This is a genomic window from Pseudoxanthomonas sp. P4_B2 (genome assembly GCF_056402315.1).
Map to the genome: position 1 here is coordinate 57,672 of NZ_JBFUHQ010000003.1, position 54,409 is coordinate 112,080.

Annotated in this window: 61 protein-coding genes, 2 tRNA genes and 1 other RNA gene (2 of these 64 only partly in view); 17 read left to right on the plus strand and 47 right to left on the minus strand. The window is 63.7% G+C overall.

Going from position 1 to position 54,409, the window contains the following annotated elements; translation table 11 throughout:
• The 7 genes from AC1DTQ_RS08915 to AC1DTQ_RS08945 all read right to left on the minus strand — a co-directional run.
• On the minus strand, positions 1-669 hold the 5' portion of the coding sequence (locus AC1DTQ_RS08915; protein ID WP_477849203.1) for an S-methyl-5'-thioinosine phosphorylase. The gene continues 93 nt to the left of window position 1, outside the view; only the first 669 of its 762 coding nucleotides appear in the window; the start codon lies at positions 667-669; its stop codon lies off the left edge, out of view.
• 3 nt (positions 670-672) lie between these two features.
• A complete protein-coding gene (locus AC1DTQ_RS08920; RefSeq protein WP_477849204.1) occupies positions 673-1,230 on the minus strand; it encodes a hypoxanthine-guanine phosphoribosyltransferase in 558 nt (185 codons plus the stop codon).
• Positions 1,230-2,237 (minus strand): beta-N-acetylhexosaminidase, encoded by a 1,008-nt coding sequence (gene nagZ, locus AC1DTQ_RS08925; protein WP_477849206.1) that lies wholly within the window; start codon positions 2,235-2,237, stop codon positions 1,230-1,232. Before nagZ ends, AC1DTQ_RS08920 begins: the two co-directional genes overlap by 1 nt.
• A 13-nt stretch (positions 2,238-2,250) precedes the next feature.
• Positions 2,251-2,784 (minus strand): CYTH domain-containing protein, encoded by a 534-nt coding sequence (locus AC1DTQ_RS08930; RefSeq protein WP_477849207.1) that lies wholly within the window; start codon positions 2,782-2,784, stop codon positions 2,251-2,253.
• A gap of 7 nt (positions 2,785-2,791) precedes the next feature.
• The gene (gene rlmD / locus AC1DTQ_RS08935; protein ID WP_477849208.1) at positions 2,792-4,120 is read right to left on the minus strand and encodes a 23S rRNA (uracil(1939)-C(5))-methyltransferase RlmD; all 1,329 of its coding nucleotides are present in this window, start codon (positions 4,118-4,120) and stop codon (positions 2,792-2,794) included.
• A 96-nt stretch (positions 4,121-4,216) separates the two neighbouring features.
• Positions 4,217-4,843, minus strand: coding sequence for a YdbL family probable chaperone protein (locus AC1DTQ_RS08940; RefSeq protein ID WP_477849209.1), 627 nt, complete (start codon positions 4,841-4,843; stop codon positions 4,217-4,219).
• A gap of 15 nt (positions 4,844-4,858) precedes the next feature.
• A complete protein-coding gene (locus AC1DTQ_RS08945) occupies positions 4,859-6,883 on the minus strand; it encodes a translocation/assembly module TamB domain-containing protein (RefSeq protein WP_477849210.1) in 2,025 nt (674 codons plus the stop codon).
• A 16-nt stretch (positions 6,884-6,899) separates the two neighbouring features.
• Between AC1DTQ_RS08945 and AC1DTQ_RS08950 the strand changes: the two genes are divergently transcribed.
• Positions 6,900-7,643 (plus strand): response regulator, encoded by a 744-nt coding sequence (locus AC1DTQ_RS08950; protein ID WP_477849211.1) that lies wholly within the window; start codon positions 6,900-6,902, stop codon positions 7,641-7,643.
• A gap of 65 nt (positions 7,644-7,708) precedes the next feature.
• On the opposite strand, the gene recO is transcribed toward AC1DTQ_RS08950, so the two are convergent.
• The 9 genes from recO to rpoE form a co-directional block, all read right to left on the minus strand.
• Complete coding sequence (gene recO / locus AC1DTQ_RS08955) at positions 7,709-8,440, minus strand: DNA repair protein RecO (RefSeq protein ID WP_477849212.1); 732 nt, start codon at positions 8,438-8,440, stop codon at positions 7,709-7,711.
• Between the two features lie 178 nt (positions 8,441-8,618).
• On the minus strand, positions 8,619-9,542 hold the full coding sequence (era, locus tag AC1DTQ_RS08960; RefSeq protein ID WP_477849213.1) for a GTPase Era: 924 nt from the start codon (positions 9,540-9,542) through the stop codon (positions 8,619-8,621).
• Complete coding sequence (rnc, locus tag AC1DTQ_RS08965) at positions 9,539-10,216, minus strand: ribonuclease III (RefSeq protein WP_477849665.1); 678 nt, start codon at positions 10,214-10,216, stop codon at positions 9,539-9,541. The genes era and rnc overlap by 4 nt, the downstream gene beginning before the upstream one ends.
• Positions 10,212-10,625, minus strand: a complete 414-nt coding sequence (locus AC1DTQ_RS08970; protein ID WP_477849214.1) for a DUF4845 domain-containing protein — start codon at positions 10,623-10,625, stop codon at positions 10,212-10,214. Before AC1DTQ_RS08970 ends, rnc begins: the two co-directional genes overlap by 5 nt.
• Positions 10,626-10,654: 29 nt before the next feature.
• The gene (gene lepB, locus AC1DTQ_RS08975) at positions 10,655-11,482 is read right to left on the minus strand and encodes a signal peptidase I (protein ID WP_477849216.1); all 828 of its coding nucleotides are present in this window, start codon (positions 11,480-11,482) and stop codon (positions 10,655-10,657) included.
• Between the two features lie 82 nt (positions 11,483-11,564).
• A complete protein-coding gene (gene lepA / locus AC1DTQ_RS08980; RefSeq protein ID WP_477849217.1) occupies positions 11,565-13,358 on the minus strand; it encodes a translation elongation factor 4 in 1,794 nt (597 codons plus the stop codon).
• Between the two features lie 104 nt (positions 13,359-13,462).
• A complete protein-coding gene (locus tag AC1DTQ_RS08985; RefSeq protein WP_477849218.1) occupies positions 13,463-15,007 on the minus strand; it encodes a Do family serine endopeptidase in 1,545 nt (514 codons plus the stop codon).
• A gap of 100 nt (positions 15,008-15,107) precedes the next feature.
• Positions 15,108-15,977, minus strand: a complete 870-nt coding sequence (locus tag AC1DTQ_RS08990; RefSeq protein WP_477849219.1) for a sigma-E factor negative regulatory protein — start codon at positions 15,975-15,977, stop codon at positions 15,108-15,110.
• Positions 15,974-16,618: an RNA polymerase sigma factor RpoE gene (gene rpoE, locus AC1DTQ_RS08995; protein ID WP_477849220.1), complete on the minus strand. Its 645-nt coding sequence runs from the start codon at positions 16,616-16,618 to the stop codon at positions 15,974-15,976. Before rpoE ends, AC1DTQ_RS08990 begins: the two co-directional genes overlap by 4 nt.
• 231 nt (positions 16,619-16,849) lie before the next feature.
• Between rpoE and AC1DTQ_RS09000 the strand changes: the two genes are divergently transcribed.
• The 3 genes from AC1DTQ_RS09000 (at position 16,850) to AC1DTQ_RS09010 (ending at position 19,621) form a co-directional block, all read left to right on the plus strand.
• A complete protein-coding gene (locus AC1DTQ_RS09000; RefSeq protein ID WP_477849221.1) occupies positions 16,850-18,916 on the plus strand; it encodes a 3-hydroxyacyl-CoA dehydrogenase NAD-binding domain-containing protein in 2,067 nt (688 codons plus the stop codon).
• 68 nt (positions 18,917-18,984) lie between these two features.
• Entirely contained in the window at positions 18,985-19,158 is a 174-nt protein-coding gene (locus tag AC1DTQ_RS09005) for a hypothetical protein (protein WP_310093957.1), read from the plus strand.
• A gap of 55 nt (positions 19,159-19,213) precedes the next feature.
• Positions 19,214-19,621 (plus strand): hypothetical protein, encoded by a 408-nt coding sequence (locus tag AC1DTQ_RS09010; protein WP_477849222.1) that lies wholly within the window; start codon positions 19,214-19,216, stop codon positions 19,619-19,621.
• 33 nt (positions 19,622-19,654) lie between these two features.
• Here the strand turns inward: AC1DTQ_RS09010 and AC1DTQ_RS09015 are convergent, their stop codons facing one another.
• The 9 genes from AC1DTQ_RS09015 to fabD all read right to left on the minus strand — a co-directional run bounded on the left by AC1DTQ_RS09015 (position 19,655) and on the right by fabD (position 27,766).
• Complete coding sequence (locus tag AC1DTQ_RS09015) at positions 19,655-20,014, minus strand: PilZ domain-containing protein (RefSeq protein WP_477849223.1); 360 nt, start codon at positions 20,012-20,014, stop codon at positions 19,655-19,657.
• The gene (locus tag AC1DTQ_RS09020; protein WP_477849224.1) at positions 20,011-20,973 is read right to left on the minus strand and encodes a DNA polymerase III subunit delta'; all 963 of its coding nucleotides are present in this window, start codon (positions 20,971-20,973) and stop codon (positions 20,011-20,013) included. The genes AC1DTQ_RS09015 and AC1DTQ_RS09020 overlap by 4 nt, the downstream gene beginning before the upstream one ends.
• Positions 20,970-21,617, minus strand: a complete 648-nt coding sequence (gene tmk, locus AC1DTQ_RS09025; RefSeq protein ID WP_477849225.1) for a dTMP kinase — start codon at positions 21,615-21,617, stop codon at positions 20,970-20,972. Before tmk ends, AC1DTQ_RS09020 begins: the two co-directional genes overlap by 4 nt.
• Positions 21,614-22,687 carry an endolytic transglycosylase MltG gene (gene mltG / locus AC1DTQ_RS09030; RefSeq protein WP_477849226.1) on the minus strand — a complete coding sequence of 358 codons (1,074 nt, stop codon included), beginning with the start codon at positions 22,685-22,687 and terminating at the stop codon, positions 21,614-21,616. The genes tmk and mltG overlap by 4 nt, the downstream gene beginning before the upstream one ends.
• 121 nt (positions 22,688-22,808) lie before the next feature.
• Complete coding sequence (locus tag AC1DTQ_RS09035; protein ID WP_477849227.1) at positions 22,809-24,173, minus strand: aminodeoxychorismate synthase component I; 1,365 nt, start codon at positions 24,171-24,173, stop codon at positions 22,809-22,811.
• 187 nt (positions 24,174-24,360) lie between these two features.
• A complete protein-coding gene (fabF, locus tag AC1DTQ_RS09040; RefSeq protein ID WP_477849228.1) occupies positions 24,361-25,599 on the minus strand; it encodes a beta-ketoacyl-ACP synthase II in 1,239 nt (412 codons plus the stop codon).
• Between the two features lie 105 nt (positions 25,600-25,704).
• The gene (acpP, locus tag AC1DTQ_RS09045; protein WP_093279723.1) at positions 25,705-25,944 is read right to left on the minus strand and encodes an acyl carrier protein; all 240 of its coding nucleotides are present in this window, start codon (positions 25,942-25,944) and stop codon (positions 25,705-25,707) included.
• 113 nt (positions 25,945-26,057) lie between these two features.
• Entirely contained in the window at positions 26,058-26,807 is a 750-nt protein-coding gene (fabG, locus tag AC1DTQ_RS09050) for a 3-oxoacyl-ACP reductase FabG (RefSeq protein WP_477849230.1), read from the minus strand.
• The gene (fabD, locus tag AC1DTQ_RS09055) at positions 26,804-27,766 is read right to left on the minus strand and encodes an ACP S-malonyltransferase (protein WP_477849231.1); all 963 of its coding nucleotides are present in this window, start codon (positions 27,764-27,766) and stop codon (positions 26,804-26,806) included. Before fabD ends, fabG begins: the two co-directional genes overlap by 4 nt.
• Before the next feature lie 174 nt (positions 27,767-27,940).
• Here fabD and AC1DTQ_RS09060 point away from each other — a divergent pair, with 174 nt between their 5' ends.
• Positions 27,941-28,093 carry a hypothetical protein gene (locus AC1DTQ_RS09060; RefSeq protein WP_310093981.1) on the plus strand — a complete coding sequence of 51 codons (153 nt, stop codon included), beginning with the start codon at positions 27,941-27,943 and terminating at the stop codon, positions 28,091-28,093.
• Between the two features lie 26 nt (positions 28,094-28,119).
• On the opposite strand, the gene AC1DTQ_RS09065 is transcribed toward AC1DTQ_RS09060, so the two are convergent.
• The 3 genes from AC1DTQ_RS09065 to AC1DTQ_RS09075 all read right to left on the minus strand — a co-directional run bounded on the left by AC1DTQ_RS09065 (position 28,120) and on the right by AC1DTQ_RS09075 (position 29,978).
• A complete protein-coding gene (locus tag AC1DTQ_RS09065) occupies positions 28,120-29,115 on the minus strand; it encodes a beta-ketoacyl-ACP synthase III (RefSeq protein WP_477849233.1) in 996 nt (331 codons plus the stop codon).
• An 89-nt stretch (positions 29,116-29,204) separates the two neighbouring features.
• Positions 29,205-29,402 (minus strand): 50S ribosomal protein L32, encoded by a 198-nt coding sequence (gene rpmF / locus AC1DTQ_RS09070; protein WP_477849234.1) that lies wholly within the window; start codon positions 29,400-29,402, stop codon positions 29,205-29,207.
• A gap of 66 nt (positions 29,403-29,468) precedes the next feature.
• Positions 29,469-29,978, minus strand: coding sequence for a YceD family protein (locus AC1DTQ_RS09075; protein ID WP_310093986.1), 510 nt, complete (start codon positions 29,976-29,978; stop codon positions 29,469-29,471).
• 137 nt (positions 29,979-30,115) lie between these two features.
• Between AC1DTQ_RS09075 and AC1DTQ_RS09080 the strand changes: the two genes are divergently transcribed.
• Entirely contained in the window at positions 30,116-30,688 is a 573-nt protein-coding gene (locus AC1DTQ_RS09080) for a Maf family protein (protein ID WP_477849235.1), read from the plus strand.
• Between the two features lie 21 nt (positions 30,689-30,709).
• Here AC1DTQ_RS09080 and AC1DTQ_RS09085 read toward each other — a convergent pair whose 3' ends face one another.
• Positions 30,710-32,551, minus strand: a complete 1,842-nt coding sequence (locus AC1DTQ_RS09085; RefSeq protein WP_477849236.1) for an ArnT family glycosyltransferase — start codon at positions 32,549-32,551, stop codon at positions 30,710-30,712.
• 65 nt (positions 32,552-32,616) lie between these two features.
• Here AC1DTQ_RS09085 and AC1DTQ_RS09090 point away from each other — a divergent pair, with 65 nt between their 5' ends.
• From AC1DTQ_RS09090 to AC1DTQ_RS09105, 4 genes are read left to right on the plus strand one after another with little or no spacing between them, the layout of a single operon-like run.
• Complete coding sequence (locus AC1DTQ_RS09090; protein WP_477849238.1) at positions 32,617-33,570, plus strand: AAA family ATPase; 954 nt, start codon at positions 32,617-32,619, stop codon at positions 33,568-33,570.
• Between the two features lie 5 nt (positions 33,571-33,575).
• Positions 33,576-34,574, plus strand: a complete 999-nt coding sequence (locus tag AC1DTQ_RS09095) for a DUF58 domain-containing protein (protein WP_477849239.1) — start codon at positions 33,576-33,578, stop codon at positions 34,572-34,574.
• The gene (locus tag AC1DTQ_RS09100; RefSeq protein ID WP_477849667.1) at positions 34,564-36,504 is read left to right on the plus strand and encodes a transglutaminase TgpA family protein; all 1,941 of its coding nucleotides are present in this window, start codon (positions 34,564-34,566) and stop codon (positions 36,502-36,504) included. Before AC1DTQ_RS09095 ends, AC1DTQ_RS09100 begins: the two co-directional genes overlap by 11 nt.
• 16 nt (positions 36,505-36,520) lie before the next feature.
• Entirely contained in the window at positions 36,521-37,039 is a 519-nt protein-coding gene (locus tag AC1DTQ_RS09105) for a Slp family lipoprotein (protein WP_477849240.1), read from the plus strand.
• Between the two features lie 63 nt (positions 37,040-37,102).
• Here the strand turns inward: AC1DTQ_RS09105 and AC1DTQ_RS09110 are convergent, their stop codons facing one another.
• The 4 genes from AC1DTQ_RS09110 to dnaX are packed head-to-tail and all read right to left on the minus strand — an operon-like array spanning position 37,103 to position 40,193.
• Positions 37,103-37,456: a histidine triad nucleotide-binding protein gene (locus AC1DTQ_RS09110; RefSeq protein ID WP_477849668.1), complete on the minus strand. Its 354-nt coding sequence runs from the start codon at positions 37,454-37,456 to the stop codon at positions 37,103-37,105.
• 40 nt (positions 37,457-37,496) lie between these two features.
• Complete coding sequence (recR, locus tag AC1DTQ_RS09115; RefSeq protein WP_477849241.1) at positions 37,497-38,096, minus strand: recombination mediator RecR; 600 nt, start codon at positions 38,094-38,096, stop codon at positions 37,497-37,499.
• Positions 38,097-38,142: 46 nt separating this feature from the next.
• A complete protein-coding gene (locus AC1DTQ_RS09120) occupies positions 38,143-38,463 on the minus strand; it encodes a YbaB/EbfC family nucleoid-associated protein (protein WP_093279711.1) in 321 nt (106 codons plus the stop codon).
• 11 nt (positions 38,464-38,474) lie between these two features.
• Positions 38,475-40,193 carry a DNA polymerase III subunit gamma/tau gene (dnaX, locus tag AC1DTQ_RS09125; protein ID WP_477849242.1) on the minus strand — a complete coding sequence of 573 codons (1,719 nt, stop codon included), beginning with the start codon at positions 40,191-40,193 and terminating at the stop codon, positions 38,475-38,477.
• A gap of 216 nt (positions 40,194-40,409) precedes the next feature.
• Here dnaX and AC1DTQ_RS09130 point away from each other — a divergent pair.
• Positions 40,410-40,502: transfer RNA gene (locus AC1DTQ_RS09130), tRNA-Ser, on the plus strand.
• Between the two features lie 42 nt (positions 40,503-40,544).
• Positions 40,545-40,641: signal recognition particle sRNA small type (ffs, locus tag AC1DTQ_RS09135), an RNA gene on the plus strand.
• 28 nt (positions 40,642-40,669) lie between these two features.
• Here ffs and AC1DTQ_RS09140 read toward each other — a convergent pair.
• The 7 genes from AC1DTQ_RS09140 to AC1DTQ_RS09170 all read right to left on the minus strand — a co-directional run bounded on the left by AC1DTQ_RS09140 (position 40,670) and on the right by AC1DTQ_RS09170 (position 45,611).
• Positions 40,670-41,704 (minus strand): beta-propeller fold lactonase family protein, encoded by a 1,035-nt coding sequence (locus AC1DTQ_RS09140; RefSeq protein WP_477849243.1) that lies wholly within the window; start codon positions 41,702-41,704, stop codon positions 40,670-40,672.
• 16 nt (positions 41,705-41,720) lie between these two features.
• Positions 41,721-42,155, minus strand: coding sequence for a molybdenum cofactor biosynthesis protein MoaE (locus tag AC1DTQ_RS09145; protein WP_477849244.1), 435 nt, complete (start codon positions 42,153-42,155; stop codon positions 41,721-41,723).
• A gap of 154 nt (positions 42,156-42,309) precedes the next feature.
• Positions 42,310-42,552: a molybdopterin converting factor subunit 1 gene (moaD, locus tag AC1DTQ_RS09150; RefSeq protein ID WP_477849245.1), complete on the minus strand. Its 243-nt coding sequence runs from the start codon at positions 42,550-42,552 to the stop codon at positions 42,310-42,312.
• A complete protein-coding gene (gene moaC / locus AC1DTQ_RS09155) occupies positions 42,549-43,040 on the minus strand; it encodes a cyclic pyranopterin monophosphate synthase MoaC (protein WP_477849246.1) in 492 nt (163 codons plus the stop codon). Before moaC ends, moaD begins: the two co-directional genes overlap by 4 nt.
• Positions 43,041-44,090 (minus strand): GTP 3',8-cyclase MoaA, encoded by a 1,050-nt coding sequence (gene moaA / locus AC1DTQ_RS09160; protein ID WP_477849248.1) that lies wholly within the window; start codon positions 44,088-44,090, stop codon positions 43,041-43,043.
• Between the two features lie 13 nt (positions 44,091-44,103).
• A complete protein-coding gene (locus tag AC1DTQ_RS09165) occupies positions 44,104-44,862 on the minus strand; it encodes an MBL fold metallo-hydrolase (RefSeq protein WP_477849249.1) in 759 nt (252 codons plus the stop codon).
• Positions 44,862-45,611 (minus strand): 3-deoxy-D-manno-octulosonic acid kinase, encoded by a 750-nt coding sequence (locus tag AC1DTQ_RS09170; protein WP_477849251.1) that lies wholly within the window; start codon positions 45,609-45,611, stop codon positions 44,862-44,864. Before AC1DTQ_RS09170 ends, AC1DTQ_RS09165 begins: the two co-directional genes overlap by 1 nt.
• Positions 45,612-45,631: 20 nt before the next feature.
• Between AC1DTQ_RS09170 and AC1DTQ_RS09175 the strand changes: the two genes are divergently transcribed.
• Positions 45,632-46,678, plus strand: a complete 1,047-nt coding sequence (locus AC1DTQ_RS09175; protein ID WP_477849252.1) for a glycosyltransferase family 9 protein — start codon at positions 45,632-45,634, stop codon at positions 46,676-46,678.
• A 23-nt stretch (positions 46,679-46,701) separates the two neighbouring features.
• Here AC1DTQ_RS09175 and AC1DTQ_RS09180 read toward each other — a convergent pair whose 3' ends face one another.
• Together AC1DTQ_RS09180 and AC1DTQ_RS09185 are read right to left on the minus strand one after the other, a co-directional pair.
• Positions 46,702-47,109, minus strand: coding sequence for a DUF6165 family protein (locus AC1DTQ_RS09180; protein ID WP_477849253.1), 408 nt, complete (start codon positions 47,107-47,109; stop codon positions 46,702-46,704).
• 104 nt (positions 47,110-47,213) lie between these two features.
• Positions 47,214-47,303 (minus strand) — tRNA-Ser (locus AC1DTQ_RS09185).
• 210 nt (positions 47,304-47,513) lie between these two features.
• Between AC1DTQ_RS09185 and AC1DTQ_RS09190 the strand changes: the two genes are divergently transcribed.
• Positions 47,514-48,218: a PP2C family protein-serine/threonine phosphatase gene (locus AC1DTQ_RS09190; RefSeq protein ID WP_093279700.1), complete on the plus strand. Its 705-nt coding sequence runs from the start codon at positions 47,514-47,516 to the stop codon at positions 48,216-48,218.
• Between the two features lie 48 nt (positions 48,219-48,266).
• On the opposite strand, the gene dnaQ is transcribed toward AC1DTQ_RS09190, so the two are convergent.
• The 4 genes from dnaQ to AC1DTQ_RS09210 are packed head-to-tail and all read right to left on the minus strand — an operon-like array spanning position 48,267 to position 50,688.
• Positions 48,267-48,977 (minus strand): DNA polymerase III subunit epsilon, encoded by a 711-nt coding sequence (dnaQ, locus tag AC1DTQ_RS09195; protein ID WP_477849254.1) that lies wholly within the window; start codon positions 48,975-48,977, stop codon positions 48,267-48,269.
• Positions 48,978-48,986: 9 nt separating this feature from the next.
• Positions 48,987-49,505: a GNAT family N-acetyltransferase gene (locus AC1DTQ_RS09200; RefSeq protein ID WP_477849255.1), complete on the minus strand. Its 519-nt coding sequence runs from the start codon at positions 49,503-49,505 to the stop codon at positions 48,987-48,989.
• 17 nt (positions 49,506-49,522) lie between these two features.
• Positions 49,523-49,975, minus strand: a complete 453-nt coding sequence (gene rnhA / locus AC1DTQ_RS09205; RefSeq protein ID WP_477849257.1) for a ribonuclease HI — start codon at positions 49,973-49,975, stop codon at positions 49,523-49,525.
• A 50-nt stretch (positions 49,976-50,025) separates the two neighbouring features.
• Positions 50,026-50,688 carry a hypothetical protein gene (locus AC1DTQ_RS09210; protein WP_477849258.1) on the minus strand — a complete coding sequence of 221 codons (663 nt, stop codon included), beginning with the start codon at positions 50,686-50,688 and terminating at the stop codon, positions 50,026-50,028.
• Between the two features lie 74 nt (positions 50,689-50,762).
• Between AC1DTQ_RS09210 and gloB the strand changes: the two genes are divergently transcribed.
• From gloB to AC1DTQ_RS09225, 3 genes are all read left to right on the plus strand, one after another.
• Positions 50,763-51,530, plus strand: a complete 768-nt coding sequence (gene gloB / locus AC1DTQ_RS09215) for a hydroxyacylglutathione hydrolase (protein WP_477849259.1) — start codon at positions 50,763-50,765, stop codon at positions 51,528-51,530.
• Positions 51,531-51,583: 53 nt separating this feature from the next.
• Positions 51,584-52,804 carry a lytic transglycosylase domain-containing protein gene (locus AC1DTQ_RS09220; protein ID WP_477849669.1) on the plus strand — a complete coding sequence of 407 codons (1,221 nt, stop codon included), beginning with the start codon at positions 51,584-51,586 and terminating at the stop codon, positions 52,802-52,804.
• Positions 52,805-52,880: 76 nt separating this feature from the next.
• A complete protein-coding gene (locus AC1DTQ_RS09225; RefSeq protein WP_477849260.1) occupies positions 52,881-53,672 on the plus strand; it encodes an enoyl-ACP reductase FabI in 792 nt (263 codons plus the stop codon).
• 83 nt (positions 53,673-53,755) lie between these two features.
• On the opposite strand, the gene AC1DTQ_RS09230 is transcribed toward AC1DTQ_RS09225, so the two are convergent.
• Positions 53,756-54,409 carry the 3' end of a peptidyl-prolyl cis-trans isomerase gene (locus tag AC1DTQ_RS09230; RefSeq protein ID WP_477849262.1) on the minus strand. Its footprint extends 1,329 nt past the window's final position, so the window shows 654 of its 1,983 coding nt (coding positions 1,330-1,983); its start codon lies off the right edge, out of view; it ends in the stop codon at positions 53,756-53,758.

The window sequence follows — 54,409 nt, forward strand, 5'->3', positions numbered from 1 at the left end:
GCTCCCGCATCCGGCGGCCCAGTTGGCGACGATGGCCAGGCAGGCGTAGTCCAGCCCCAACTCGCGTGCCAATGCCGCTTCCGGCATCCCGGTCATACCCACCAGATCGCAGCCATCGCGCTTCATGCGGGCGATTTCCGCCTTGGTTTCAAGGCGCGGCCCCTGGGTCGCACCGTAGCAACCATGCGCCACCAATGAGACCCCAGTCACACGTGCAGCTGCGATTATCTTGTGCCGCAGCATCATGGTGTAGGGGTCGCCGAAATCCACATGCAGCACTTCGCCGCCGGCGCTTCCATCGGCACCGCCTTCGCAGATAGTCGAAATGCGGCCCCACGTGTAATCGATTACTTGATCCGGGCAAGCCAGCATCCGCGGCCCGAAGCCGGCGTTGATGCCTCCGACCGTATTCAACGCCAGCACACGTTTTGCGCCGATCTGCTTCAACGCAGCCAGATTGGCGCGGTAGTTGATGAGATGGGGCGGCACCGAATGGCCTTCGCCATGGCGCGCCAGGAAAGCGACGCGCTGACCGAGCAGCATGCCGATACGGATGGGCCCGGACGGCTTGCCGAACGCGGTATCGATTTCGCGCGTATCCACGTCCTGCAGGTCGGCGAGCTTGTACACGCCGGTCCCGCCGATCACCGCCAGTGCGATATCAGTCATCACTCAATCCTTCAACGCGTAGATGCCCGGCAGATTGCGGCCCTGCTCGTGGTAGTCCATGCCGAAGCCGAACACATAGCGGTCCGGAACCTCCAAGCCCGCGTAATCGGCGCTGATGCCCGCAATCACACGATCATGGCGTTTGGTGGCCAGGGCGGCGATACGCACATCGGTGGCGCCCTGCTCCATGCACCATTCGCGGACCGCGGCCAGGGTGTAGCCCTCGTCCAGAATATCGTCGACCAGCAATACGCGACGGCCATAAAGCGCAGTAGCCGGGCGATGTTTCCACACCAGTTCACCGCCGCTGGTTTCGCCGCGATAGCGCGTGGCGTGCAGGTAGTCGAACTCCAGATCCAACCCCAACGCACCCAACTCCAGCGACAGCTGTCCTGCGAACGGCAACGCGCCATGCATCACCGTCAGGTAGACCGGCACTTCCCCAGCGTAATCGCGCGCGATAGGGCCTGCCATTGCCGCAATGGCGGCATCGAGGGTGGCGCGGTCGACAAGGAGTTCCGCATTGGCCAGCGCCGCGGACAAAGGATGCGACGAGGCCATCAGGCGACGTTTCCTGCATTCGCAGGCAGGCGCGATTGCGCATCGCTGTAGCGCGCATCGGCGAGCAACCCATCCCAGCCAAGCCCGCCACGCCCCATCAGCCCGAGCAAGGCGGCGGTATTGGACTTGCGTCCTTCCATTGCGCGCAACGATTCCTCGACCAGCTTGGGTGCGCAGACCAGCACCACGTCGCAGCCGGCATCCAGATGATCGTCGATGCGCGCCTTCACCCCACCCGCGGAAAACGCGGCGGCCATACCGATATCGTCGGAGAACACCACGCCACGGAAGCCCATTTCCTGACGCAGGATTTCATTGATCCAACGCGGCGAATAACCCGCCGCCTCCGGCGCGACCGCCGGATACGTCACATGCGCCAGCATCACCGCATCGGCGCCGGCCTCGATGCCTGCGACGAACGGAACCAAGTCTTCCTTGCGCAGCACTTCCAGCGAACGCGGATCGACCGCGTCGTCGAAATGCGTGTCTTCCAGGACCGTGCCATGGCCCGGAAAGTGTTTGAGGGTGGCGGCCATGCCGACGCTGTGCATGCCGCGTACGTAAGCTCCAGTGAAAGCAGCCACGACCTGCGGATCCGCGCTGAACGCGCGATCGCCGATGGCGCGGTTGCCACGCGCAAGATCGACCACCGGCGCGAAACTCAGATCGACGCCGCTGGCGCGCACTTCGCTGGCCATGAGCCAGGCATGCTCCTCGGCCAGCTTCAACGCGGCCTCCGGGTACTGCGCATAGAGCGCGCCGAAGCCTTCCAGCGACGGCAACGCGCTATAGCCGTCGCGGAAGCGTTGCACACGCCCGCCTTCCTGATCCACGCAGATCAGCTGCGGGCGCGGCGCAGCGGCGCGGATCGCCGCGCACAAGTCCACGACCTGCTCGCGCGAGGCGAAGTTGCGGGTGAACAGGATCACTCCGGCTACCGCATCGTTCTGCAGCCAGTCGCGCTCCTGCGCGGTGAGTTCGGTGCCGGAAATGCCTATGACGAGCATGCTTTGGTATTCCTCAGGAAATATCTTTGACAGCGAGGTCGCTGGCGGCGCGTTCGTCATCCGCCCATTGCGAATACGGGTACGACGCCAGGGCCAGATTGTAATAGCGCAGCGAGTCGGTCACCTGCTTGCCGGCCCAGGCAGGCAAGGCGAAGGCTTCGTCGGCATGCTGCAGTTCGATTTCGGCGACCACCAGGCCGGCATTCTCGCCCAGGAATTCGTCCACTTCCCAGAGGTGGCCCTGATGACGCACGTAGTGGCGGCGTTTGTCGATCAGGCCGCCGACGCACAACGCGAGCAATGCCCGCGCTTCGTCCACGGGTACGGCGTAGTTGAATTCCTGCCGGGTGTGGCCGCGTTCGCGGGATTTCAGATTCAGGTAGGCGCTGTCGCCTTCGATACGCACGCGCACCGAGGCCTTTTGCGCCCCGCCTTCGACCATGGCCAGGTCGTTCAGGTAGCCCTGCGCCATGGGCACGACCTCGTGCGCCGCGGTGCGCCAGGCGTCGCTGGTGACAAGAAACTTGCGTTCGATCTCGATTCCCATTGGCTCTCTACTTCATCTCGAACAAAGCGATGCTTTCCACATGGCCGGTGTGCGGGAACATGTCCATCACCCCCGCCGCCTTGAGCTTGTAACCGCGCTCCTTGACCAGGAACCCGGCATCGCGCGCCAGCGAAGCCGGATGGCAGCTGACGTAGACGATGCGGTCTATATTCTTGAGCGGCAATTGTTTCAACACTTCGTCGGCGCCTGAGCGCGGCGGGTCCAACAGCAATTTGTTGAAGCCCTGCCGCATCCAGGGGGTGCCGCGCTGGTCTTCGGTCAGGTCCGCCGCGTGGAAATGCGCGTTGGCCAAGCCATTGCGTTCGGCATTCTCGCGCGCACGCGCGACGAGACCGGCTTCGCCTTCCACCCCCACCACCTCGCCCACCAGCCGCGCCATCGGCAAGGTGAAATTTCCCAGGCCGCAGAACAGGTCCAGGATGCGGTCCTGCGGCTGCGGATCCAGCAACTCGAACGTGCGCGCGATCATCTTCTGGTTGAGGGTCGCGTTGACCTGGATGAAGTCCAGTGGGCGGAACGCGAGTTCGATCTTCCATTGCGGCAACGCGAAGGCCAACTTCGGCGCATCCGGCCACAACGGCACCACCGTGTCGATGCCGCCTGATTGCAGGAAGAATGCGAAATGGTGCTGCTGCGCGAAAGCAATCAGCTTTTCCCGATCCGTCTCGTTGAGAGGATTCAGGTGGCGGAATACCATCGCGACAGTCTCATCGCCGGCGATGAATTCGATCTGCGGGATGTCGTTGCGCGCGTCCAGGCTTTCCACCAGCAGCGCCAGCGCTTCGACGCGCTCGCCGATCTGTGGAATAACGGTGTGGCAGATCCGCAGATCCGCCACGAAACGCGGGTCGGTCTCGCGGAAGCCGACTAGCGTCTTGTCCTTCTTGTTGACCCGCCGCACCGAGAAACGTCCCTTGCGGCGATAGCCCCAGCTGTCGCCGGTCAGCGCCGGCAACACGGCCTGCGGAGCGACGTGGCCGATGCGCTCCAGGTTCTCCAGTAGTACGCGCTGCTTGAGCAGGATTTGCTTGTCTTCGGCCAGATGCTGCAGCACGCAGCCGCTGCAGGTGCCGAAATGCGGACAGCGTGGCGTCACCCGGTCCGGCGATGCCTGCAAAACCTCCAGGGTGCGCGCTTCGTCGAAATGACGGTTCTTGGCAGTCTGCTCGGCCATCACCCGCTCGCCGGGGAGCGCACCGGCGACGAACACGGTTTTCCCGTCACGACGCGCCACGCCTCGGCCATCATGGCTGTGGTCGACGATCTCGGCTTCGAACGGGGTTTTATCGATGCGGGGGCTGCGGGGTCTTGCCACGTGGCGATAGCTGCGTGCGATTGCGGGGACGTATTGTCGCAGATACAGCTTTGTCCCTTCTCCCGCCGGCGCCCGAAGGGAGAAGGAAAAGCTGGTCTACTTCTGCTTCCAGCTCCCGCCCGCGTCCTGATACCACCAGCCCTTGTGCGCACTGGCGATCCACTGCTGGGCGAAGGTGCCGCGGATCTGGCTTTCCCATTCCGGATGGCCGTTGGCCACCGCCACTTCGCGATAGACCGCTTTGCGGTCGCGATTGTCGTCCGCCACTGCCTGAGTGATCGCCACCCGGTCCTTCAAAGCCAGCTTGGAGGCGTCGCGCACCTCGACCATCCCATCGCGGGTCAGGCCCAGCGCGCCCGCATCGAAGCCCGCCTCCAACTGGGCCTGGAAGCGTGTCGTCATGCGGCTCTGGATGGCCTGGATGGCCGGGGTCCTGATGTTGATGTCCGCACCACTTTCCTGTGCGTACGCGGTACCTATGCCGACCAATGCCAGCCAGTTGAACGGGCGAGCGGGGTTTTGCAACGACGCGCTGCCGCCCTGCCCACCCGGCGTCTGCGGAGCAGGCTTGGCATCGGTAGCGGGCACATCGTCGCCGATCACCTTGTCGACGAATTCCTTGGCCGCTTCCTTGGCTTCGGCCGCCGGGAAATAGACGTTAATGGTGACGCAGGCGGTGAGCAGCAGCGCCGCCGCGAATGAGGTTCCCAACCAACGATGCATGTCACTCTCCCAGGATTATTCGATGACCGGCTTGCTTTCGCCCTGCGTGACCGCCACCAGCCGTTCGACCAGGGTGGGCCAATCCACGCGATGGTTGAAACCCACCACGGTCAGGCGTGGCAGGCCTGATCCTTCCACGATAATAAAGCCGTTGCCGGCTGAACGAAGGCCGTCCATCTCGCAGACCTCTTCCGCCAGCCTGCAACGGATGCCGATCTGGCGATAGCCGAAGTCGTCGAACAGCTTCAACGCCTGCGCCTGCAGGCTGTCGCCCAGCCCACCGGCGCCGCCAACGCTGGAAAGGTCCTGCACCGCCCGCTGGCTGATGCGGCGCCTGCCTTTCCAGTTCGGGTCGGTATGCAAATCGGCGTCGAAACCTTCCGCCTTCCAGTCCACCAGACGCAGATTGCGGATGCTGCCATCCAGCGCGCCAGTGATCTCGCCGAAGCCGAAAACCTCGGTCAACGACTGCAGGTTCATGTCGTCCAACTGGATATCGGCCGACAGCGTCGGCGCCGTGCCGAACGGTCGCTCCATCGCCAGCCCCGAAACCAGCACCGTCCCGTCGAACATGTGGGTGACCAGATTGCCGTCGAAATCCAGTCGGTCATTGGCGTAGCGAGCCTTGGGGATACTCCCATCGAGTCGTCCCTGGAAGGCGGGCCAGTCCAACGCCTTGGCCAGTTGGCTCACATCGAGCCCTTCGACGGCCAGGCCGAAATCGAATTCCAGGCCGCGTTCGCCAGCGGGGGGACGCAAGTTGATATCGTCGAACCGCAGGTCACCGCCCAGCATCGGCACCGTGACCGCTTTGCGCAGACCGATGTCGCCGTCTGCGCTGTCCAGCGGCAGGTTGGCGGCGCCAAAAGCCAAGCCGTGCACTTCGCCACCTCGCCAACGCAGATCGCTGTCGACCGCGGGACCCGCTGAAAAGACCGGCGTGCCGCTCAATCCATCGAATCGGAAACGCTGTTGTGCGTCGATCACCGATACCTCGCGCAGATCGGCGGCGGCGCGGACCAGCTCGCCATCCCTCATCTGCACCCGCGCACTCATCGCACCATGCAATTGCAGCTCGCCCAGGCCGAACAATCCAAGCCATCCGGATAGATACCGCGGACGCAGTGGTGCCATATCCGCGCTTTCGACCTGCAGCTCCGCATCGCGCAGGCGAGTCTGCGCGTCGAAACCGAGCGAACCCTGCACACGCATCGCATCGCCGTCGTTCCACAACATCCGGGGAATTTCCCAGCCGGATTCGCCCTGCTGGCGTGCGGCGATACGGATCTCCACCGGCGTGGCCGGCAGAGCGATGTAGCCGTTGCCCACTAGCATTTCGCCGCCGCGCAGGCTGCCGTCCACGGTTACCAGGGACAGGCCGGCGGACTTGCGGTAATCCAGATCCACCTGCGCGCCCAAGCCTTCGGCGGCGATGCTGCCATCGGGCGTATCCAGCCCAAGCCCGGCGATCGCGAGCCGACCCTCGACGCGCAACGGCTGCGATTCGGCGGTGTGGATATTCAGCGATCCGGACATCTGCCCGGCTTTCAGGTTCGCATCGGACCAGGCCTTCGTCAGCAGCGCCTGCACCCATGCCAGCGGCACGCGGGTCAGGTCGATGCGGGTGATATCGGGGGCGGCGGCGTTGCGATGCAAGGCCAGGTTTGAATTGCCGCTCGCAAGCACAGCGTCAGTGCTGGCCGTCGCCAGATCGATCCCGAGCTTCAGCGGCTTGCGGCCAGCGCTGCGGATGTCCCCCTCGCAGCGCCACCCTTCCTGCTGGATGGCTCGTTGGAGGGGGCAGCGCCAAGTCAGGTTATCGAAGCGATAGCCAAGGTCCGGCGCCAGCACACGTCTGGCGGTCAATGTGAGCTGCCCGGTTTCCGCGATGGCCGGCCATTCCAGCCGTACAGTCACGTCCTGCAGGCTGGCCACCGGGGTGACGACCTTGGCGATACGCGCGCTCAAAGTCCTGGCCTGCCCGCCGACGGGCATCGCCAGCAGAGACAGCAGGAGCAGCGGTAAGATGCGGCAAGGCATGGAAGGCAGCATAACGATGTCAGATCACAAAGGAATGAAGCCGCGCTTGCTGTTGGTGGAAGACGATTCCGTCAGCTGCAGCTTCATGGTCGCAGTGCTGCAGGCATTGCCAGCGGAGATCGATGCGGCCGGTTCGGTAACCACCGCTCTAGATCAGAAGGGTTTCTATGACCTGTGGCTGCTGGACGCCAATCTTCCCGACGGAAGCGGCGTGGAACTTTTGGGGCAACTGCGTGCGCGGTTTCCCGCCACTCCCGCGCTGGCGCACACTGCCGACGACTCGCTCGCTTTGCATGCGCAACTGCGGGCCGCAGGATTCGACGAAGTCTTGGTCAAACCGTTCACGGCCTTACAACTACGGCAAACGGTTGAACGCCTGCTTCGGCCCGTCCCTGGCGATTCTCTCCGTGCTGGCGACGCCGATGGAAGTTCCGCGGCATTTCCACTCTGGGATCAGGCCACTGCGCTGGCTGCATTGAACGGCAACGAGGAGCATGTGGCGACCCTACGCCGGATGTTTCTCGAGGAGCTTGGCCGACAACACGATGAAATCCAGGCATCGCTGCAGAACGGCAGCCAGGAAGTGGCGAAGAAGGTGTTGCATCAATTGAAGGCCAGCAGCGGATTCGTCGGTGCAATGCGTTTGAATGCGACAGCTGCTCTGTTGGAAAAATCGCTTTCCGATGCGGGAACGCTTGCGTATTTCTCGATGACCGTGCGCGATACCCAGTCCTCAGGCAACGAATCCGGAACGTCGTAGGGACGATGTAGGAGCGACGTAAGTCGCGAAGTCTTCCTGGTATTTCATCGCGACTTACGTCGCTCCTACTCGCGCCGCTTCAGCCGCCCAAGCTCACCGAGCATTTCCCAGGATTTCAAGCCGCGTCCGCCAAGGTGATGGCTGAGCACATTACGCAAGACCAGACGCAGGCTGGCGAGATCGTCCGCATCGGGTTGCCGGTCGGCGGCCAACGCCAGCAATGCGCTACCCGTCGCCGCATTGCTGCGCTCATCACGCCCGCGATCGCTCAATAGGCGACGCGGACCTTGCTCCGGATCGATCCGATAACGTGCGGCCGGATCGATGGCTACACCCTCGGCATCCTCGCTCAGGTCGAAACCCGAGCCCAACGATTCCAGCAAATCGCGCTCGAAGCGCCGCAAGGTCCAGGCGAGCGAACTCTCACTGCCCAGCCGCGATCGGGTTTCTCCGTAGATGCGGTACAGGTCGCCATGCGGATCCTGGCGCGGCGCCAAGCGCATCACCAGTTCATTGACGTAGAAGGCCGCCAGCATCGCCTCGCCGGCGAGCCGGGGAGCGGCATCCAGCGCTTCGGCCGACACCAGTTGCGCAAGCTCACCGCGCTGTACAGCGTCCAGACGGATATGCTGAAGCGGCTGCAAGGCCGCGCGCAACACTTGCTTCTTCGGCCCCTGCACCCCGCGCGCCACCAGGCCCAGGCGTCCGTGATGCTCGGCCAGCACTTCGACCAGCAGGCTGGTCTCGCGCCAGGGGCGAGCGTGCAGGACATAGGCGGCTTCGGCGTTGATGCGCATCGGTACCGCATTGTAGGAGCTGCGCTGCAATGTGGGAGCGCCGTCTCGGCGCGAGCTTTTGTCTTTCTATCCAAAACAAAGCAGGGTTAGCCGGGGGCTGAAAAGCTTGACTCCACAAATACTAGAGCTCGCGGCGGGACGCCGCTCTCACAGCGCCGCTTCCGTGAAGGTGTCGAAACTATTCGTTGTAACCGAACGCCTTCAATGCGGCGGCATCGCCCGACCAGCCTTCGCGCACGCGTACCCAGGTTTCTAGGAAAACCTTCGCGTCGAACATGCGTTCCATCTGCAGCCGCGCCTTGCTGCCGATTTCCTTCAGGCGCGCGCCGCCCTTGCCGATGACGATGGACTTCTGGCTTTCACGCTCGACCCAGATCACCGCACCGATGCGCAGCAATCCCTCCTCTTCCGCGAAACGCTCGATTTCCACGGTAGTGGCGTACGGCAGTTCGTTGCCCAGCTGCCGCATCAGTTGTTCTCGCAGCAGTTCGCCGGCCATGAAACGCTGGCTGCGATCGGTGATTTCGTCCTCGCCGAACATCGGTGGCGCTTCCGGAAGCAAGGCCAACATGTCCTTGACCAACTGTTCCAGTCCGTTGCGCTTCAACGCGGAGACCAGGTGGACGCTAGCGAAGGTGCGCTCCTCGGTGACCTTGGACAAGAAAGGCAGCAACTCCGCCTTGGCCTTGATTTGGTCGACCTTGTTGACCACCAGCATGACCGGGATGCCGGTGTCGCTGAGCACGTTGTAGGCCAGCGTGTCGGCTTCGTCCCAGCGTCCCGCCTCAATAACCAGCACGGCGGCATCCACATCTTCCAGCGCACCGCGTGCGGCACGGTTCATCACCTTGCTCATCGCCGAGGCCGAGAACTTGCCTTCCTGCTTATGCAGACCCGGCGTATCCACCAGTGCGATCTGGCCTTCGGGGAAGGTGGCGATGCCCAGCAGGCGATGGCGCGTGGTCTGCGGCCGATTAGAGACGATGCTGACCTTGGACCCGACCAGCGCATTGGTCAGCGTCGACTTGCCCACGTTGGGCCGGCCGATGACGGCGATGCTGCCGCTGCGATGGGCGTCTTTGCCGGGCGTTTGAGTATTCACTTGGAGATGTCCAGTTTTTCCAGCAATGCGGCCGCGGCGGCCTGCTCGGCATTGCGGCGCGAGCTGCCCTCCCCTTCGGCGGTCAGGATGGGATCGGTGATGGTGCAGCTGACATTGAACATCTTGGCGTGATCGTCGCCGCTTTCGGAAACCAGTTCGTAAACCGGCAGAGGCCGTTGCCGACCCTGCAACCATTCCTGCAGACGCGTTTTCGCATCCTTGCCGGGTTTGCCCACCGGCAACGCCGCCAGGGATTCCTCGAACCAAGGCAACACCGCGGCGCGGCAGGTCTCGAAACCGGAATCGAGATAGATGGCCGCCACCACCGCTTCCAGCGCGTCGGCCAGGATCGAATCGCGACGATGACCGCCGGATTTCATTTCGCCCGGACCCATGGTCAGGCGAGCGCCCAGTTCCAGGCGCCGCGCGATGGTCGCCAGCGAGGCTTCGCGCACCAACTCGGCGCGGGCGCGGGTCAATGCGCCCTCGTCGGCCTTGGGCCAGCGCTGGAACAGCACTTCGGCGACCAACAGGTTGACGATGCTATCGCCCAGGAATTCCAGGCGCTCATTGTGCGGAGCGCCGGCGCTGCGATGAGTCAGGGCCTGCTCGAGCAGGCCCGGGTCCGCAAAACGGTGGCTATCCAGCTCACCGTGACGGTACTTCAGATCAATCGGTTCCACCGTTACGGGTCAGGTCCTGGGAAATGTCGAACACGCCCACCACGTCCAGATTGCCGACCAGCGGACGGCGTACCTCGTAGTTCACCTTCATGTTCCAGCCGTTGTCGATCCGCTCGATCTTCACGTTCTCGGACTTCACGTTCTCGGAGTAGCTGATGTAGAGGCGGCGAAAGAACAGGTCCTGGATCTTGGAAGGGTCCATATCGCCCACACCCGGTTCGGCCGCCAGACTCTTGGCCGCGGTGCGAACCGAGTAGTACTCCTGATACATCGGGAACAGCTTCATGCCGATATACGCGGTGAAGCCGACTACCGCCAGTACGACGATGAAACTCATCAGCGTGATGCCGCCCTGTTTGCGTTTCGGTTGCAGACTGCCAGTTTTCAAATTGCGATTCATATGCCTATCCCCTGGGTCAAACAACTTGGTTATTGGATCTTGGTTCCGATCCTGGACGCATCGAAACTCCCCTTGCAGAACCAGCCTTCACAATTGAGCCAGATCAGGAACGCCTTGCCGCGCAGGTCCTTCTCCGGCAGGAAATTGTGGTTCGGTATCGGCGAACCATCCTTCGGACTGATCTCCGGCCAGAGACGACCGTCCTCGCTATTATCACGATTGTCGCCCATCACGAAATAGTACCCGGCCGGCACTTCCCACTCTCCGGCACCCACCAGGTTATCCAGTCCTTCGAGCACCTTGTGGGTGCGGCCCGGCAGATCTTCTTCCAACAACGCCGCGCTGTCCGTACCCTGAGCCACACCGCGACCGGTGTAGGTGCCCAGCATCTTATAAGTCATGGCCTGGCCGTTGACGGTCAAGGTATTGCCCTGGAACGAAATCCGGTCGCCCGGCAGCCCGATCACGCGCTTGATCCAGTTGTTCTCCGGGTCGTGCGGCGGCTTGAACACCACCACATCGCCGCGCTTGGGTTCGCCGATGGAAATGAACTTCTTGTTGTTGATCGGTAGGCGCAGGCCATAGGCGAACTTGTTGACCAGAATGAAATCGCCGATCAGCAGGTTGGGCATCATCGAGGCCGACGGGATCTTGTACGGTTCGGCGATGAAGCTGCGCAGGATCAGCACGATGGCCAGCACCGGGAAGAATGCGCGCGAATAGTCGACTAGCACCGGCTCGTCGTCCAGCAGACCGCTGCGTGCGGCGCGGCGCTTGGCCAGGAACAGCTTGTCCAGCAGCCAGATGAAACCAGTCAGCAGAGTGAGGACGACCAGGATTGTTTCGAACCAGACCATAAAATTCCTTGAGGGCTGTAAATGGCCAGAGGTGAAGCGCGAAGAAAAACGCTTCCCTTTGTCCTTTGCTGTTTACGATTGACTACTTGTTGTCCATCTGCAGCACCGCTAGGAAAGCTTCCTGCGGAATCTCCACGCTGCCTACTTGTTTCATGCGCTTCTTTCCTTCCTTCTGCTTTTCCAGAAGCTTCTTCTTGCGGCTGATATCGCCACCATAGCATTTGGCCAGCACGTTCTTGCGCATCGCCTTGACCGTGCTGCGGGCGATCACCTGCGCGCCCACGGCGGCCTGGATAGCCACATCGAACATCTGCCGGGGAATCAATTCGCGCATCTTCTCGGTCAGTTCTCGGCCGCGGCGGTCGGCGTACTGGCGGTGCACGATCAACGACAGCGCGTCGACTTTGTCCCCGTTGATCAGCGTGTCCACACGCACGAACGGACCGGCCTCGAAACGCAGGAAGTGGTAATCCAGCGAGGCGTAGCCGCGCGATACCGATTTCAGCCGGTCGAAGAAATCCAGCACCACTTCGGCCATCGGCAGCTCGTAACTGATCTGCACCTGCGAACCCATGTAGCTGATGCTGATCTGGCGGCCGCGTTTTTCCTCGCACAAGGTGATGACGTTGCCTACATAATCTGGCGGGGTCAGCACGTTGGCGCGGATGATCGGCTCGCGGATTTCGTCGATCAGGTTGGTCTGCGGCAGCTTGGACGGATTGTCCAGGCTGAGAATGGTGCCGTCGGTCTTCAACACTTCGTAGACCACGGTGGGCGCAGTGCTGATCAGGTTGAGGTCGTATTCGCGCTCCAGGCGCTCCTGCACGATCTCCATGTGCAGCATGCCCAGGAAGCCGCAGCGGAAACCGAAGCCCATGGCCTCGGAGCTTTCCGGCTCGAAACGCAACGCGGCATCGTTGAGACGCAGCTTTTCCAGCGCCTCACGCAGATCCGGATAGTCGTCGGCATCCACCGGAAACAGGCCGGCGAACACGCGCGGCTGCATTTCCTGGAATCCGGGCAACGGCTTGGACGCCGGATCGCTGGCCAGAGTCAGGGTGTCGCCGACCGGCGCGCCGTGCACGTCCTTAATCGAAGCGTTAATCCAGCCCACCTCACCCGCACCGAGCTTCTTCAGCTCCTTGCGCTTGGGAGTGAACACGCCGACCTTGTCGACCAGGTGGGTGCGGCCAGTGGACATGACCAGCATCTTGGTGCCGGGCACGATCTCGCCCTGCATCACTCGCACCAGCGAGACCACACCCAGGTAGTTGTCGAACCAGGAATCGATGATCAGCGCCTGCAGCTTGTCCGTGTCGCGCGGCACCGGGGCCGGAATGCGCTTGACGATGGCTTCCAGTACGTCGACGACGTTGAGGCCGGTCTTGGCGCTGATGGCCACTGCGTCCTCGGCGTCGATACCGATCACCGCCTCGATTTCGGCCTTCACCTTTTCGATGTCGGCGGTGGGCAGGTCGATCTTGTTGATCACCGGCACCACTTCTAGACCCTGCTCCACCGCGGTATAGCAGTTGGCCACGGACTGGGCTTCCACGCCCTGGGCGGCGTCGACGACCAGCAATGCCCCTTCGCAGGCGGCCAGCGAGCGCGAGACCTCATAGCTGAAGTCCACGTGGCCGGGGGTGTCGATGAAGTTGAGCTGGTAGGTCACCCCATCCTTGGCCGTATACGGCAGGGACACGGACTGGGCCTTGATGGTGATGCCGCGCTCGCGCTCGATCGGGTTGGAATCGAGCACCTGCGCTTCCATTTCACGGGCTTCGAGGCCGCCGCAAAGCTGGATGATGCGGTCGGCCAGGGTGGACTTGCCGTGGTCGACGTGGGCAATGATGGAGAAGTTGCGGATGTGCTGCATGGGGGCGGCCGCAAGGGCCGTCAGAAAGAATAACGGCGCATTATCGCACGGCAGCCGCCCCGCCCGCCGGTGGCGGGCCGGACGCGCGCGGGCCGCAATCTACGTCAGCCTTCTCCGCCCACGGTGATCGCGAGGAACTGGCTGCCGCCGCCCGGCGAAGGGTCGCGAGCGAGCAGCATGACCACATCGCCCTTTTTGGCTCCAGCCGTGGCGCGGGCGAACTCGGCGGCGCTTCCCACCGGGGTACGGCCCACTTGCAGGATGATCAGCCCGGGACGGAGACGCGGATCGTCCATCGCCAGCTGACGGCTGACCCCGGCGACGCGTACTCCCTCGCCCGGCTTGAGGCCGAGCTTCTGCCGGGTCGGCGCATCCAGATTGGCCACCTGCACTCCGAGTTGGTCCGAGGCGGGCGTGACCGGGGCATCCGCATTATCGGCATCGTCGTCGCTGCGCGCGGCCAAGGCGCCGGTATCGAGCTCCGACAGGGTCACCGTGAAATCGCGGGGCTTGCCGTTGCGGATGACCGTGATCGTGGCCTTGCTACCGGCCGGCAGCGGCCCCACCAGCGGCGGCAGCTCTTCGCGGCTGTTGATCTTCTGCCCGTTGAAAGCGGTGATGACATCACCCGGTTCGATGCCGGCCTTCGCTGCGCCGCTTCCTTCCTGCACACCGGCCACCAACGCGCCCCGCGTATCGGGCAGATTCAGGCCTTTCGCTTCCGCATCGGTGATTTCGGCCTGCATGCTCACGCCCAACATAGAACGGCTCACCTTGCCGGTCTTCTTCAACTGTTCGGCAGCGCTAACCGCCAAGTCGATCGGTATGGCGAAACTGATGCCCATGTAGCCGCCGGACGCGGAGAAGATTTGCGAGTTGATGCCCACCACCTCACCACGCGTATTCAGAAGCGGACCGCCGGAATTTCCCTGGTTAATGGCGACGTCGGTCTGGATGAATTGCACGTACTGTTGATTGGCGAAAGGATTCATTCGACTGGTCGCGCTGACCACGCCGGCGGTCACCGAATGGTCCAGCCCGAACGGGGAACCGATCGCAACTACCCACTGACCGGGCTTGAGCGTGTTGGAATCCCCCAGCCGCAAGGAAGGAAGACCCGAGGCTTCGATCTTCAGCAAAGCGACGTCGTAGGCTTCGTCGCTACCTACGACCTTGGCCTTGAACGAGCGGCGATCGGAAAGCTTCACCGTAACTTCGTCGGCACCATCCACCACATGGTGATTGGTGAGCACATAACCATCCGGCGAAATGATGAAGCCGCTGCCCATCGACGTACCACGGCGCTGTTGCGGTCCCTGTGGTCCCTGTGGCCCACCAGGCATGCCCGGACCGAAGAAACGGCGGAAGATTTCCGGAATGTCTTCCTCGTCGGGCATCTGTTGCTCGCTCGCGACCTGACGCGCGCCGATCTTGGCTTCGATATTCACCACGCCCGGACCTACCTGCTCCACCAGCTGAGTGAAATCCGGAAGTCCGGTAACGATCTGCGGCGCGCTGCTCTGTGCGATGGAGCTGACCGCCGCGGGCGCGACGCCCTGCGGCGCGGCGGACGGTTGCTGGGCGCAAGCTGCCAGGGGAGTGGTGAGGATCAACAGGCCGAACAGGCTATTACGGACACTGGGATTCATCGAACGCATGCCTCGATAAGTATTGGTGGTAGGTGGCAAATCGTAGGTCGGCAATCACTTCGCTCGCGCTCGCCGTCGACTCGGTGGCCGGCAACCCGCTTCAGCGATCGCGCGGCGCAGCGGGTTCGGGCGCAGTGACTGGTGGATTGACTGGCAAGCGAGGCTCGAAGGGATAGAACGTCTGTGCGGCGCGGTCGGTCGAATAGTCGGCATTGAACGCGCCACTGCCGGACGAATATTGCGGCAGCACCGCGCGTGGCCACGGACGGGCGGCCGGGGTGTTGATCTGCACGTTCGAGAAAGAATCGCGGGGATCGTTGACGCCGGCGCCGGTAGGCGCCTTGGCCAGCGCATTGATCACCGGAACCGAAGCCGCAGCCACCGCCCGTTCCGGCGCATTGCGCACAGCCGCAGCATTGCGAGCGGCTTGCTGGCTACGGGTGGCACTGCGCCGCGCGTCGTTTTGGCGGCGGGGAACGCTGGCCACCGCGACACTGGCTGCGGTGACCGTAGCCGCTGTCTGCAGCGCAGGATCCGGCGAAGCAGCGGACGACGGCGTAGCGGTCGGGGACTGATTGGCTATCGTGGGCGCCATCTGCGAAGGAGCTTCATCGGGAACCTGCTGGCGCACCATGAATAGAGCGATGGCCGCTACCGAAGCCGCCAGCGCACCGCCGCCCCAGCGGGCGAGGTTGCTGCGGGTTCGCGGAGAGGCGGCATTCGCTGCGGAACGCATGGGCTCTGCCGCTATAGCCAAGGCGATGCGGTCGGCGAAACCGGCGGGGGCCGGCGCTTGCGCTTGTCCGCGCAGCGCATCGCCGCACAACTGCCAGCGTTCCCAGCAGCCAGTCAATTCGGTGTCGTGTTCCATGCGGCGCAGCAGGAAACGCGCCTGGTCGGGCGGCAGGTCGCCGTCCATCAGGGCGGACAGTTGCTGGAAATAATGGTTGTCGATTTTGTCGGTAGTCATGTGCGGGCACGCTCCCGGGTGGCGCTTTCGGAATCGACCAGAGGCCGAAGTTCGGCATCGATGGCTTCACGGGCACGGAAGATGCGCGAACGCACCGTGCCGATAGGGCAGTCCATTTTCTGCGCGATTTCTTCGTAACTCAGTCCCTCCACTTCGCGCAAGGTGATCGCGGTCCGCAGTTCTTCCGGCAAGGCGTCCACCGCCTTCATCACCGTGCGCTCCAATTCCTGGCGCATCAGTTCCCGCTCCGGCGTATCGGTGTCCCGCAGGCGGCTGCCGGTGTCGTACTGCTCGGCATCGCTGGCGTCGACGTCATCGGTCGGCGGGCGACGGTTATGGGCGACGAGATGGTTCTTGGCTGTATTCACTGCGATCCGATGTAACCACGTGTAGAACTGCGCATCGCCGCGGAAATTCCCGATCGCGCGGTAAGCGCGCATGAAGGTGTCCTGGGCGACGTCCTGACACTCGCTCCAATCGTGGATGTAGCGTCCGATCAGGGCGACTATTCGATGCTGGTACTTGCGCACCAGCAGATCGAACGCCGCACTGTCGCCACGCTGGACACGCCTGACTAGCTCGAGGTCCAACTCCTGTGGTGGAGTGCTTTCCTTATCTGTTTGTGTATCCACATCGGCCATGCCGGGCCGCACTCCTGTCGGCTCGGCTGATGACCGAGCACTGTGACCGCTATTGCGGAAAAAAGTTCAGAAGCCGACTTAAACGGCTTCCTTATCAAGGATTTAACCTTAAACGCGAAGTTCATGCCCATGTCGCCGGTCATGTCCCTTTGAATTAGTGGGGATTTGACGTGGGTTAAACAACCTCGGGATGATAGTCGTCTTACCCATACGCGAACGGATGGTTTGATCATGGCAGCAAGCTTCGATGGGCTCCGATTCAGTCATTGGCAGACGGAGTCGCGCGAGGACGGCGTCGTAGTGCTCAGCCTTGATCGCCAGGGTGCGTCGGTCAATGCGCTGTCGCAAGATGTACTGATCGAGCTGGGCGATCTGATCGAACGCATCGCCATCGATCCACCGAAGGGCGTGGTGATCCGTTCGGCCAAGCCGGCTGGCTTCATCGCGGGCGCGGACCTGAAGGAATTCCAGGAGTTTGACCGCAAGGGCATCGTCAACGATGCGATCCGCCGCGGCCAGGCCGTGTTCCAGAAGCTGGCGGAATTGCCCTGCCCCACCGTTGCGGCTATCCATGGCCATTGCATGGGCGGCGGCACCGAAATTTCGCTGGCTTGCCGTTATCGGGTGGCTTCCAGCGACCCTTCCACCCGCATCGGCCTTCCGGAAGTGATGCTAGGCATCTTCCCCGGTTGGGGCGGCAGCGCGCGTCTTCCGCGACTCATCGGCGCGCCGGCAGCGATGGACCTGATGCTGACGGGACGTACGGTGTCGGCACCGGCGGCTCGCGCAATGGGTCTGATAGACAAAGTGGTGGAACCTGCCCTGCTTTTGGACGCAGCGGTCGCGCTGGCGCAGAAGGGAACGCAGCGCCCGTTCAAGCAGCGTTTCCTAGGCTGGATCACCAATACCTGGCTGGCGCGGCAGATCCTTGCGCCGCAGATGGCCAAGCAGGTGGCGCGCAAAGCACGCAAGGAGCACTACCCCGCCCCCTACAGGCTGATCGACACCTGGAAACGCAGTGGCGGCAGTGGCATCCAGGCTCGCCTGGATGCGGAACGTCGCGGCGTGGTCAAGCTGGCGAGTACGCCCACCGCCCGCAACCTGATCCGGATCTTCTTCCTGCAGGAACGCCTCAAGAGCCAAGGCGGCAAGGATCACGGGATCACGCATGTGCATGTGGTCGGTGCCGGCGTTATGGGTGGCGACATCGCAGCCTGGTCGGCCTACAAGGGCTTCGAGGTCACCTTGCAGGACCGCGAACAACGCTTCATCGATGGCGCATTGACCCGTGCGACGGAACTGTTCAACAAGCGCGTGAAGGACGATGCCAAGCGCCCGGAAGTGGCGGCGCGGCTGAAAAGCGATTTGACCGGCGCGGGGGTGGCGGATGCGGATCTGGTGATCGAGGCGATCATCGAGAATCCGGAAGCGAAACGCGAGCTGTACCAGGCCATCGAACCGCAGCTGAAGGCCGATGCCTTGCTGACCACCAACACTTCGTCCATTCCGCTGACCGAGCTGCGCGAGCATATCCAGCGTCCCGCGCAATTCGCAGGCCTGCATTACTTCAATCCGGTCGCGCAGATGCCGCTGGTGGAAATCATCCGCCACGACGGCATGGCCCCCGAAACCGAGAAACGCCTGGCCGCTTTTTGCAAGGCGATCGACAAGCTGGCCGTGCCGGTGGCCGGCACGCCGGGCTTCCTGGTCAACCGTGTGTTGTTCCCTTACATGCTGGAAGCGGTGACCGCTTACGCCGAGGGCGTCCCAGGCCCGGTGATCGACAAAGTCGCGGTGAAGTTCGGCATGCCGATGGGACCGATCGAACTGATCGATACGGTGGGGTTGGACGTGGCTTCCGGCGTCGGCAAGGAACTGGCTCCGTTCCTGGGCTTGCCGATTCCCGCCGCTCTGTCCGCACCGCCTGAGCCGGGCAAGCGCGGCAAGAAGGACGGCCAAGGCCTCTACAAGTGGGAAAACGGCAAAGCCGTGAAGCCGGAAGTGGCGAAGGACTATCAGGCGCCTTCCGATTTGGAGGATCGTCTGGTGCTGCCGCTGCTTAATGAGGCCGTCGCCTGCCTGCACGACGGCGTGGTCAGCGACTCCGACCTGTTGGATGCGGGCGTGATCTTCGGCACCGGTTTCGCGCCGTTTCGCGGCGGCCCCATCGAATACATCAAGGCCACCGGGGCGGATTCGCTGGTCGAGAAACTCAAGGTGCTGCAGGGCCGCTACGGCGATCGCTTCGCGCCACGGCCGGGCTGGGATTCGCCAACGCTGCGCGGCCCCACCGTCTGATTAGGTGAGCGTCGTCTGTTGCGGCGCTCTGCTTTTATAATTTCCATCCCACTAGACGGATCCATTGCATGTTCAATCTCAGCGCCCCGACTACGGGCATGTTCTTCCTTTCCCTTTTGCTTGGCGGCCTCGGCGTCGCGGCCCGGATGGGCTATATCCCGGCGCTGGCCGGATATGCGTTCTGGATTTTGTGCGCGGGACTGGTGACGCTGTTGCTGGGGAATCTGTTCAAGGGGCTCTAGCATTCGCAAGCACCTGCTCAACACGGATCTGGGGGTCGCGATGATTACGTTTGTCTTGTTGTTGATCGCCACCTCTGCGCCGGTAACAGAAGTCAAAGCCGAGCCGGTCCCTGCCCCCGTGCAATCCTCAAGCGAGGTTCGCTTGAGGGCATTGCTGACCGTGAACGAAAGCGAGGGCTGCTCCGGCAGCGACGATGCTGCGTTGGTCACCGAGTTCAAGGACGACCGAGCTGTGTTCAGCCAACGTATCTGGCTAAGCTCGCGCGAATCAGTGCTTGGAGGTCCGGCGCACGTCATCCGTCAGGGGAAACTGATCCGCGCGGAAGTGGAGACTGTGGTCGACCCAATCAAGAAGGGTGAAGCCGTTCCGGCCTGCATCCGCCCTGTCGACTTGGTGCTCGATGTCTTCGGTTTGCCGAAAGACGAGTACGACTTGCAGTTCGTGCGCAAAACCGCGCCCTGATCGGGTTTCCGATCCCGGACGCGGAGCTTTTCCTCACATCGTGTGTGTAGGCTTGTCGGCGTTGAGCGTGCCCGCCAACAGCGTCTCGATCTTGCTCTTTATCGCTTCGCCTTCGTTGGTATCGGCGAACTGCACGCCGATGCCGGCGGTGCGGGCGCCCTGTGCGCCTACCGGGGTCACCCAAATCACCTTGCCGGCGACCGGCAGGCGTTCACTGGAATCGGGTAGCGTCAGCAATAGGAAGACTTCATCGCCCAGGAAATAGCGCTTCGGTGTGGGCACGAAAATGCCGCCGTTCTTCACGTACGGGATATAAGCGTTGTAGAGCGCTGCCTTGTCTTTGACCGCGAGCGAAAGAATGCCCTGCCGTCCACCGCCTGCCACTGCATTCATTCCCGTTCTCCTTTGGCGGCCCTGGCGCGGTCCGTACCGCGCCAAGCCAAGAGCAAATCCACCAACGCAAGATCGCCGCGAACGGTCGTACGCAACAGGTCGCGGGTGCGGTTGGCGGCATCGAACCACGCCGCCAGCTTGTGCAATCGGGCCGGATCGGTCAAGCCGGCCTCCCCGGCCTGCGCCAGCACCAGGTCGGCGGCATGGCTCAGGCGTAGGCTGGCATGCTCATCGGAGGACCAACGCTGAGCGGTTTCGATCACCGCTATCTCGCCGCGCTCGAGCTTGTCCAGATCGCTCGCCACGGCCTTGCGCAGGGCCAGGCCGCCTTCGCGCAGCCAGGCGTCCGCCAAGCCGGGATGGCCACGCGCAGCTTCGAGCGCCTCCTTCGTGTCCTTGCCGGAATGTCCTTGGGCGACCAACCAATCCAACGCCTCGTCATGCGGCGGCAACTTGAATTCCAGGCGTTGGCAACGGCTGCGGATGGTCGCCGGCAGGCGCGCGGGCTGGGCGCTGATCAGCCACAGGTAGCGCCCTTCGGCAGGTTCTTCCAGCGTCTTCAGCAACGCGTTGCAGGCGGCGCGGTTGATCGCATCGGCCGGATCCACGATCGCCACCTGCGCCACGCCGTACTGCGGCGTCAACGAAAGCTTCTGCGACAGTTCGCGCATCTGGTCGATCACGATTTCCGTGCGTAGCTTGCTGCCGTCCTTGGTCAAGCCGAAGGACACCAGGTGCAGATCGGGGTGGGTGCCCGCTGAGATCAATTGCGCGCTGCGCGTCTGCGTCGCGGCTTCGCTACCGCCCAGCACATGTTGGGCCAGGCGGTCCGCTACCGCGCGTTTGCCCAGGCCCTCAGGCCCGCAGATCAGCAACCCATGGCCAAGGCGACCCGCCTCCAACGCGGTCACCGCGTGGTCGTAGGCCCGCTGTTGCCAGGGAGAGAACGAAACGCTCATGCCGCGTTTTCCAGCCATCGCAAGACCGCAGCGGAAACCGCAGCGCCCACTTGAGCAGGCGACTGGCTGGCATCGATCACGCGGAATCTTTCGGGCTCGGCCGAGGCACGCTTGCGGAACCCTTCGCGCACGCGCTCGAAGAAATCGTCCTGTTCGCTTTCGATGCGGTCCGGCCACAGGTCGCGGCCGTTGGCGCGGGCCCGGCCTTCCCGCACATCCAGATCCAGCAGCAGGGTCAGGCCAGGCTTGAGCCTTACTACCTTGCGTTCGAGCTCTTCCACCAACGCACGATCCAGACGGCGGCCGTCCGCCTGGTAGGCATAGCTGGAATCGGTGAAACGATCGCTGACCACGAACGCGCCGCGCTGCAGCGCCGGACGTATCACTTCGCGTACGTGTTGGGCGCGCGAGGCGAACATCAGCAGCAGTTCCGTTTCCGGCGCCAGCGTTTCTTCCTGCGGGCTCAACAGCAATTCGCGGATGCGCTCGGCCAGCGGCGTGCCGCCCGGCTCGCGGGTCAGCACCACTTCGTGCCCGCGCGACTGCAGCAAGTCGCGGATCGCGATGAGGGCGCTGGTCTTGCCGGCGCCTTCGCCGCCTTCCAAGCTGATCAGACGCGGATGTTTCAACAAGGCTTCGGTCATTGCAGCGGCTCTTCTTCCGGCAGCGGCGGACGACGCAGCTGTTGCAGATATCGGGCGACCGCAGCGTTGTGCTCGCCCAGCGTGGCCGTGAAGATGTGGCTGCCGCTGCCATTGCCCAGGGCGACGAAGAACAGCGCATCGCCCGGCGCCGGATTGACCGCCGCGCGCAAGGCATCCAGGCCCGGCATGGCGATCGGCGTGGGAGTCAGACCGGTACGGGTATAGGTGTTGTAGGGCGTATCGGTGAGCAGATCGCGGCGGCGAATGTTGCCGTCGTAACCGCTGCCGATGCCGTAGATCACGGTGGGATCGGTCTGCAACTTCATGCCGAGCTTGAGCCGGCGCGCGAACACGCCGGCGATCTGCGGACGTTCGGAGGCCAGTCCGGTTTCCTTCTCGATGATCGAGGCCAGGATCAGCGCCTCCTCGGGCGACTTCAGCGGCAATTCGCTGGCGCGCGTCTTCCACACTTCCGCCAACGCCTTCTCCATGGCCTCATAGGCGCGCTTGAGCACATCCACGTCGCTATCGCCGCGCGAATAAACATAGGTTTCCGGCAGAAAACGGCCTTCGGGGTGCTGGCCCGGATGGCCCAGGAGTTTCATCAGCGCAGCATCGTCGAGCTGATTGGTCTCATGCAGCAACGGGGTGGCCGCGTTGATCGCCGCGCGCAACTGGCGGATGTTCCAGCCCTCCACAAGGGTGATGCGGTAGTTGATGACTTTGCCGTCGCGCATATTGAGCAACAGGTCGCGCGGGGTGATGCCGGGATCCAGCGCGTACTCGCCCACCTTCAGGCTGCTAGCGACCTCCAGACGCCGCGCCAAGACGCGCCATTCCAGGTCGTTGCCCTGTTCCACACCGGCTGCGCGTAGCTTGCGCAGGACGCTGGGGAATGAATCGCCGGAAGCGACCACCACACTGTCGCCCGTCTGCAATCCGGTGATGGGCTGGTCGCTGAAGCCGGCGTATCGCTGCCACAGCCAAGCACCGCAGGCGGCGGCGATAGCCAACAGCAGGAAAAGGACGATGAGAACGAAGCGGCAGCCGCGCTTGGATCCTGGGGACACGGTTTCCCTCGATTTTGGTGTACGTGCTGCAGGATACCTTGCCTGCCGCCTGATTTAGGAGCGCCCCCATGGGCGCGAGCTCTCCGGATGGACCGCCGAAAGACGGCACCTACTAGGTGTGCTACATGCCCAAGGCCTTCAGCACACCGCGGGCCTTGGCGCGGGTCTCGTCTAGTTCGCGCTCTGGAACCGAATCGGCGACGATGCCCGCTCCCGTGCGGAATACGACGTCGGTACCACCGGACGCGGAGGAAAATATCTCTGCGCTGCGGATCAGGATATTCAGGTCCAGGTCGCCGTCGCGATTCAGCCAGCCGAATGCGCCGGTATAGGCGCCGCGCGCCGCGCCTTCCAGCTCCGCGATGATCTGCATGCAGCGCACCTTGGGACAGCCGGTAATGGTGCCGCCCGGGAAGGTGGCGCGGATGACCTCGCCCGGCGTCGTTTCGCTGCGCAGGCGTCCGCGCACGTTGCTGACGATGTGATGCACGTGGGCGTAACTTTCCACCGTCATGAGTTCATCCACCTGCACGCTGCCGGGTTCGCAGACGCGGCCCAGGTCGTTGCGCTCCAGGTCGATCAGCATCACGTGTTCGGCGCGCTCCTTCGGGTGCCCGACCAGTTCGCGGATGCGTTCGGCATCGTCGTCGCCTTCGAACCGCGGCCGGGTGCCGGCGATGGGACGCGTTTCGACTACGTCGCCACGGATCGAGACCAGGCGTTCCGGCGATGAACTGGCCACGGCCCAGTCGCCTGCCGCAAACAATCCGGCGAAGGGAGCGGGATTGGCGGTGCGCAGGCGCGCATAGAGCGCCGCGGGATCGAGCGATTGTTCGAAGCGTGCGCGCCAGGCCCGCGACAGGTTGACCTGGAAGATGTCGCCAGCGGCGAGGTATTGCAGGATGCGCTGCACGCCCTCCAAGAAGCGTTGCGGCGCGTCTTCTGCGATCTCCGATGGGCCGTGCCAGGCGGGCAACGCGGGCTGGAGTCGGGAGGCGGAGACATCGTCGGCAATGAGGTCCAGCAGCACCGTCGCGTCGGTTTCGGCCAGGGCCACGCATTCGCCACTGGCACGATCGCGGAGAACCGCCGCGGGGCAACGCAGCGCCAGCGCGACCGGGACCGCAGCGTCGCCCTTCGGCAGCGCAAGTACGGGCTCGACCTGCCCGGCCAGTTCGTAATTCAGCAACAGCGCCCAGCCGCCGCGAAACGGCCAGCGCGGCTCTTCGCGCGGAATGCGGCTGGCCTGCCAGTCGTTGTCGAGCGCTGCGAGGAAGTCGCCTTCGACCGGCTGCCCCGCGAGCGTACTGGTCCGTCCCTGCGCGTCCAACTGCAGACCACCGCCATTGGTGGCCAGCAGCAGATCCCAGCGTCCCTGCGCGGTGCCCGAAGCGACCGATTCGAGCAGCATTGGATAGCGCGAAGGCGCTTGCCGATGCAGGGCAAGCAAATCGGTGTCGGGAGGTAGTGCGCGGGATTCGATCATGGTGTCGTAAGCCCCTCTCCGTCGGCGCCCGAAGGGTGTGCAAGGCTGAGAGGGGTTGGGGTGAGGGTGCGGTGGAATAGCAATGGCGCAGGCATCGATAGCTCCGCCGCACCCTCATCCGGCGCTTCGCGCCACCCCGTATCAAGTACGGGGCAGGCTCTTCTCCCAAAGGAGAAGGGAAACAGCATCAAATCCGCTTGAAGACCAGCGTGCCGTTAGTACCGCCGAAGCCGAAGCCGTTCGACATGGCCACATCGATCTTCTTCTCGCGCGCCACGTTAGGCACGTAGTCCAGATCGCAACCTTCGCCCGGATTTTCCAGGTTGATAGTCGGAGGAATGATGCCGCGGTCGATCGCCAACACCGAGAAGATAGCTTCCACGCCGCCGGCCGCACCAAGCAAGTGGCCGGTCATCGATTTGGTGGAACTGACCATCGTCTTGTAGGCGTGGTCGCCGAACGCGCGCTTCATCGCCAGGGTTTCGGCCAGATCGCCCAGCGGCGTGGACGTGCCGTGGGCATTGAGGTACTCGACCTGATCGGGATTGATCTTGGCGTCTTTCATTGCCATCGCCATGCAGCGTGCCGGGCCTTCGCCGTTCTCGCTGGGAGCGGTCATATGGAAAGCATCGGAGCTGGCGCCGAAGCCGGCCAGTTCGCAATAGATGCGCGCGCCGCGCGCCTTGGCGTGTTCGTATTCCTCGATGACCAGGATGCCGGCGCCGTCGCCGAGGACGAAACCATCGCGATCCCGATCCCATGGCCGCGAAGCCGCCGCTGGATCGTCGTTGCGGGTGGACATGGCCTTCATGGAACAGAACCCGCCCACCGATGTCGGCGAAGAACCGCGCTCGGCGCCGCCGGCGATCATGACGTCGGCATCGCCGTACTGGATCATGCGCATGGCCATGCCGATGGAATGGTTGGAAGTGGCGCAAGCGGACACGGCCGAGAAGCTCGGTCCTTTGATGCCCTTCATGATGCTGAGCTGGCCCGGCAGCATGTTGATGATGGTGCTGGGGATGTAGAACGGCGAAATCTTGCGCGGACCGCCTTCGATGTACTTGGCCGTCTGCTCCTCGATGCCGAGGATCCCGCCGATGCCGGCGCCGATGATCGCGCCGATACGTTCCGCGTTTTCCTCGGTGACTTCCAAGCCGGAATCTTCCATCGCCATCAGCGACGCGGCGATGCCGTAATGGATGAACGCATCCATCTTCTTCACGTCCTTAGGCGACATGTAGAGGGTCGGATCGAAATTGCGGATCTCGCCGGCGATACGCGTGGTGAACAGCGAGGCATCGAAGGACGTGATCGGGCCCAGACCCGATTTGCTGTTGACGATGGCATCCCAGCTGCTGGCCAGATCGTTGCCCAAGGGCGAAATCATGCCCATACCCGTGACTACTACGCGACGCTGGCTCATACGGTTCCTCTTGCCTTCTCTTACACCCTACGCTGGCGCACTGTGGCGCCACAAATGCGCGGGGCCGCATGCGCGGCCCCGGCACGACTCATCGAAACTTCTAGCTCACGCCTTGACGTGCGCCTTGACGTAGTCGATGGCCTGCTGCACCGAGGTGATCTTCTCGGCGTCTTCATCCGGGATTTCGCACTCGAACTCTTCTTCCAGCGCCATCACCAGCTCCACGGTGTCGAGCGAATCGGCGCCGAGGTCATCGACGAACGATGCGCTGGTGGTGACTTCTTCTTCTTTGACGCCAAGCTGTTCTACGACGATCTTCTTGACGCGTTCTTCGATGCTGCTCATTGGTTTTGGCTCCAGACGGAGTTGAGTGAACGGGGAGTAGTTTAGTGGAAACCGGCGATCCGGTGCAGACCCCCGCAATCGCCATTTAATCAAATACTTACACGGCAAATGTGTTACGGCATATACATGCCGCCGTTCACATGCAGGGTTTCGCCGGTGATGTAGCTGGCCGACGGCCCGGCCAGGAACGCGACCGCGCGTGCGATATCGGCGGGTTCGCCCAGACGGCCGAGTGCGATCTGGTCGATCAGACCCTTCTTGGCTTCCTCTGGCATCGCCCGGGTCATATCGGTGTCGATGAAACCCGGCGCGACCACGTTGACGGTAACGCCGCGGCTGCCGATTTCCTTGGCTAGCGATTTGGAGAAGGCGATGATGCCCGCCTTGGCCGCCGCATAGTTGGCCTGCCCCGCATTGCCGGTCACGCCGATCACCGAAGCGATGTTGATGATGCGGCCCTTGCGCGCCTTCATCATGCCGCGCACGACCGCCTTGGACGTGCGGTAAACGCTGGAAAGGTTGGTGTCCAGAATCGCCTGCCAGTCTTCTTCCTTCATCCGCATCAGCAGGTTGTCGCGGGTGATGCCGGCGTTGTTGACCAGGATGGAGACTGCGCCGAATTCCTTGCCGATGGCATCGATCAGCGCTTCCACCGCTGTCGCATCGGTAACATCCAATTCGCGGCCGTGCCCGCCCTGCGCGGCGAGGCGCGCGCCGATCGCGCTGGCTCCCGATTCGGAAGTCGCCGTACCGATCACTGTCGCGCCCTGCGCAGCGAGTTCGTCTGCGATGGCCGCGCCGATGCCGCGGCTAGCGCCGGTGACCAGGACGATTTCGCCCTTCAGTGTTTGTGCGTCGCTCATGCCTGCTTCCATTCTTCCAATGCGGACTGGAAATCGCCGGGCGTGGCCAGCGATCTTGCTTCGAGTGATTTGTCGATGCGCTTGATCAGACCGGTCAGCACCTTGCCCGGTCCGCATTCGGCGAAACGCGTGGCGCCCCTCGCGGCCAATGCCAGGGTGCAGTCGGTCCAACGCACCGGCAGATAGAGCTGGCGTACCAACGCATCGCGCAGGTCGTCGATACCGTCATGCACCTGCGCATCCACGTTCTGCACGACAGGCGACGCAGGCGCCTTCCAGGCCATGCCGCGCATGGCCTCGGCCAGGCGATTTGCGGCTTCGCGCATCAGCGGCGTGTGCGATGGCACGCTGACCGCGAGCTTGACCACTTTGCGCACGCCACGTTCGGTCAGCAACACGATCGCGCGATCGACCGCATCGGCGTCGCCGCCGATCACGATCTGTCCGGGCGAGTTGTAATTTGCGGGCACCACGACCTGGCTGCCAGAGGCTTGCACACAAACTTCCGCGACAAGATCGTCGTCGGCGCCGAGCACGGCGGCCATGGCGCCGACGCCCGCGGGCGCGGCGTCCTGCATCAGCTGTCCGCGCAGACGCACCAAGTGCGCGCCGTCGTGCAGCGAAAGCGCGCCGGCCGCGACCAGCGCAGAGTATTCGCCAAGACTGTGGCCCGCGAGCAATGCGGGAACCGCCCCACCCTGTTGTTGCCAGGCGCGCCATACCGCAACGCCGGCCGCAAGCAGCGCGGGCTGGGTATATTCGGTGCGGTTGAGCATTTCCTCCGGACCGCTCTGCGACAACGCCCACAGATCCACGCCGGCGCCATCGGAGGCTTCGACGAAGGTTTCACGAACGATGGGATGCATTTCCGCGAGTTCGGCCAGCATCGCCAGCGATTGCGATCCCTGGCCCGGGAACACGAAGGCCAGCGTAGGGTCGGCGTGAAGTCGTGGAGTCACTGGTCAATCCCGTTGAGTTCGGCGTGAATGATAAAGGCGAACGGTCCACATCGTCTGTACCCGTGCGTATCGTCGGTCTGCGGATACTTCACAGGATCGGGAGGGATTCATCACGGCGCGATTACTTCGCCTCTGCTGCCATCGCACCACGTACGACCTGCGAGAGGACGCGAGATGATCAGAAAATTGGCTACCGGCGAGTTCCGCCTGTATTCGCGCAAGAAGGATCCGGACACCGGCAAGCGCCGCAATCTAGGCACGTTTAAAACGCGCGCAGCGGCGGAAAAACACGAGCGCGAGGTGCAGTTCTTCAAACGCCAAGGTTGAATCTGGGGCGCGAATAGCGCGAATAGTCAGTAGCGCACCAGCGCCGAGCCCCAGGTAAAACCGCCGCCGAAGGCTTCCAGCAACAGCAGCTGGCCGCGCTGCACGCGACCCGAACGCACTGCTTCGTCCAATGCCAAGGGCACCGAACCGGAAGAAGTGTTGCCATGCCGGTCGACGGTGACGACCACGCGATCCATCGGCATTTCCAGGCGCTTGGCCGTGGCTTCGATGATGCGCAGGTTGGCCTGGTGAGGGATCAGCCAGTCCAGGTCGTGCTTGCTCAGGCCGTTGGCCTCGAGGGTTTCGTCGACCACGCTGTCCAACGCCTTGACCGCGTACTTGAAGACGTCGTTGCCCTTCATGTTGATGCGGGCGCCGCAGTTCGGCTGATCGGTCTTGAAACCGACCGAAACGCCGACCGGATTCCACAGCAGCTCCTTCTTGGCCCCGTCGGCATGCAGATGGGTGCTGAGGATGCCGGTTTCGCTGTCGGCCTTGAGCACCACGGCGCCGGCGCCATCGCCGAATAACACACAGGTGGTGCGCTCGGTCCAGTCGACGATGCGGCTAAGGGTTTCGGTACCGATGACCAGCGCGGTCTTGACGTCGCCGGAGCGGATGAACTTGTCGGCCACGCTGAGCGCGTAGACGAAACCGGAACAGGCCGCATTGACGTCCATCGCGGCGCAGCCGATCGCGCCCAGACGAGCTTGAATCAGGCAGGCGGTGGAGGGGAAGATCAGGTCGGGCGTGGTGGTGCCGACCACGATCATGTCGATCTCGGACGCATCCACGCCCGCGGCTTCCAGCGCGCGAACCGCGGCGTGGTAGCCCAGATCGCCCGAGGTTTCGCCTTCCGCGGCGATGTGGCGCTCGCGGATGCCGGTGCGGCTGCGTATCCATTCGTCGCTGGTGTCGACCGTTTTGGCCAGGTCGTCGTTGGTCAGCAGCTTCTCGGGTAGATAACTGCCGGTACCGGCGATACGGGCATATACGCGCCCGTTCGAATCACGCTCGCTCATGCCCGCTCCTGCTGGTGGCCCATGCCGGGCCAGTCACTCTGATCCGCACCGATTTCAACCATCGCGCGCCGGGAAGGCGCGCGACCGGATCAATCTTCGTCGGAGACGGTGTCGGCCTTGGTCGCGATGACCTTCTTGCCGCGGTAGTAGCCGTCAGCGGTCACGTGGTGACGGATATGGGTCTCACCGCTGGTCGGATCGGTGGCCAGCTGCTTGGCGGTCAGGCTGTCGTGCGAACGACGCTGACCACGACGGGACGGGGTGACGCGGGATTTCTGCACTGCCATGGTATTGCTCCGAACTGATTCGCTGTATTGCGTATTTGTTGATGTTGCCGACCGCCCTGCGGGAGGTCAGTTTTTCTTCAGTGAACCCAGCGCCGCGAACGGGCTGGCTTTCGCCAATTCTTCTTCCGGAATGGGCCATTCGCGATCCACCGCGTCGGATTCCGGGTTCATCGGCACCGCAGGAACGGCCAGCACCAATTCGTCCTCCACCAGATCCAGCAACCGCAGCGTGCCGTCTTCCGGCACCAGCAGCGCTTCGTAATCTGGCGGCAATGCCGCTTCGTCGGCTTCGTCCCGGATCAACCCCAGACGCTGCACAATGTGCACCGGAAGCAGGAACCGTTGCAGGCTGCGCTGGCATTCCAGCGGCAACGCCGTATCGATCCGCAACTCCGCGTAAGCCACCTTGAGCAAGGGGTCGCTGTCGAACTGCAAGACGAAATCGACTTCGCCTTCGGTATCGAACAGCAGGTCCCGCACACGCGCCAACGAAGACAGCGGCACCCGACCTTCGAAACTCCGCCTGGCCGCAACCATGCGCCAAACATCCAACATCTCGGGCACGTTCACGGACATAAGCCGCTGAATATTAAGGATGCCGGGCCGAGCTGTCAAACCCGGAAACGCAACCATGATCAGGTTTGCCGGTCCTGACGGGCGCCGGCAGAATGCCCGGCCCGCTGTGAATGCCCGCTCCCACTGTGAATGCGCCCATGCCGCTGATCCTGGCCTCGACCTCCCGCTATCGCCGTGAACTGCTTGAACGGCTGCGGCTACCCTTCCATATCGCCCGGCCCGACGTGGACGAAGCTCCCTTGCCCGGGGAAGCCCCGACAGCGCTGGCCCAACGGCTTGCTTGGGCCAAGGCGAAGGCCGTTACCGATCAGCATCCCGATGCCTGGATCATCGGTTCCGACCAGGTGGCCGCGCTGGACATGCAACCACTGGGAAAGCCCGGAACCCGTGAAAACGCCCTCGCCCAGCTCAGCGCGATGTCCGGGCGGGAGATCGCCTTCCACACCGCGGTTTGCCTGCTGCGGGGAGATGAGCCAGCGCTGGAGACCCTGGATACCACCCGCGTACGCTTCCGCGACCTGCGGGCCGACGAGATCGAGCGGTATGTCGATGCCGAGCAACCGTTCGACTGCGCCGGCAGCTTCAAGAGCGAAGGCCTCGGCATCGCGCTGTTCGAGCATATCGAGTCGAAAGACCCCACCGCTTTGGTCGGTTTGCCCCTGATCGCACTCTCGAGAATGCTGCGCGGCGCCGGGTTTGAGCTGCCCTGACAGTTCTTGTCTTGACTCTGATTATTCCGCCAGATCCAGGGGCTGCTCAGACCAGTCCTCCACACTGCCGTCGCGTCCGTGCAATCGCAATCCCAGCCAGTGCCGGCCGGGCTTGGCAGCGGTCAGATCGACGGCCGCGCTGAAGCCGACCGCCGGATGATACGGATCGGTAGAGATTTTCCAGTACGCAGCGGTTCCGCCACTGGGAAGCCCGTAACGCGCCTTGGCCACCGGCTTGCCGTCCAGCAGGATCTCCACCCCCTTCAACCCCACGCCGTCCTTGAACGCCCAGCCTGCGACTTGGAATTTTTTCCCGGTCGAGGCCTTGCTCTCGGGCGTGTCGATCCAAGCGAACGCTGGAAGCGTGCAGGGCCCTTTGTTTTTTTCTGCGGGCAAGGCGAACAGCAGGAAGCGCTGGTGGCCGTGGTCCACGTTGACCACGCGCGGCGGCGGCAACGGACCCACTTTTTTGCATAGCTGGTGGTAGTACTCCAGCAACGACTTGTACTGCACATCGCCGCTTCCCACCACCAGCAGAGCGGGTGCGTTGCGGCTGCCGTCGCTTTCCAGCTTCCATAATCTCAGTTGCGGTGCGCGCCCGTGTTTCTGGTTGAGCGGATGGTCGAGCACGGCGATACGTGCGTTGTCGAGCGCGAATCCCAGCTCGGCGCCGGACTTGAAGTTATCGGCGAGCAGCGTGGTGCCGGGTGCTAGCCTGGCCTGCTCTTCGCGCACGGCGGTCGTCAGCTCTTCCCAGCCTGCGAAGTTCGCCGGATAGAACTTTTCCGCCGCGAACTGCTCGCGCCACTGCGGCGTGGACAGTACCAGGTAATACCCCAGCACCATCAGCAGTCCCGCCCCACTCAAGACCCAGGTCGCGATACGTAAACCACGCGGCCATTCGCGCAGCAACGCGGGTACTGCAATCAGCAGCGGCAGATAACCCGGCAACGGCCAGTGGAAACTGACTCGCTCCACATCGGCGAAAAAGCCCAGCAGGAAGAACCCTAGGGTGGACACACCGCCCAACAGCCCGAAGTAGCGCCATTGCGCCGGCATTCCATCGTCTGCCCGGAACGAGCGTACGAACACCTGGATCAAGGCGAAGAACAGCAATGGCGTGACCAGCCCGGCCTGCACCACCAGGAACCACCATCCGGTGGACTGGAACGCCCAGGGATGGCGGTCGACAAGTTGGAAGCGCAGGCCGGCGTCGGCGTTTTCCAGGTTCCATGCTACCAACGGCGCCCATGCCGCGATGCCCAGCGCCAGCGCTACCCAGACACGCGGATCGCGCAATACCCGCCTGCCCTGCGGCAACAGCGCCAGCGCGATCATGCCCACGCCGATCACGCCTATGAAACGGTAATGGCTCAAGGCGCCGATGGTCAGACCCAGCGCGAGTTCGGCGGCGGAGGCGGCGTCGATCTCGCGCAGCAGACGGGCGCCGGCATCCAGGCAGAGCACCGTGGCGAAAGCCATCGGCACGTCCGGCAATGCCAGGATGCCCAGGCTGCCTGCCAACGGCATCAGTACGACCAAACTTCCCGCACGCCAGCCGACCGCCTCGCCGAACCAGCGGCTCGCGATATGGGTGATCAGCCAAGGCAGCAAAGCCGCAAGCAACAGGAACGGTGCACGCAGGGCGAGCACGTGCTGGCCGCCGATCTCCGTTCCCAGCCGGGTCATCCACGCGGTCAACCCCGGAAGATCGGAATACGCCGCCGCGAAATGCTGGCCTTCCTGCCAGTAGAACGCCTCATCCACGAACAACGGCAGACGCGCCGCGATCAAAAGCTTGATCGCGGTCACCACTGTCCACAGCAGCAGGAAGGTACGTTGCGCGCGCCTTATATCTTGCATGTCACATCTTGCATTTTTTGGTCCCACATGCCGTTAGACTTCCTTGAAAGGAACTCGGAAAAACGATGCTCGCCAAACCACCCGCACGCGAAATGCTACCCGATGCGCTGCATGCGGCCCTGAAGTCCGCCCAACAACAAGTCAATTCGCTGGTGTTGGGCAAGTCCCAGGAAGTCCGCTTGGCGTTCGTAGCGTTGCTTTCCGGAGGCCATATCCTGATCGAGGATCTCCCCGGCCTAGGCAAGACCACCTTGGCCCATGCGCTGGCCGCGACGCTCGGACTCGGTTTCCAGCGCGTGCAGTTCACTTCGGATCTGTTGCCGGCCGATGTCTTGGGCGTGTCGGTCTACGACGCGCAGTCGCGCCAGTTCCAGTTCCATCCCGGCCCCGTGTTCACCCACGTGTTGCTGGCGGACGAAATCAATCGCGCGCCGCCACGAACGCAGAGCGCCTTGCTGGAAGCCATGGCCGAGCACCAGGTCACCCTGGATGGCATGACCCGGCCTTTGCCGGATCCCTTCTTCGTCATCGCTACCCAGAACCCGGTGGACTTGTCGGGCACTTATCCGCTGCCGGATTCGCAGTTGGACCGCTTTCTGCTAAGGCTGACCCTGGGTTATCCGAATGCGGAATCGGAACGCGCGCTGCTGGCAGGAAGCGATCGCCGCGAATTGATCGCCCAGACCGAACCATTGTTGTCCAGCGGCGATGTGCTCGCATTGCGTACTGCGGTCAATGAGGTGCATGCCAGCGGCGCGCTGGTGGATTATGTGCAGGCATTGATGGCCCGCAGCCGCCAGCATCCGGGCGTGCGCGTGGGCCTGTCGCCACGCGCCGGCATCGCCTTGTTGCGGGCGGCGCGTGCGTATGCGTTGTTGCTGGGGCGGCACCACGTGTTGCCGGAAGATGTGCAGGCGCTGTTTTCGGCGGTGGCCGCGCACCGCCTGGTTGCGGAAGCTGAGGCCTCGTCCACCCAGGCGCTGGCGAAATCGATCCTGCATGCGGTGGCTGTGGACTGAGCGCGATGCAAGCCACGCCACGCGAACGCCTGGCGACGCGCTTCGCGCTGCTGGCGCGGCCGCGCGCCGCCGAAGCGTTGCCGGTGAAACTCGACCGCCGCCGGGTTTACGTGCTGCCTTCGCGTTTCGGGCTCTTCTTCGGCGCGTTGTTGTTCGCCATGCTGCTCGGTGCGCTCAACTACAACAACAATCCCGCCTTGATGCTGGCGCTGCTGCTAGGCGCTACCGCGTTGGCAAGCCTCATCGCCGCGCACCTGCAGCTATCGGGCCTTCGCATCGATGCGATCTCTGCGGAACCGGTCGCCGCGGGCAATCCGCTTCAGCTGCATATCGCGCTTTCGGCAAGCGACGCGCGCAACCGCCGTGGCCTGCAATTGCGATGCGGTGAAAAACGGGCGAGCGCGATCTTGTCGGCCGGCGAACCCACAGCGGTCACCCTGTCGATGGATACGCAACGACGCGGTTGGTTGGAATTGGGCCGCCTCCGTATTTCCACCACCCAGCCCCTGGGCTTGGCCCTGGCATGGGCATGGGTCTGGCCTGATCAACCGATGTTGATTTATCCGGTACCGGAAACGCAGGGCCCGCCCCTGCCATTGGGCGACGGCAGCGCCAGTCATTCCCGACTGAACCCGGCTGGCGATGACGTGCATCATTTGCGCAGCTACCGCGCAGGCGACCCGCGTCGTGCCATCGCATGGAAACCCTCCGCCCGTCGCGACTCGCTGATGGTGCGCGAATACGAGCAGCCGCTTGCGGTCGAGGTCAGCCTGGACTGGCGGACGCTTGCGCCCCTCGCCGTCGAGCAACGCATCAGCCGGCTTGCCCACTGGGTAGATCTGGCCGAACGCGAAGGGCGCCGCTATCGATTGCATCTACCCGGCCAGCCGGTGCTGGGCCCCGGACAGGGAGCCGCGCATCGGCATCTTTGTCTACGCGCGCTGTCGTTGCTGCCGCATGCCGAGCTTCCATACGCTGAGTTTCCGCATGGCAATGGCCACTGATTCTTCCCGCGACCGGATAGACAACGGCAGCCGCCTGTGGACGCTGGCCACCGCAGCGCTAGCGCTTTTGCCGTTGCTTATGCAGATTCCTGCAGCGCTAGCATCGGCGATCGGTCTGGCCGCGATGTTGGTTACCGCCCTTTCCTGGCGCAAGCCGATGCCAGCGATCCTGCGCCTGCTGCTGGCGCTGTTGGTGCTGGCCGCGGTGTTCTCGCAAATGGGATTCCGCTTCGGCCGCGACACCGGCTGCGCGCTGCTAGCGGCCATGATCGCCATCAAACCCTCGGAAACTTCCACCTTGCGCGACGCGCGCAGCCTCATCGGTTTCGCCTTGTTCGCCCCTTTCTCGGCCTTCCTGCTCGATCAGGGCCCGCTAACGATGCTGCTGGGACTGCTATCGGTCCTTTGCGCACTGGTGACCCTGCAACGGCTGGCCGATGTGGAATCGGACTCGCTGTCCAGCGGCATGAAACCGTTACCCACGCTGGTAGCGGTGGGCAAGCTGGTGGGCATAGGCCTGCCCCTGGCTTTGAGCATGTTCTGGCTATTTCCGCGTCTCGGTTCCCCGCTGTGGGGCGTTCCGGAAAGGGCGCTTGGCCGTCCAGGCCTTTCCGATGAGATGACGCCCGGCGAGTGGCTGGATTTGATGGCGGACGATACGCCGGCCCTACGCGCGGAATTCTTCGGCCCGCCTCCCGCACCGCAGGAAATGTACTGGCGTGGCCCGGTACTTTGGGATTTCGACGGACGCAGTTGGACCCAGCCTCGCTGGATGCGGCAGCTTCCGGCCCAACCGGTCGGCAGCAGGAACAGCAGCTGGGACTACCAGATCGAATTCGAACCCACCGACCGCCGCCAGTTGGTGGCCTTGGACCTGCCGCGCGCTGCGCCGTCCGGCGCCTTTCTTTCGCAGGACTATGGCCTGTACTCCGCCACTCCCCTCAACGCGTTGACACACTGGCGGCTTCAGTCTTCGCCACCGGCAACATTTCAGGTTCGACTGGACGCCGCAACACGCCAACACGCGCTGGCCCTGCCGGTCGGCTACAACCCGCGCACCGTGGCGCTTGCGCAGCAATGGCGACGCGAAACGGGAACGGACGACGGCGCGATCGTGCGGCGCGCGCTGGATTGGGTGAAACGCGAATTCGGATACACGCTGGATACGCCGCTGCCGGGACGCAACGGAGTCGACGAATTCCTCTTCGACGAGAAAAAAGGCTATTGCCAGCATTTCAGCTCGTCCTTCGTGGTCCTGATGCGCGCAGCGGGAATTCCCGCACGCGTGGTCACCGGCTTTGCCGGCGGCATACGCAACCCGTTCGGAAACTACTGGGTGGTGCGGAACATGGACGCCCATGCCTGGGCCGAAGTGTGGCTTGCGGGACGCGGTTGGGTACGCGTAGACCCGACCGCTGCGGTGGCGCCCGAACGCATCTACGACACCATTGAAGACAGGCTGGGAGCAGGAACCGGCGGGTTGGGCAGCCAGTTGGCGACGCTGGACGGCTTCAGCGATTGGATGCGACGCGGATGGAACGACTTGGTGCTCGGCTTCAACGCCGAGCGGCAGCAGCGCTTGTTGCAGCCCTTCGGCATGGATCGGCTGGATGGGGGACGCCTGGGCATGCTGTTCGGTGTTTTCGCACTGTCGGCACTGGCATGGATGGGCTGGCTGCTGGCGCGCGGAGAACGGGAACGCGACCCGTTGCTGCGCGCATGGCATAGGTTGGGCCTGTGCTATGCGCGGGTGGGACTGGGACGGCTGCCGCACGAGCCGGCTCTGGATTGGGCCGAACGCGTCGTCAAGGCCAGGCCGCAGTCGGCCGATGCGCTGATTCCGCTCAGCCGCCGTTTCGTCCAAGCGCGCTACGCTGGCGCCGTTGGGGACGCTGCACTACTCAACGACCTGCGTCGGCACCGTCCCTGAATCCTGGAGATTCACCATGAACGCCAAAATCCGCTTCATCGCATTGGCCGCAAGCAGTCTGTTGCTGGGCGCCTGCGCCACCGCTCCCAAGCCGTTGCAGGGCGCCTTCACTCCGGTCACGCCTCGCGACGCTGTTGCCAGCAGCCAGGTCGGCACCTCAGTGCGCTGGGGCGGCCGCATCGTGGAAACCAATCCGGGCCAAAACAACACCTGCTTCCAGTTGATCTCGCGTCCGCTGGGCGGCACCGGTCGCCCCCTTAGCAGCGCGCCGGACGCCACCGACGGCCGCTTCATCGCCTGCCGCGCCGGCTTCTATGATCCGGCGGTATTCACCGAAGGCCGCGAAGTGACTTTTATCGGCCGCGTCGATGGCGTCGAATCCACGCGTATCGGCGACTACGACTACCGCCTGCCGCGCATGACCGCCGATGTGGTCTATCTGTGGCCGGAAGTGCGCGAAGTCGAGATCCGCCCCTCCCCGTTCTACTACGATCCGTTCTGGGGTCCGCGCTGGGGTCGTTGGGGTTGGTGGTAAGCCTGCTCTGATCCAACAAAAAAAAGCCGCTCATCGAGCGGCTTTTTTTATCCGAGCGCGTCGCTATCGAGGCGCACCAAAATGCCCCAGCCGGGCACCTGCCAGCAGATGCAGATGCAAATGGAACACGGTCTGTCCGGCATCCTCGCGGCAGTTCATGACCACGCGATAGCCTTTCTGCGCAAGGCCTTCGCGGCGAGCATATTCGGCGGCGGCCAGCACCAGCTTTCCAACCAGCTCGGCATCGCCGGGCCGCACATCGTCCAGGGTGGGAATCGCCTGGTTTTTCGGAATGAAAAGCACATGCACCGGCGCCTGCGGCGCGATATCCCGGAAGCCGAGCACCTCGTCATCTTCGTAGACGATATCGGCGGGAATTTCGCGGCGAATGATCTTGCCGAAGAGAGTGTCGGTCATGGATGTTTCCCTGCTAGAGCTTTGCGTTGTCGCATCGAAGTCAAAGCGGCATCTCGCTTCTTGTGCCGAAAGCATGCGACAGCGTGCCGCGGTCGACGTATTCCAGTTCTCCGCCCAACGGCACGCCATGGGTCAGACGGCTGGGATGCACGTTCTGCTGGCGCGCCAGCTGCGCGAGGTAGTGCGCGGTGGCTTCGCCTTCCACGGTGGGGTTGGTGGCGATGATCAGCTCGGTGATTTCGCCCTGTGCCAGCCGCTCGGACAATGCGTCCAGTCCAAGTTCGCGCGGGCCGATGCCGTCCAGCGGCGACAGCCGCCCCTGCAGGATGAAATACAGGCCGCGATAGCCGGTAGCCTGCTCGATGGCCAGGCGATCGGCGGGCGATTCCACGGCGCACAGCAAGTGCTGGTCGCGGCTGGAACTGGCGCAAATAGCGCAGACCTCGGTTTCGGTGAAGTCGCGGCAATACTTGCAGTGCCCGATATGCTCCAGCGCCAGCGCCAGCACTTCGGCCAGGCGCTTGCCGCCGTCCCGCTCGCGTTCCAGCAATTGGTAGGCCATGCGCTGCGCGGTCTTCTGACCGACGCCGGGCAGGATGCGCAACGCTTCGATGAGTTGTTCGAGTAAAGGCGCGCTCATGGTTCTTTGACCCCTCGTCCTGCTTGCGCAGGGGAAAGAGCCTAAATCAGAACGGCATCTTCATGCCCGGCGGCAACTGCATGCCGGCGGTGGCAGCGCCCATCTTGCTCTTCGATTCGGCGTCGATCTTGTTGGACGCGTCGTTGAAGGCGGCGGCGATCAGATCTTCAGCCATTTCCGGGTCGGCCAGCACGCTGGGATCGATACGCACCTTGCGGCACTCCTTGGCGCCGGTCAGGGTCACGCTAACCATGCCGCCGCCGGCGCTGCCGGTGACTTCCAGTTTGGCCAGCTCTTCCTGCGCACGCTGCATGTTCTCCTGCATCTTCTGCGCTTGCTGCATCAGTTGGGCGATATTTCCACGCATGTTCTTACCTGTTATTCGTCGAAGGGGCGGATGGAATCCGGAACCAGTTTGGCGCCGTGTTGCTGGATCAGGCGCTGCACGTCCGGGTTGTTCATGAAATTTTCTTCGTCTGCGCTCTGACGGATGCTGCGTTCGCGATGACTGCGCTGCTGCAACGTTTCCGATTCGCCGACCGCATGGTCGAAGACGATGCGCGGGGCGGTACCGAACTTCCCGGCTAGCGTATTGGACAGTTCGGCCAGCGATTTTTCCGAGCGCAGATAGTCGAAGCCCGCATCCAGCGACAAGCGCAGGACGCCTTCGCCGTAGCCGACGAAGGCGGCGTTCTCCGCCAGCTGGCGCGCAGCGCCTTTCATGCCGCTGTTGCCGGCGAAGTGCAGCCAATCCTCGGCGGTAGCGATCACGGCGGCGCTTTCGGTAACGGACGCGACAGCAGGCGCGGCAGCGACCGGCTCAGGCTGCGGCTGCGCTTTCACGACTGGCGCAAGCGGCGTTTCCACTACGGGTTTGCCGGTGGGCGCGGGAATTTCCCGATTGATCATCACCGGCGCAGGTGGTGGCGGTGCGGCGATCACTGAAATCGCCGGCGAGGGCTTGGACGCTTCGGTGCCGGCCTGACCCGCATTGACCTGCCCTGCTCCGGCGGGCCGGAAGGCTAGCATCCGCAACACGCTCATCTCGAAACCGGCGCGTGTGCTCGGCGCCAGATGAAGATCGCGGCGTCCGTTCACCGCCATCTGGTACCAGAGCTGCACCACTTCCGGTCGCAGGCGCTGGGCGAAATCGTCGGCGTCGATGCCATCGGCTTCCACCGACACGCCCGGCACCAGCTGGCGCACCTGGATGCGGTGCAGCGCCTCGGCCAACGCATCCAGCACGCCGTTCCAATCGGGCGAGAACTCGGCCAACGCGGCGACGATCTGCAGCAGTCGCGCACCATCGCCGCTGGCCAGCGCGTCGAGCATGGCGCCGACCTGTGTGCGGTCCACCGTGCCCAGCATGGTGCGTATGCCTTCCTCGCGCAGCGCACCGCCGTTGCCACTGCCGGTGTAGGCGATAGCCTGGTCCAACAGCGACAGGCCGTCGCGCAGACTACCGTCGGCCGCCTTGGCGATCTGGCGGATGGCGCTATCGTCGGCTTGTATTTCCTCCGCGGCCAGGATCCTGCCGATCTGGCCGGAGATCTGGCCTTCGTCCAGCCTCTTCAGGTTGAACTGCAGGCAGCGCGACAGCACGGTGACCGGCAGCTTCTGCGGGTCGGTGGTGGCCAGCAGGAACTTCACATGCTCCGGCGGTTCTTCCAGCGTCTTCAGCAGCGCGTTGAACGCGGCCTTCGAAAGCATGTGCACTTCGTCGATCAGGTAGACCTTGAACTTGCCGCGCGAGGGCATGTACTGCGCGTTTTCGATCACCTCGCGCACGTCGTCCACGCCGGTGTTGGAAGCCGCGTCGATTTCCAACAAGTCCAGATATCGGCCCGAGTCGATGTCCAGACAGGTCGAGCACTTCCCGCAGGGTTCGGCGCTGGTGCCTTCTTCGCAGTTCAGCGATTTGGCGAAGATGCGGGCGATAGTGGTCTTGCCCACGCCGCGGGTGCCGGTGAACAGGAAGGCGTGGTGTACGCGGCCGCTTTCCAGCGCATTGGTGAGCGCACGCACCACATGCTCCTGCCCGACGAGCTCGGAAAAACGCTTGGGACGCCACTTTCTGGCGAGGACGAGATAGGACATCAGGCAGCCGTTTTCATCTGAACGGTCATTGTGCCGCGCCGAGTGGATCTGTCCAAGGAAAGAATTTCCCAGCCCGTGGCCACGGGCCCGGATAATGAATGGCCAGCGAAACCTCCACTCCCAGACAGGTGGGACTCGCATTAAGGACTCGCATTAAAGCGCCGCGCCAGCTAGAATTCGCGGCCCTGAAAGCGGCTTTGCCCGCCTTCAGGTCCCGGAGAGGTGTCCGAGCGGTTGAAGGAGCACGCCTGGAAAGTGTGTAAGCGTCTAAACCGCGCTTCGGGGGTTCGAATCCCCCTCTCTCCGCCAGTTTCATGATGTGGCGCAACGCGCATCAGTCCTATGGTGGCCCTGTCGGCCCCTCGCGACGCTAGGTTGAAAACTCCGCCAGGGCCGGAAGGCAGCAACGGTATTGACTGATGCGGGTGCCGAGGCCAGCCGGCTGGGCCGCCACCTTCTGGCGGCCCCTTCTCCCGTTATCTTTCCGAACGGCCCGTGACCAGCCCCAGCGCGTCCGGTTCCCGGCCGGCAGGCCAGTGGCCGACGACTTTCCACTCGCGAGTATCGATCACCGCGATCCGGTCGCCCCCGCTGATCGCCACGTACGCACGCTGCCGTGTGGGATCGATCACGGCGCCGATCGGCATCGCCGTGTCTCCCAGCATGCTCTGGTGGTAGGAAACGCCGGGTTCGGCCAGGTCGATGGTCGCGACACGCAATTTGGTGCGAGCGTCGAAAACCGCCAGATTGGCCGCCGTCGCATTGGTCACCAGGGCGTAGCGGCCGTCGGCAGTGAAAACTACACGGATAGGGAAGCCTTTGCTGCTCATCCTGCGTCTAAGCGCCAAGGTGGCCGGATCGTGCACGGTGACGGCGCCTTCCTGCCGATTGGTGACCCATACTTCTTTACCGTCCGGGCTCACCGCTACGCCTTCTGCGCCCTTGCCTGCGGCGCGCTCATGGGTCTTGAGCCCGGCGACCAGATCGACGCGGCTCAACGTGCCCGCGTTGATCTTGGTGACATAGGCGGTTTTGGCATCGGGCGACAGCGCCACCATGTGCCCGGTGCCCTCGCCCACCTCGATCACCCGCTCCACCACGCCACGGTCGACATCCACAATGAGTAGGCTGGCGGAGCCTTCGGTAGTCACCAGTGCCCGTTGGTCGCCCGGCAGCAGGCGCAGGCCATGCGGCGCGCCGTGTTCGCCGAGGTCGATGCTGCGCGTGGGCTTGCCGCCGACCAGGTCCAGCACCGAGAGCGTATTGCCGGAGGTTTCGCGGCCATAGTTGCTCACCAGCGCAAAGCGGCCGTTGCCGGCCACTGCGATCTCATGTGGGGCCTTGCCCGTGCGGAATTCGCCGATCTTGCGGCCATCGCGCAACGAAACCCGCCAGACGCTGTCGGCGGACTTGTTACCGACTAGCAGTTCGTCGGCGCCTACCCGGCCGGGCGCAAGCGTCAGGCCGCACACCACGAAAAACGAAACGACGGAACAAATAATGCCGGTCATGCGTTTGGCTTCCGTATCACTCTTTTGCGGTATCGGGCTCGGGATGCAACCAGCCGGTGTTGCCTTCCCGGTAGCGCTCGTGTTTCCAGATCGGAACCCGCGATTTCACCTCGTCGATGATGTAGCGGCACGCATCGAAGGCGGCGCCGCGGTGCGCTGCGCTGACCCCGACCCATACCGCCAGATCGCCGATGGCCAGATCGCCGACACGATGCACGCAACGCGCATCGACGATGGCGAACTTCTCCAGCGCTTCATCCAGCACCTTGTCGCCTTCTTTCTCGGCCAGCGCGGCGTAAGCCTCGTAGCGCAGTCCATTCACGGCGCGACCGTCGTTGTGGTCGCGTACCCAGCCTTCGAAACTGGCGAAGGCACCGGCGGAGTCGTGCGACAGGTCTTCGCGCTGGGGCGCGATCAGGATCGGCACTTCGGAGAGGTGGAAACGTTTCATGCGTGCGCGAAAATTGAAATCGTCATTCCAGCGAAAGCTGGAATCCAACTTGATCTTGCGTTTTCTTTTCGGCCCAAGAAAGAAGCAAAGTCAAAATGGATTCCAGCTTTCGCTGGAATGACGACGGAGGGGGTATCGGCATAACTGGGCATTCCTATCCCCCCGATACTGGCGGAATAAAGGCGATCTCGCACCCCTCGCGCAAAGCATCGCTCCACTTGGCAAATTCGCCGTCCGCGGCCACCCGCAGGCGGTTCGCGGGCAACGCGAAGCCGTGACGCGACTGCAGTTCCGCATACAAGGCCTGCAGGTCGGCAGCCTCCGATTCGATTCGCTCCGAAGCGACGCCGCTCGCATCGCGTAAACTGGCGAAATAAAGCACGTTCACCGTCGTCATCGCGCTTCCCCGAAATCGCTTTTACCGCCGCGCTTGCCCAGCAGTTTGGCCGGGCCGATGACGATGCGGTGCGAAAGCGCCTTGCACATGTCGTAGACGGTCAGCGCGGCGACCGTAGCGCCGGTCAGCGCTTCCATTTCCACACCGGTGCGGTGCGTAGTCCTGACCGTGCATTCGATCTTCAACGCGCTGTCGCCGTCCCAGGCGATAACGATGCGGCATCCGTCGATCGGCAACGGGTGGCAGAAAGGGATCAGTTCGTGGGTACGCTTGACCGCCATCGTGCCGGCGATGATCGCGGTGTCCACGATGCCGCCCTTGGCGCTGCGCAACCCGCTGGCGTGCAACTGCGCCGCCACTTCCTTCGGAAAACGTACGCGGCATTCTGCCGTGGCTGCGCGTGCGGTCACCACCTTGCCGGAAACATCCACCATGGACGGCAGGCCCGCCGCATCGAGGTGGGTGAGGATTTTCTTACGCGTCGCCATTCAACCGCCGATCAAGAACATTTCGACATGCCTGCCCTTGGCCGCCTCGCGTTCGCCGCGCAATTCGCTGTAGCGATCCGCGCGCCGCGACCAGAGCCCGGCGAGATGGTCGGCGAATGCCGTTTCGCCCTGCGCGAGCGCTTCGCGAAGATCGGTTCCTTCGGACGCGAACAGGCAGGTATACAGATGCCCGTCCGCCGAAACGCGCGCGCGATGGCAATCGCCACAGAAAGTTTCGCTGACCGAACTGACGAATCCGATTTCGCCCGCGCCGTCCTCGAAACGGTAGCGGGTCGCCACTTCACCGCGATAGTTGGGATCGAGCGGCAAGATCGGCCAGCGCGAGGCGATGCGGTCGCGGAGTTCGGCGGAGGTCACCACCTGCGCGCGTTGCCAGCCGTTGCAGGTGCCTACGTCCATGTATTCGATGAAGCGCAGCACGTGACCGCTGCCGCGGAAGTGTTCGACCAGCGGCAGCACTTGGTTTTCGTTGATGCCGCGTTGGATCACGCAATTGATCTTCAACGAAGGGAAGCCCGCCCGCGTTGCGGCATCGATCCCCGTCATCACCGCCGACACTTCGCCGCGACCGCCGGACATTTCGCGGAATAAATCCGCGTCCAAAGCATCCAGACTGACCGTAAGCCGGCGCAAGCCGGCGCGATGCAGCGCATCCGCCTGCCCGGCCAGCAACGAACCGTTGGTGGTCAGGGCCAGATCCTCGATTCCCGGGACAGCAGAAAGGCGCGCGATCAACTCCGGCAGGCGCTTGCGCAGCAGCGGCTCGCCACCGGTCAGACGCAGCTTATTGACGCCGATGCGCGCGAATCCACGCACCAGGGTTTCGATTTCATCAAACGACAGGCGCGATGCCGAGTCCAGGCCGTAGTCGTCCGGCACCTGGTCGGTGGGCATGCAGTAGCCGCAGCGGAAATTGCAGGCCTCGATCACCGAAAGGCGCAGATCGCGCAACGGGCGACCGCGCCGATCCAGAGGCAGGCTCGACGGCATGCCCAGCGGCCAGGTCGGCGTTTGCGGGACTGCACTCATGATCGTGGAACACTCATGACCAAGGAATAGGGACGGCAGTGGTCTCGTGCAAGGCTACCACTTCGCCCTGCCTGGCGACCCGGTAGCCGCGCGCCTCCAGGGCGCGCCCTTCTTCGGCGCTGGCATAGTGGTAAAGCAAGCAGCGTTGCAGCAGCTCGGGCGGATATTCGCGCTCCAGATCGTCGATACCGCTGTGCGAGGGATTGCCGTACAGGCTGCAGTCATGCGCGACGCGTTCGCCGGCATCGGCGAATTTCGCCAGCACTTCGGGAATCGGCCTGGTGTCGCCCGTCCACACCAGGCTGCCGTGCAGGCGCAAGCCATAGGCGGTTTCGGGCCAGTGATGGCGCGCGGGGAAAACCTCCAACTGCACACCGTCGTGCCAGAACGAAGCGCCGACCGGTATCACCTGGAACGCGTCCCAGAAGTTGACCCCGCCCTCGGCGAGCGCGTTGGGATAGCTTCCGACCCGCTGATGCAACAACGGCACGATCGTGGCCGGAACATAAAGCTTTACCTTGCCCCGGCGCGCCGGGTCGAACCAGGTCGCCACGAACAGCCGCTCGAATCCGCCGACGTGATCCATATGCGTGTGAGTGACGAACAAGGCCTGCGGCATAGCGCCGTAGTGGGCTCGGTAAGCCGACAGACCCTCGCCCCCGCAATCGATAGTCAGCCACGGCAGACCATCGCGCTCGATGGTCGCGCTGGCCGAACCCAGTTCCACCGCCGCGGCATTGCCCACGCCCAGGAATCGCAAGGCCCAGCCCATCAGAACCCCCGCTGCCAGGCGATGTCGTAGGCACGGCGCAGACGCGCGAAATCCTGCATCACTTCCTCCCGACTACGCGTATCGCGCAGTTTCAGCAGGGATCGCTGCAGCCGCATCAGGTTGTTCTCGCGCCAACGAGTGGCTGGAATGCGCAGTGCGCCACGGTCGAAATCGATCATCCAGCCCTTTCCTTGCGGATTGAACAACAGGTTGTGGGCATTGAGGTCCGCATGGTCGACCCCGGCACGGTGGAAGCGCGCGACCAGGCGGCCGGCTTCTTCCCAAGGGGCATCCTTGCCGGCGACCTGGGCCCGGTCGGCGAGCGTGCGCACATCGGGCAGGCGTTCGATCAGGATCGCAGCGCGATAGGTCATGCCATTGCGCACATAACTTGCGGCGATGGGTCGCGGCACCGGCAACCCTTTGTTCAACAGCGCGCGGGTCAGGCGGAACTCTTCGAAACTGCGGGTACGGTTGGCGCCGTGCCACAGGTATTGGTCGCGGCTGACCCGCGCCGCCCAGCCTCCACGCAGGTACAGACGCAACAGGCTGGGCCCGAACGGCGCGTCGATGAACCAAGCCCCGCCGCGGCCGCCGCTATCGACCGGCCGAGCTCGTTCCGACCACTTCGCGGGCAGGAACCATTCCGGGTCTGCTTGCCGTAACTGTTTGCTGTCGAACAGAATCGCTCCCAATCCGCTACCTTCGCGGAACGGGGTCATGGATTCCGTTGCGTCAAAATCGACCATTCCTCTGAGTCTAACAATACTTGTCTACCAATCCCTTATCGCTGTGCCTGCTGCGCCTTTCGGCGCTGGGCGATGTGACCCACGTCGTGCCTTTGGTCCGCACGCTGCAGCGCGCATGGCCGCTGGCGCCACTGCACTGGATCATCGACAAAGGCGGCCAGAAACTACTCGAAGGCCTGGACGGCGTGGTCTTCCATGCCTACGACAAGCGCTCTGGATTGGCGGGCATGCGCGCCCTGCGCAAACAACTGCCGGCGCACGGCTTCGATGCGCTGCTGCAGATGCAGGTGGCCTTGCGCGCCAATGTGCTGTCGGCGTTCGTTCCCGCCCGGCGCCGCATCGGCTACGACCGCGCCCGCGCCAAGGACCTGCATGGCCTCTTCATCAACGAACGCATCCCCGACCGCCCCGGCATCCATGTGCTGGACGCGATTGGCAGCTTCTGCGAACCGCTGGGCCTGAAGCAGACCAAGGTCGTGTGGGACCTGCCGGTGCCCGACGCCGCGCGCGAGTGGGCCGGGGCGCAGTGGGCCGATGATGGAACGCCGACCCTGATGATCTCGCCCTGTTCCAGCCATGTGCGCCGCAACTGGTATCCGGACCGCTATGCCGCCGTCGCCGACCACGCCGCGGCCAAAGGTTGGCGGATCGTTCTGTGCGGCGGCCGCAGCGAACTGGAACGCGACACCACCGACGCGATCCTCGCGGCGATGAAGGCGACCGCGCTGGACCTGGTCGGCAAGGACACGTTGAAGCAGCTGCCGGCTTTGCTTGAGCGCGCCGATCTGGTGATGACGCCCGATTCCGGCCCGATGCACATCGCCAATGCCATGGGCAGCAAGGTGCTGGGCCTGCATGCCGCCAGCAATCCGATGCGTAGCGGCCCGTATTCCGACGTGCGCTATTGCGTGGACAAATACGATGCGGCGGCGCGCAGGTTTCTGGGCAAGCCGGCGTCGGAACTCAAATGGGGGACCAAGATCGAGTTCGACGAGGTGATGAGCTTGATTGGCGTCGAGGATGCGGTCGCCGCATTCGAACGCTATCTGGTCGACCGTCCCGCCTAGGCGGGATCGGTTCGGCCCGAGGATCAGGGCGTGGAGCCGGTTTTGTAGTCCTGGTAGGACTTTTCTTCCACGTAACTGGAACCCAGCGCCAGGTTGATATCCTTCTTGATCCGCGCGCGATCGTCGTTCTCGAAGTAGACCGCGCGCGCTAGGCGGATGAATTCGGCGTCGAATTCCTGCGCCTTCTCTTTGATGCGGATGTCGTCCTCGATCACCCACAGGCGTTCGTTGACCTCTTTCAGTTGCGCGCGGAGTTCGACGATGTTGTTGCCGGCGGCCGGATGCGCCAGCCATGTGCTTTCCAGGGCGGATAATTCATTGCGCACGTTGGCCAGTTTGGCTTCGTCACTCATACGCTCGGACTTGATCTGCAGGATGGCGATCTTGTCGAGCAGTTCGCCGAAAGAAACGGGGACTTGGATCTCTGACATGGCATCGGCTCTGTTTTGCGGAAGTCGGGAGTGTAAGGGAACGGGTGTTCGCGATCCGTTCCCACCACATGCAAAAGCCCCCTTGCGGGGGCCCTTGACATGTCTGGCGGAGAGGGAGGGATTCGAACCCTCGGTACGCTTACACGTACGCCTGATTTCGAGTCAGGTACATTCGACCACTCTGCCACCTCTCCGGTCGCCCCGCTCATACCGGCCGGGGTCGTGCATGATACGGGTCGGGCCATGTTGGGACAAGCGCGACGGCGGCTCCCGCCCCGTCTGCCATACCGCTACTGAACCCTCACAGCTCCGCGATCCGGCAAAACCTTGCTGCCTGTCCGTTTCCTCGCGATCATGCCGTTCAAGCCGATAGGGATAATCGGAATTCAGACCAACAGGGCGCCATGATCGAATTCGGACACCTCACCCACGTTGGGCTCCGCCGCGACTTGAACGAAGACACCTATTACGGTGACAGCGAGCTGGGGCTGTGGCTGGTGGCCGACGGTATGGGCGGACACGCTTGCGGCGAAGTCGCCAGCGCCCTAGCCCGCGAAACCATCGTGCGCGAGATCCGCGATGGCACCCCGCTGGCACAAGCCATCCGTATCGCCGACGAAGAGATCATCCGCACCTCCAAGCGCCGCAACGACACCCTGCCGATGGGCACCACGGTGGTGGCGGTGCGCGTGCACGGCAACCGGTTCGAAGTGGCCTGGGTGGGCGACAGCCGGGCCTACCTGTGGCGCGACGGCAATCTGGCCCAGCTCAGCCAGGACCATAGTTACGTGCAGGAGCTGATCGTGCAGGGCTCTCTGACCAGCGAACAGGCGCGTTCCCATCCGCATCGCAACGTGGTCACCCAGGCGCTGGGTGTGACCGACCCGAACCATCTCAATGTCGAAACCATGACCGGAGAACTCAAACCGGGCATGCAGCTACTGCTGTGCAGCGACGGACTGACTGAGGAAGTGGACGACAAAGGCATCGCCAACACCTTGCGCCACAACGATTGCAGCGCGCAGGAGTGCGTGGATACGCTGATCGCCGCCGCGCTGGATGGCGGCGGGTCCGACAACGTCACTGCGATCCTGGTCCGCTGCCACTAACCCAGCTTTTCGCAGGGCTGCGTAAGCTGGTCGCAGCCTACGCAGCTCCTACAAAGGAACAGCATCCCATAGGCAGCGATCGCCTGATTTCTTGCGCAGCACAGCCAGGCGCGATTCGTGGGCGGCCAGTTCCACCGCGCTGACCAGGACGCGCGGACGCGTTCCTTCCGCAGGCATGGCGAACACCGGCGCGGCCGTCGTCTGCTGCGAGGGTTCGTCGCCACCGAAACCGATCTCGCTCTGTCCTGCGGTCAGGTGCAAGTACACCTCGCACAACAGCTGCGCGTCGAGCAGCGCGCCATGCAACTGGCGATGGGTGTTGTCCACGCCTAGGCGCTTGCACAGCGCATCCAGCGAATTGCGCTGGCCGGGGAAGCGCTGCCGCGCCATCAGCAGCGAATCCTCCACTTGCACGCGGTCGCGCATGCGTCCATAACGCTCGCCCAGCAGCGATAGTTCGTTGTCCAGGAAGCCGATATCGAACGCGGCGTTGTGGATGATCAGTTCGGCGCCGTCGATGAATTCCAGGAAGCCATCGGCGATATCGGCGAACAACGGCTTGTCGGCCAGGAATTCCAAGCTAAGTCCGGTGACTTCCGCCGCGCCCTGTTCGAATTCGCGCTGCGGATTGATGTACTGGTGGTAGGTATTGCCGGTCGGCCGGCGTTCCATCAGCTCGACGCAACCGATTTCCACCACGCGGTTGCCCTTCTTCCATTCGAGGCCGGTGGTTTCGGTATCTAGGATGATTTGGCGCATGCGGTGAGCTTACCTTGAGGGCTCGGAGGCGAACAGCTTGAGCGCAACGTCGTTGGGTGTTAGCTGCACCATCTTCTCGAATCGGAACTCAAGTTTTTCCAGTACCCGTATCGATGCGCCATTGCGCGGATCGACGATGGCTACAATGCGCTGCAGCCCCAGCCGTTCGCGCGCGTCGGCTAACACCGCCGCACCGGCTTCCACCGCGTACCCGTGTCCGCAGAATTCCGGCAACAAGGCGTACCCAAGGTCGACATCGTCCAAAGCGGGACGATTGACCAAGCCGCACATGCCCACGGTCTGTCCGCCTTGTCTGGTCTGTACCCGATACAGTCCGAAGCCGTTGGCGCGGTAGCTGGTCATCGGCCCTTTGACGATGTAGCCGCGTGCATCCTCGAGATTATGCACGCCGCGGTCGCCGATGTTTTCGAGAAAACTCGGCTCGTTGAGGAGCCTGTGCACGAAAATGATGTCTTCCTGCGATTGGTCCGAGAGTTCACGCAGTTGCAGACGTTCGGTTTCGATCATCGCTTCGCTCATCTGACTCAGCCCACCGACGCGGTATCGCGAAACTTGATGGCCTCATTGCGCGCCAGCACGTCCACGCGTTCGTTGTCCGGATCACCGGAGTGGCCTTTTACCCAGCGCCATTCGATGGTGTGGCGCTGGGTAGCGGAATGCAGGCGCTCCCAGAGGTCGCGGTTCTTGACCGGATCGCCGCCGGCGGTCTTCCAGTTACGGCGCACCCAATTGGCCATCCATTCGGTGATGCCCTGGCGGACGTATTGGGAATCGGTCTGCAGGGTGATCCGGCAGGGCTCGCTGAGCGCTTCCAGGGCCATGATCGCGGCCATGAGTTCCATGCGGTTGTTGGTGGTCAGCGCTTCGCCGCCAGCCAGCTCGCGCTCGCGCCCCTGATAGCGCAGCACGACGCCCCAGCCGCCAGGGCCAGGATTGCCCAGGCAGGAGCCGTCGGTATGTACTTCCACTTCTTTCATTGATGTCCTTCTTTAATTTAGGAATACGCGGCATGGCGCCACTCCCGCTTTCATGCGGGTGCGGCGCCAGCCTGCCATTGGCGGGCGACCGGGGCGGGGGGAATCAGGGAGGCGGTACGTTTCTCGACTTCCAGCAAACAGACGGCGCGCAGTCGGCCGGGAGCGCGCACCTGCGATCCGGCTGTCATGCGCCACAGCGGACCGAGATAGCTCACTTCGCCGCCACAAGGTTGCAGGCCGAGCTGGCGCAAGCGGCGGCGCCAGTCCTGCACGTCGCGCGCCTGCAGCCCGCTGCTGCGCCAGCGCGCGCGGTAGGGGCTCCACGGGTTGAGAACGAACAGGTATAGCCGGCCGCCCGGTGCCAGGACCCGCACGCCTTCTTCCAGCAATCCTTCCCTGTCGTCGTCCAGCGCATGCTGCAGGATCAGGTTGTCGATCGACTCGTTGGGCAAGGGTAGCGGCAAGCCGCACTGCAGGCTCCCGGCATAGCGCTCGCCCCATGGATGCAGGAACAGGCTGCGGGGCGGCAACCCCACCTCGCCAAGCGAGCCGGCTGGGGCCAGGGGAGCTAGCCAGAGCCACGGCTGCTGTGCGGGTCGCGAGATCAGGGCGGCCCGGATCACCGCCTGTTCCGCCGCCAGCAAGGGCTGACCCCTTACCGTGTCGAACCAGGCCAGGGCATCGGGTTGACGGCTGATCTGCAGGACAGGCATGTTCGGAATTGTAGAGGACCGCTCAACCGACCGTCCTTCCGAAGTTGAAATCCACCCTCTTCCGCTGGTGACCGATGCGTCTGACCGCCCTGCCCGCCTTTGAAGACAATTACATCTGGGCCTTGGTGGACGACGACGGCAACGCCGTGATCGTGGACCCCGGCGATGCCGCGCCGGTGCTGGCCGCCAGCGAACTGGGCATGTGGCCGGCAGGCGTCCTGGTTACCCATCACCATCCCGATCACAGCGGCGGCCTGGCTGCCCTGCGCGAGCGCTGGCCTACCCTACCGGTGTTTGCGCCCGAAGACGCGCGCATTCCGCACGCCACCGAACGGGTCGGCGACGGTGCCGTATTCAGCCTGAATGGTTGGGAATTCAACGTGCTGGCCGTGCCGGGCCATACGCTGAGCCATATCGCCTTCCACGGTGCGGACGGTCATCTGTTCTGCGGGGATACCCTGTTCAGCATGGGCTGCGGGCGGCTGTTCGAGGGCACGCCGTCACAGATGCTGGCTTCACTGGAGCGCCTGGCAAGCTTGCCGGGCGACACAGCCGTGTGCTGCGGCCACGAGTACACTCTGGCCAACGCAGCCTTCGCCCGGGCCGTGGACCCCGCCAACGACGCCTTGCGTCGCCGTACCGAGGAAGCCCAAGCCATGCGCCACGCCGGACGCCCCACTCTGCCCTCCACCGTCGCCACTGAACTGGCCACCAATCCGTTCCTGCGCGTGGAGGCGCCGGCCGTCCGCGACGCGGTCGCGCGCCGCCTGGGCCGCCCCTCCGCCGACCGGGTGGAAACTTTCGCCGAACTGCGGCGCTGGAAGGACGGTTTCCGCGCATGAGGCCGCGCGGGTACCGCTTCTGCGCGTTGCTGTGCGCGCTAGGGATTGCCTATATGCCGCAGGCCTGTGTAGCGCAGGCCGGTGCGCTACAGGCCGCCGGAAATGTCGGCTCGGAGCCTGGCAGCCCCGAGCCTGATGGCTCCAACCTCGCCATGGCCGCGAGCGCGTCGGCTGCGGGCAGCCCTCCGCTCGAGCTGGAGTCGCTCCCGTCCTCGCGCCAACGCAACGGGCGCGAGATCTACGAAAACTTCCGCACCGGCCTGGCCGATCCCACCTGCGATGCCTCCGCCACCAGCACGCGCTGGAAGAAGCACTTCGGCCATGCGCCCGGGCAGCTGGCGCAAGCCAACGACGATCTGTTGCCGCTGTTCGGCTATGTGGTCGATGCGTTGCGCGACGCCGATCTGCCCACCGAATTCGCCCTGATTCCCTTCGTGGAAAGCGGCTACAAACCCGGCGCACGCAGCGCCAGCGGCCCGGCCGGGCTGTGGCAGTTCATCGGCGTGACCGCGCGCAACCACGGCGTCGCCATGCGCGGCGGTTATGACGGACGCCTATCGCCGGTGGATTCCACCCAGGCCGCCGTGCGTTACCTGAAGACGCTGCACGGAATGTTCGGCGGCGACTGGCGACTGGCGGTGATGGGCTACAACGCCGGCGAGTACCGCATCCTGCAATCTATGCGCCGCGCCGGCATGAACGCACAGAACGCCAAGCCCGCGCAGTTGCCAGGATTGTCGGGGATCACCTATGCCTATGTGGAAAAACTCCACGCCCTGGCCTGCATCTTCCAGCAAGCCGACGACCGCGAGGAATGGCTGCGGGCCCTGGACCGCGATGTCCCGCGACTCGCTCCGCAGGCGCTGCCAGGCGATGTCGCCAGCCTGGACGAATGGGCCCAGCGGCAGGGCCATGACAGCGCCCAGTTGCGCCGGCTCAACCCGGCGCTCGCGGCCGGTCTTTCGCGCGGCGGCAAACCATTGCGGGTGCTCGCGCCTTCCGGCGCAGGCGTCTCTGTGGCCGCTGGCAATCATGTTGCGGAAATCCCTGCGTTGCCAGCTCCGGCGAAATCGAAATCCTCCCAGGCCACGGCTTCGCCTGCTTCCCAGGCTACCGGTTCGCACACCGTGCGCCGTGGCGAATCCGCCTGGACCATCGCGCGCCGCTACGGCCTGCCACCGCAACAATTGCTGGACCGCAACGGCCTGGCCAGCACCGCGGTGCTACGGCCGGGCATGGTCTTGAAACTGGACAGCGACGCCGGCGGGAAATGAGCCGACCGCGGGCGCGGGAAAGTCCATCGGCAAAAAGTGGCAAAATAGAGCCATTGCTCAATCGACGAGAAAATCCATGGGTTTCCTGCAAGGCAAGCGCGCACTCATCACCGGCATCGCCAGCGAACGCTCCATCGCTTCGGGTATCGCCGAAGCCATGCACCGGGAAGGCGCGGAACTGGCCTTCACCTATCAGAACGACCGCCTGAAATCGCGCGTCGAGAAAGCCGCCTCCGAATACGGCAGCAACATCGTGCTGCCGCTAGACGTGACCGACGATGCGCAGATCGCCGCGTGCTTCGAGCAGCTCGGCCAGCACTGGGACGGCTTCGACATTCTGGTCCATGCTATCGCTTTCGCTCCGCGTGAGGCCATCACCGGTGGTTTCCTGGATGGGCTGACTCGCGAGAACTTCGCCCTGGCCCATGACATCTCAGCCTATTCGCTGGCGGCGCTGGCCAAAGCCGCGCGCCCGGCCATGCAGGGACGCAACGGCGCGGTGCTGACCCTCAGCTACCTCGGCGCCGAACGTGCGCTGCAGAACTACAACGTCATGGGCGTGGCCAAGGCCAGCCTGGAAGCGACGGTGCGCTACCTGGCGCTGAACTTGGGACCGGAAGGCATTCGCGTCAACGCCATCTCCGCAGGTCCCATCAAGACCTTGGCGGCCGCAGGCATCGGCGGCTTCCGCAACATCTTGGGGCATGTGGAAGCCTACTCGCCGCTGCGCCGCACGGTCACCATCGAGGACGTCGGTAATGTCGGCGCTTTCCTATGTTCCGACCTGGCCGCAGGCATCACCGGCGAAGTGACCTATGTCGATGCCGGTTACAACATCCTGGGCATGACCGGTATCGGCGACGACTGATCCGGCGTGCGGATCCGGCGCGCACTACCGGCATAAAAAAAGCCCGGCGATGCCGGGCTTTTTCGTAGGACCGACCGCTTGCCTTAAAGCCGGTCTTCCTTGCGGGTGATCTTGTACTGCTTGCGCAGCGCGGCCACGTAGGCAGCAACATCGCTGGCGCCGTCCATCTGCACCACCTGTTGCTGCAACTGGGTGCGTTGTTCCGGGGTGATCTTGGTTAGGTCGCCCTCGTTGACCTTGTTGACCACGAAGACCGCATAGTTCCCATCCTCCATCCTCGCCTTTCCAGTCGACACCTTGCCGGCGGCCGGCTTCTGCGTTGCGAAGATGGCCGCGTTGATTTCCGGTGACGGCATCGGCGCACCGCGCGGAATGCCCGGCAGTTCCCCGGTCTGCAATTTGTCGGCCGCGGCGATGGCCTGTAGGGTCTCGCCCTTGGCGATGCGGGCCAGGATCGCATCCGCGGCTTTTTCCGCCGCCTTGGCGGCGCGGTCGGCGCGGATCGCGGCGATGACGGCATCACGAACTTGCGCCAGAGGCTGCGCCTGTTCGGGCGTGTGCTGCAGCACACGGATGAAAACGGAATGCTTCGGAGAGATCTCGATCGGATCGCTGACCGTACCGTCCTGCACGAGGGAATCGGAGAAGGCCGCGCGCAAGACCGCCGGGTTGGCGGCGATGCCGGAAGCGGTCGCGCGCGAGAACGGACCGATGCGCTGCACCGGCAGGCCTACGCT

Coding starts and splice junctions, on each gene's coding strand:
- AC1DTQ_RS08920 (WP_477849204.1), bottom strand. CDS start 1,230: ATGGCCTCGTCGCATCCTTTGTCCGCGGCGCTGGCCAATGCGGAACTC.
- nagZ (WP_477849206.1), bottom strand. CDS start 2,237: ATGCTCGTCATAGGCATTTCCGGCACCGAACTCACCGCGCAGGAGCGC.
- AC1DTQ_RS08930 (WP_477849207.1), bottom strand. CDS start 2,784: ATGGGAATCGAGATCGAACGCAAGTTTCTTGTCACCAGCGACGCCTGG.
- AC1DTQ_RS08940 (WP_477849209.1), bottom strand. CDS start 4,843: ATGCATCGTTGGTTGGGAACCTCATTCGCGGCGGCGCTGCTGCTCACC.
- AC1DTQ_RS08945 (WP_477849210.1), bottom strand. CDS start 6,883: ATGCCTTGCCGCATCTTACCGCTGCTCCTGCTGTCTCTGCTGGCGATG.
- AC1DTQ_RS08950 (WP_477849211.1), top strand. CDS start 6,900: ATGTCAGATCACAAAGGAATGAAGCCGCGCTTGCTGTTGGTGGAAGAC.
- recO (WP_477849212.1), bottom strand. CDS start 8,440: ATGCGCATCAACGCCGAAGCCGCCTATGTCCTGCACGCTCGCCCCTGG.
- AC1DTQ_RS08970 (WP_477849214.1), bottom strand. CDS start 10,625: ATGAATCGCAATTTGAAAACTGGCAGTCTGCAACCGAAACGCAAACAG.
- lepB (WP_477849216.1), bottom strand. CDS start 11,482: ATGGTCTGGTTCGAAACAATCCTGGTCGTCCTCACTCTGCTGACTGGT.
- lepA (WP_477849217.1), bottom strand. CDS start 13,358: ATGCAGCACATCCGCAACTTCTCCATCATTGCCCACGTCGACCACGGC.
- AC1DTQ_RS08985 (WP_477849218.1), bottom strand. CDS start 15,007: ATGAATCCCAGTGTCCGTAATAGCCTGTTCGGCCTGTTGATCCTCACC.
- AC1DTQ_RS08990 (WP_477849219.1), bottom strand. CDS start 15,977: ATGACTACCGACAAAATCGACAACCATTATTTCCAGCAACTGTCCGCC.
- rpoE (WP_477849220.1), bottom strand. CDS start 16,618: ATGGCCGATGTGGATACACAAACAGATAAGGAAAGCACTCCACCACAG.
- AC1DTQ_RS09000 (WP_477849221.1), top strand. CDS start 16,850: ATGGCAGCAAGCTTCGATGGGCTCCGATTCAGTCATTGGCAGACGGAG.
- AC1DTQ_RS09005 (WP_310093957.1), top strand. CDS start 18,985: ATGTTCAATCTCAGCGCCCCGACTACGGGCATGTTCTTCCTTTCCCTT.
- AC1DTQ_RS09015 (WP_477849223.1), bottom strand. CDS start 20,014: ATGAATGCAGTGGCAGGCGGTGGACGGCAGGGCATTCTTTCGCTCGCG.
- AC1DTQ_RS09020 (WP_477849224.1), bottom strand. CDS start 20,973: ATGAGCGTTTCGTTCTCTCCCTGGCAACAGCGGGCCTACGACCACGCG.
- tmk (WP_477849225.1), bottom strand. CDS start 21,617: ATGACCGAAGCCTTGTTGAAACATCCGCGTCTGATCAGCTTGGAAGGC.
- AC1DTQ_RS09035 (WP_477849227.1), bottom strand. CDS start 24,173: ATGATCGAATCCCGCGCACTACCTCCCGACACCGATTTGCTTGCCCTG.
- fabF (WP_477849228.1), bottom strand. CDS start 25,599: ATGAGCCAGCGTCGCGTAGTAGTCACGGGTATGGGCATGATTTCGCCC.
- acpP (WP_093279723.1), bottom strand. CDS start 25,944: ATGAGCAGCATCGAAGAACGCGTCAAGAAGATCGTCGTAGAACAGCTT.
- fabG (WP_477849230.1), bottom strand. CDS start 26,807: ATGAGCGACGCACAAACACTGAAGGGCGAAATCGTCCTGGTCACCGGC.
- AC1DTQ_RS09060 (WP_310093981.1), top strand. CDS start 27,941: ATGATCAGAAAATTGGCTACCGGCGAGTTCCGCCTGTATTCGCGCAAG.
- AC1DTQ_RS09065 (WP_477849233.1), bottom strand. CDS start 29,115: ATGAGCGAGCGTGATTCGAACGGGCGCGTATATGCCCGTATCGCCGGT.
- rpmF (WP_477849234.1), bottom strand. CDS start 29,402: ATGGCAGTGCAGAAATCCCGCGTCACCCCGTCCCGTCGTGGTCAGCGT.
- AC1DTQ_RS09075 (WP_310093986.1), bottom strand. CDS start 29,978: ATGTCCGTGAACGTGCCCGAGATGTTGGATGTTTGGCGCATGGTTGCG.
- AC1DTQ_RS09080 (WP_477849235.1), top strand. CDS start 30,116: ATGCCGCTGATCCTGGCCTCGACCTCCCGCTATCGCCGTGAACTGCTT.
- AC1DTQ_RS09085 (WP_477849236.1), bottom strand. CDS start 32,551: ATGCAAGATATAAGGCGCGCGCAACGTACCTTCCTGCTGCTGTGGACA.
- AC1DTQ_RS09090 (WP_477849238.1), top strand. CDS start 32,617: ATGCTCGCCAAACCACCCGCACGCGAAATGCTACCCGATGCGCTGCAT.
- AC1DTQ_RS09095 (WP_477849239.1), top strand. CDS start 33,576: ATGCAAGCCACGCCACGCGAACGCCTGGCGACGCGCTTCGCGCTGCTG.
- AC1DTQ_RS09100 (WP_477849667.1), top strand. CDS start 34,564: ATGGCCACTGATTCTTCCCGCGACCGGATAGACAACGGCAGCCGCCTG.
- AC1DTQ_RS09105 (WP_477849240.1), top strand. CDS start 36,521: ATGAACGCCAAAATCCGCTTCATCGCATTGGCCGCAAGCAGTCTGTTG.
- AC1DTQ_RS09110 (WP_477849668.1), bottom strand. CDS start 37,456: ATGACCGACACTCTCTTCGGCAAGATCATTCGCCGCGAAATTCCCGCC.
- recR (WP_477849241.1), bottom strand. CDS start 38,096: ATGAGCGCGCCTTTACTCGAACAACTCATCGAAGCGTTGCGCATCCTG.
- AC1DTQ_RS09120 (WP_093279711.1), bottom strand. CDS start 38,463: ATGCGTGGAAATATCGCCCAACTGATGCAGCAAGCGCAGAAGATGCAG.
- dnaX (WP_477849242.1), bottom strand. CDS start 40,193: ATGTCCTATCTCGTCCTCGCCAGAAAGTGGCGTCCCAAGCGTTTTTCC.
- AC1DTQ_RS09140 (WP_477849243.1), bottom strand. CDS start 41,704: ATGACCGGCATTATTTGTTCCGTCGTTTCGTTTTTCGTGGTGTGCGGC.
- AC1DTQ_RS09145 (WP_477849244.1), bottom strand. CDS start 42,155: ATGAAACGTTTCCACCTCTCCGAAGTGCCGATCCTGATCGCGCCCCAG.
- moaD (WP_477849245.1), bottom strand. CDS start 42,552: ATGACGACGGTGAACGTGCTTTATTTCGCCAGTTTACGCGATGCGAGC.
- moaC (WP_477849246.1), bottom strand. CDS start 43,040: ATGGCGACGCGTAAGAAAATCCTCACCCACCTCGATGCGGCGGGCCTG.
- moaA (WP_477849248.1), bottom strand. CDS start 44,090: ATGAGTGCAGTCCCGCAAACGCCGACCTGGCCGCTGGGCATGCCGTCG.
- AC1DTQ_RS09165 (WP_477849249.1), bottom strand. CDS start 44,862: ATGGGCTGGGCCTTGCGATTCCTGGGCGTGGGCAATGCCGCGGCGGTG.
- AC1DTQ_RS09170 (WP_477849251.1), bottom strand. CDS start 45,611: ATGGTCGATTTTGACGCAACGGAATCCATGACCCCGTTCCGCGAAGGT.
- AC1DTQ_RS09180 (WP_477849253.1), bottom strand. CDS start 47,109: ATGTCAGAGATCCAAGTCCCCGTTTCTTTCGGCGAACTGCTCGACAAG.
- AC1DTQ_RS09190 (WP_093279700.1), top strand. CDS start 47,514: ATGATCGAATTCGGACACCTCACCCACGTTGGGCTCCGCCGCGACTTG.
- dnaQ (WP_477849254.1), bottom strand. CDS start 48,977: ATGCGCCAAATCATCCTAGATACCGAAACCACCGGCCTCGAATGGAAG.
- AC1DTQ_RS09200 (WP_477849255.1), bottom strand. CDS start 49,505: ATGATCGAAACCGAACGTCTGCAACTGCGTGAACTCTCGGACCAATCG.
- rnhA (WP_477849257.1), bottom strand. CDS start 49,975: ATGAAAGAAGTGGAAGTACATACCGACGGCTCCTGCCTGGGCAATCCT.
- AC1DTQ_RS09210 (WP_477849258.1), bottom strand. CDS start 50,688: ATGCCTGTCCTGCAGATCAGCCGTCAACCCGATGCCCTGGCCTGGTTC.
- gloB (WP_477849259.1), top strand. CDS start 50,763: ATGCGTCTGACCGCCCTGCCCGCCTTTGAAGACAATTACATCTGGGCC.
- AC1DTQ_RS09220 (WP_477849669.1), top strand. CDS start 51,584: ATGCCGCAGGCCTGTGTAGCGCAGGCCGGTGCGCTACAGGCCGCCGGA.
- AC1DTQ_RS09225 (WP_477849260.1), top strand. CDS start 52,881: ATGGGTTTCCTGCAAGGCAAGCGCGCACTCATCACCGGCATCGCCAGC.